The 57,003-nt window shown below is 69.9% G+C and carries 51 protein-coding genes, 1 pseudogene and 1 riboswitch (1 of these 53 only partly in view); of the genes and pseudogenes, 30 read left to right on the top strand and 22 right to left on the bottom strand.

Annotated features, from left to right (window positions below):
• On the bottom strand, positions 1-89 hold the 5' end (the start) of the coding sequence (locus OG507_RS06900; RefSeq protein ID WP_327366252.1) for a hypothetical protein. 460 nt of this gene lie to the left of the window's left edge; 89 of the gene's 549 nt are visible here — the first part of the coding sequence; the start codon lies at positions 87-89; the stop codon falls past the left edge of the window.
• Positions 90-319: 230 nt separating this feature from the next.
• Here OG507_RS06900 and fmt point away from each other — a divergent pair, with 230 nt between their 5' ends.
• The 4 genes from fmt to OG507_RS06880 all read left to right on the top strand — a co-directional run bounded on the left by fmt (position 320) and on the right by OG507_RS06880 (position 4,754).
• On the top strand, positions 320-1,252 hold the full coding sequence (gene fmt, locus OG507_RS06895) for a methionyl-tRNA formyltransferase (protein WP_327366251.1): 933 nt from the start codon (positions 320-322) through the stop codon (positions 1,250-1,252).
• 73 nt (positions 1,253-1,325) lie between these two features.
• Positions 1,326-2,759, top strand: coding sequence for an RsmB/NOP family class I SAM-dependent RNA methyltransferase (locus OG507_RS06890; protein ID WP_327366250.1), 1,434 nt, complete (start codon positions 1,326-1,328; stop codon positions 2,757-2,759).
• A gap of 142 nt (positions 2,760-2,901) precedes the next feature.
• On the top strand, positions 2,902-3,585 hold the full coding sequence (gene rpe / locus OG507_RS06885; protein ID WP_327366249.1) for a ribulose-phosphate 3-epimerase: 684 nt from the start codon (positions 2,902-2,904) through the stop codon (positions 3,583-3,585).
• A gap of 152 nt (positions 3,586-3,737) precedes the next feature.
• Complete coding sequence (locus OG507_RS06880) at positions 3,738-4,754, top strand: sugar-binding transcriptional regulator (protein WP_327371883.1); 1,017 nt, start codon at positions 3,738-3,740, stop codon at positions 4,752-4,754.
• Positions 4,755-4,833: 79 nt separating this feature from the next.
• On the opposite strand, the gene OG507_RS06875 is transcribed toward OG507_RS06880, so the two are convergent.
• Positions 4,834-5,856: a terpene synthase family protein gene (locus OG507_RS06875; protein WP_327371882.1), complete on the bottom strand. Its 1,023-nt coding sequence runs from the start codon at positions 5,854-5,856 to the stop codon at positions 4,834-4,836.
• A 305-nt stretch (positions 5,857-6,161) separates the two neighbouring features.
• Here OG507_RS06875 and OG507_RS06870 point away from each other — a divergent pair, with 305 nt between their 5' ends.
• From OG507_RS06870 to OG507_RS06850, 5 genes are all read left to right on the top strand, one after another.
• The gene (locus OG507_RS06870) at positions 6,162-7,628 is read left to right on the top strand and encodes a GuaB1 family IMP dehydrogenase-related protein (RefSeq protein WP_327366248.1); all 1,467 of its coding nucleotides are present in this window, start codon (positions 6,162-6,164) and stop codon (positions 7,626-7,628) included.
• 214 nt (positions 7,629-7,842) lie between these two features.
• Positions 7,843-9,300, top strand: a complete 1,458-nt coding sequence (locus tag OG507_RS06865; protein ID WP_327366247.1) for an aldehyde dehydrogenase family protein — start codon at positions 7,843-7,845, stop codon at positions 9,298-9,300.
• A gap of 116 nt (positions 9,301-9,416) precedes the next feature.
• Positions 9,417-9,872 carry an Lrp/AsnC family transcriptional regulator gene (locus OG507_RS06860; protein WP_327366246.1) on the top strand — a complete coding sequence of 152 codons (456 nt, stop codon included), beginning with the start codon at positions 9,417-9,419 and terminating at the stop codon, positions 9,870-9,872.
• 207 nt (positions 9,873-10,079) lie between these two features.
• Positions 10,080-10,877 carry a carbon-nitrogen hydrolase family protein gene (locus OG507_RS06855; RefSeq protein WP_327366245.1) on the top strand — a complete coding sequence of 266 codons (798 nt, stop codon included), beginning with the start codon at positions 10,080-10,082 and terminating at the stop codon, positions 10,875-10,877.
• Between the two features lie 50 nt (positions 10,878-10,927).
• The gene (locus tag OG507_RS06850) at positions 10,928-12,619 is read left to right on the top strand and encodes a flavin monoamine oxidase family protein (RefSeq protein ID WP_327366244.1); all 1,692 of its coding nucleotides are present in this window, start codon (positions 10,928-10,930) and stop codon (positions 12,617-12,619) included.
• Positions 12,620-12,632: 13 nt separating this feature from the next.
• Here OG507_RS06850 and OG507_RS06845 read toward each other — a convergent pair whose 3' ends face one another.
• From OG507_RS06845 to OG507_RS06800, 10 genes are all read right to left on the bottom strand, one after another.
• Positions 12,633-13,481: a fumarylacetoacetate hydrolase family protein gene (locus OG507_RS06845; RefSeq protein WP_327366243.1), complete on the bottom strand. Its 849-nt coding sequence runs from the start codon at positions 13,479-13,481 to the stop codon at positions 12,633-12,635.
• 62 nt (positions 13,482-13,543) lie between these two features.
• Entirely contained in the window at positions 13,544-14,566 is a 1,023-nt protein-coding gene (locus OG507_RS06840) for a hydroxyacid dehydrogenase (protein ID WP_327366242.1), read from the bottom strand.
• The gene (locus OG507_RS06835) at positions 14,550-15,605 is read right to left on the bottom strand and encodes a dihydrodipicolinate synthase family protein (RefSeq protein ID WP_327366241.1); all 1,056 of its coding nucleotides are present in this window, start codon (positions 15,603-15,605) and stop codon (positions 14,550-14,552) included. Before OG507_RS06835 ends, OG507_RS06840 begins: the two co-directional genes overlap by 17 nt.
• Before the next feature lie 8 nt (positions 15,606-15,613).
• Positions 15,614-16,642, bottom strand: a complete 1,029-nt coding sequence (locus OG507_RS06830) for an NAD-dependent epimerase/dehydratase family protein (protein ID WP_327366240.1) — start codon at positions 16,640-16,642, stop codon at positions 15,614-15,616.
• A 6-nt stretch (positions 16,643-16,648) separates the two neighbouring features.
• A complete protein-coding gene (locus OG507_RS06825) occupies positions 16,649-17,596 on the bottom strand; it encodes a carbohydrate ABC transporter permease (protein ID WP_327366239.1) in 948 nt (315 codons plus the stop codon).
• A gap of 2 nt (positions 17,597-17,598) precedes the next feature.
• A complete protein-coding gene (locus OG507_RS06820; protein ID WP_327366238.1) occupies positions 17,599-18,504 on the bottom strand; it encodes a carbohydrate ABC transporter permease in 906 nt (301 codons plus the stop codon).
• 88 nt (positions 18,505-18,592) lie between these two features.
• Complete coding sequence (locus OG507_RS06815) at positions 18,593-19,849, bottom strand: ABC transporter substrate-binding protein (protein WP_327366237.1); 1,257 nt, start codon at positions 19,847-19,849, stop codon at positions 18,593-18,595.
• A 47-nt stretch (positions 19,850-19,896) separates the two neighbouring features.
• Positions 19,897-21,153: a Gfo/Idh/MocA family protein gene (locus OG507_RS06810; protein WP_327366236.1), complete on the bottom strand. Its 1,257-nt coding sequence runs from the start codon at positions 21,151-21,153 to the stop codon at positions 19,897-19,899.
• Positions 21,154-21,192: 39 nt separating this feature from the next.
• The gene (locus OG507_RS06805) at positions 21,193-23,343 is read right to left on the bottom strand and encodes a peptidase C14 (protein WP_327366235.1); all 2,151 of its coding nucleotides are present in this window, start codon (positions 23,341-23,343) and stop codon (positions 21,193-21,195) included.
• 208 nt (positions 23,344-23,551) lie between these two features.
• On the bottom strand, positions 23,552-24,409 hold the full coding sequence (locus OG507_RS06800; protein WP_327366234.1) for an IclR family transcriptional regulator: 858 nt from the start codon (positions 24,407-24,409) through the stop codon (positions 23,552-23,554).
• Positions 24,410-24,699: 290 nt separating this feature from the next.
• On the opposite strand from OG507_RS06800, the gene OG507_RS06795 reads away from it, so the two are divergent.
• The 6 genes from OG507_RS06795 to OG507_RS06770 all read left to right on the top strand — a co-directional run bounded on the left by OG507_RS06795 (position 24,700) and on the right by OG507_RS06770 (position 32,257).
• Positions 24,700-26,070, top strand: a complete 1,371-nt coding sequence (locus OG507_RS06795) for an aspartate aminotransferase family protein (RefSeq protein ID WP_327366233.1) — start codon at positions 24,700-24,702, stop codon at positions 26,068-26,070.
• Positions 26,070-27,257, top strand: coding sequence for a mandelate racemase/muconate lactonizing enzyme family protein (locus OG507_RS06790; RefSeq protein WP_327366232.1), 1,188 nt, complete (start codon positions 26,070-26,072; stop codon positions 27,255-27,257). Before OG507_RS06795 ends, OG507_RS06790 begins: the two co-directional genes overlap by 1 nt.
• Complete coding sequence (locus OG507_RS06785; RefSeq protein WP_327366231.1) at positions 27,254-28,099, top strand: amidohydrolase family protein; 846 nt, start codon at positions 27,254-27,256, stop codon at positions 28,097-28,099. The genes OG507_RS06790 and OG507_RS06785 overlap by 4 nt, the downstream gene beginning before the upstream one ends.
• A gap of 154 nt (positions 28,100-28,253) precedes the next feature.
• Positions 28,254-29,093, top strand: coding sequence for an SDR family NAD(P)-dependent oxidoreductase (locus OG507_RS06780; protein WP_327366230.1), 840 nt, complete (start codon positions 28,254-28,256; stop codon positions 29,091-29,093).
• Between the two features lie 75 nt (positions 29,094-29,168).
• A complete protein-coding gene (locus OG507_RS06775) occupies positions 29,169-31,328 on the top strand; it encodes a peptidase C14 (RefSeq protein ID WP_327366229.1) in 2,160 nt (719 codons plus the stop codon).
• The gene (locus OG507_RS06770; RefSeq protein ID WP_327366228.1) at positions 31,325-32,257 is read left to right on the top strand and encodes a GNAT family N-acetyltransferase; all 933 of its coding nucleotides are present in this window, start codon (positions 31,325-31,327) and stop codon (positions 32,255-32,257) included. Before OG507_RS06775 ends, OG507_RS06770 begins: the two co-directional genes overlap by 4 nt.
• Positions 32,258-32,268: 11 nt before the next feature.
• Here the strand turns inward: OG507_RS06770 and OG507_RS40350 are convergent.
• The 3 genes and pseudogenes from OG507_RS40350 to OG507_RS06760 all read right to left on the bottom strand — a co-directional run.
• A pseudogene (locus tag OG507_RS40350) lies at positions 32,269-32,382 on the bottom strand (DUF5995 family protein); the annotation flags it as partial.
• A 182-nt stretch (positions 32,383-32,564) separates the two neighbouring features.
• The gene (locus tag OG507_RS06765) at positions 32,565-33,593 is read right to left on the bottom strand and encodes a phosphotransferase family protein (protein WP_327366227.1); all 1,029 of its coding nucleotides are present in this window, start codon (positions 33,591-33,593) and stop codon (positions 32,565-32,567) included.
• A 132-nt stretch (positions 33,594-33,725) separates the two neighbouring features.
• The gene (locus tag OG507_RS06760) at positions 33,726-34,109 is read right to left on the bottom strand and encodes a hypothetical protein (protein ID WP_327372244.1); all 384 of its coding nucleotides are present in this window, start codon (positions 34,107-34,109) and stop codon (positions 33,726-33,728) included.
• A gap of 25 nt (positions 34,110-34,134) precedes the next feature.
• On the opposite strand from OG507_RS06760, the gene OG507_RS06755 reads away from it, so the two are divergent.
• Both OG507_RS06755 and OG507_RS06750 read left to right on the top strand, forming a co-directional pair.
• Positions 34,135-34,437, top strand: a complete 303-nt coding sequence (locus OG507_RS06755; protein ID WP_327366226.1) for an ArsR/SmtB family transcription factor — start codon at positions 34,135-34,137, stop codon at positions 34,435-34,437.
• Positions 34,434-34,826 carry a VOC family protein gene (locus OG507_RS06750; protein WP_327366225.1) on the top strand — a complete coding sequence of 131 codons (393 nt, stop codon included), beginning with the start codon at positions 34,434-34,436 and terminating at the stop codon, positions 34,824-34,826. Before OG507_RS06755 ends, OG507_RS06750 begins: the two co-directional genes overlap by 4 nt.
• Positions 34,827-34,970: 144 nt before the next feature.
• Here the strand turns inward: OG507_RS06750 and OG507_RS06745 are convergent, their stop codons facing one another.
• A complete protein-coding gene (locus OG507_RS06745; RefSeq protein ID WP_327366224.1) occupies positions 34,971-35,684 on the bottom strand; it encodes a hypothetical protein in 714 nt (237 codons plus the stop codon).
• A gap of 220 nt (positions 35,685-35,904) precedes the next feature.
• Between OG507_RS06745 and OG507_RS06740 the strand changes: the two genes are divergently transcribed.
• A complete protein-coding gene (locus tag OG507_RS06740; RefSeq protein WP_327366223.1) occupies positions 35,905-36,996 on the top strand; it encodes a DUF2332 domain-containing protein in 1,092 nt (363 codons plus the stop codon).
• A gap of 120 nt (positions 36,997-37,116) precedes the next feature.
• On the opposite strand, the gene OG507_RS06735 is transcribed toward OG507_RS06740, so the two are convergent.
• Positions 37,117-38,379, bottom strand: coding sequence for an IS701 family transposase (locus tag OG507_RS06735; RefSeq protein WP_442810906.1), 1,263 nt, complete (start codon positions 38,377-38,379; stop codon positions 37,117-37,119).
• Positions 38,380-38,695: 316 nt separating this feature from the next.
• Entirely contained in the window at positions 38,696-39,130 is a 435-nt protein-coding gene (locus OG507_RS06730) for a VOC family protein (RefSeq protein ID WP_327366222.1), read from the bottom strand.
• Between the two features lie 241 nt (positions 39,131-39,371).
• Between OG507_RS06730 and OG507_RS06725 the strand changes: the two genes are divergently transcribed.
• Positions 39,372-40,073 (top strand): 2-phosphosulfolactate phosphatase, encoded by a 702-nt coding sequence (locus tag OG507_RS06725; protein ID WP_327366221.1) that lies wholly within the window; start codon positions 39,372-39,374, stop codon positions 40,071-40,073.
• A 92-nt stretch (positions 40,074-40,165) separates the two neighbouring features.
• On the opposite strand, the gene OG507_RS40345 is transcribed toward OG507_RS06725, so the two are convergent.
• Positions 40,166-40,921 carry a helix-turn-helix domain-containing protein gene (locus OG507_RS40345; protein ID WP_442810951.1) on the bottom strand — a complete coding sequence of 252 codons (756 nt, stop codon included), beginning with the start codon at positions 40,919-40,921 and terminating at the stop codon, positions 40,166-40,168.
• A gap of 238 nt (positions 40,922-41,159) precedes the next feature.
• Here OG507_RS40345 and OG507_RS06710 point away from each other — a divergent pair, with 238 nt between their 5' ends.
• Both OG507_RS06710 and OG507_RS06705 read left to right on the top strand, forming a co-directional pair.
• Positions 41,160-41,825 carry a DUF4097 family beta strand repeat-containing protein gene (locus OG507_RS06710; protein WP_327366220.1) on the top strand — a complete coding sequence of 222 codons (666 nt, stop codon included), beginning with the start codon at positions 41,160-41,162 and terminating at the stop codon, positions 41,823-41,825.
• A gap of 58 nt (positions 41,826-41,883) precedes the next feature.
• Positions 41,884-42,699 carry an alpha/beta fold hydrolase gene (locus OG507_RS06705; RefSeq protein ID WP_327366219.1) on the top strand — a complete coding sequence of 272 codons (816 nt, stop codon included), beginning with the start codon at positions 41,884-41,886 and terminating at the stop codon, positions 42,697-42,699.
• 202 nt (positions 42,700-42,901) lie between these two features.
• On the opposite strand, the gene OG507_RS06700 is transcribed toward OG507_RS06705, so the two are convergent.
• Positions 42,902-44,284, bottom strand: coding sequence for a uracil-xanthine permease family protein (locus OG507_RS06700; RefSeq protein ID WP_327366218.1), 1,383 nt, complete (start codon positions 44,282-44,284; stop codon positions 42,902-42,904).
• Positions 44,285-44,641: 357 nt separating this feature from the next.
• Here OG507_RS06700 and OG507_RS06695 point away from each other — a divergent pair, with 357 nt between their 5' ends.
• Positions 44,642-45,934 carry an alginate lyase family protein gene (locus tag OG507_RS06695; RefSeq protein ID WP_327366217.1) on the top strand — a complete coding sequence of 431 codons (1,293 nt, stop codon included), beginning with the start codon at positions 44,642-44,644 and terminating at the stop codon, positions 45,932-45,934.
• Positions 45,935-45,965: 31 nt separating this feature from the next.
• Here the strand turns inward: OG507_RS06695 and OG507_RS06690 are convergent, their stop codons facing one another.
• Positions 45,966-47,195, bottom strand: coding sequence for an MFS transporter (locus OG507_RS06690; RefSeq protein ID WP_327366216.1), 1,230 nt, complete (start codon positions 47,193-47,195; stop codon positions 45,966-45,968).
• A gap of 147 nt (positions 47,196-47,342) precedes the next feature.
• Here OG507_RS06690 and OG507_RS06685 point away from each other — a divergent pair, with 147 nt between their 5' ends.
• Complete coding sequence (locus OG507_RS06685; RefSeq protein ID WP_327366215.1) at positions 47,343-48,527, top strand: ROK family transcriptional regulator; 1,185 nt, start codon at positions 47,343-47,345, stop codon at positions 48,525-48,527.
• Between the two features lie 127 nt (positions 48,528-48,654).
• Here the strand turns inward: OG507_RS06685 and OG507_RS06680 are convergent, their stop codons facing one another.
• A complete protein-coding gene (locus tag OG507_RS06680) occupies positions 48,655-50,982 on the bottom strand; it encodes a chitinase C-terminal domain-containing protein (RefSeq protein WP_327366214.1) in 2,328 nt (775 codons plus the stop codon).
• Between the two features lie 278 nt (positions 50,983-51,260).
• Positions 51,261-51,391: riboswitch (FMN riboswitch) on the top strand.
• Between the two features lie 155 nt (positions 51,392-51,546).
• Between OG507_RS06680 and ribD the strand changes: the two genes are divergently transcribed.
• The 7 genes from ribD to hisG all read left to right on the top strand — a co-directional run bounded on the left by ribD (position 51,547) and on the right by hisG (position 56,983).
• Positions 51,547-52,647: a bifunctional diaminohydroxyphosphoribosylaminopyrimidine deaminase/5-amino-6-(5-phosphoribosylamino)uracil reductase RibD gene (ribD, locus tag OG507_RS06675; RefSeq protein WP_327366213.1), complete on the top strand. Its 1,101-nt coding sequence runs from the start codon at positions 51,547-51,549 to the stop codon at positions 52,645-52,647.
• Positions 52,648-53,256, top strand: a complete 609-nt coding sequence (locus tag OG507_RS06670; RefSeq protein WP_327366212.1) for a riboflavin synthase — start codon at positions 52,648-52,650, stop codon at positions 53,254-53,256.
• Positions 53,253-53,897 carry a nicotinamide mononucleotide transporter family protein gene (locus tag OG507_RS06665; protein WP_327366211.1) on the top strand — a complete coding sequence of 215 codons (645 nt, stop codon included), beginning with the start codon at positions 53,253-53,255 and terminating at the stop codon, positions 53,895-53,897. Before OG507_RS06670 ends, OG507_RS06665 begins: the two co-directional genes overlap by 4 nt.
• Positions 53,894-55,192, top strand: a complete 1,299-nt coding sequence (locus tag OG507_RS06660) for a bifunctional 3,4-dihydroxy-2-butanone-4-phosphate synthase/GTP cyclohydrolase II (RefSeq protein ID WP_327366210.1) — start codon at positions 53,894-53,896, stop codon at positions 55,190-55,192. Before OG507_RS06665 ends, OG507_RS06660 begins: the two co-directional genes overlap by 4 nt.
• 77 nt (positions 55,193-55,269) lie before the next feature.
• Complete coding sequence (ribH, locus tag OG507_RS06655; protein ID WP_114243451.1) at positions 55,270-55,755, top strand: 6,7-dimethyl-8-ribityllumazine synthase; 486 nt, start codon at positions 55,270-55,272, stop codon at positions 55,753-55,755.
• 35 nt (positions 55,756-55,790) lie between these two features.
• Positions 55,791-56,063 (top strand): phosphoribosyl-ATP diphosphatase, encoded by a 273-nt coding sequence (locus OG507_RS06650; protein ID WP_018524273.1) that lies wholly within the window; start codon positions 55,791-55,793, stop codon positions 56,061-56,063.
• 71 nt (positions 56,064-56,134) lie between these two features.
• Positions 56,135-56,983, top strand: a complete 849-nt coding sequence (gene hisG, locus OG507_RS06645; RefSeq protein WP_327366209.1) for an ATP phosphoribosyltransferase — start codon at positions 56,135-56,137, stop codon at positions 56,981-56,983.
• Positions 56,984-57,003 lie beyond the last annotated feature (20 nt).

Below are 57,003 nucleotides of genomic sequence, written 5' to 3'. Positions count from 1 at the left end.
TCCACCTGCCGCCGGACCCGCTCGATGTCCCGCACCAACAGATGCAGGCTGGCCCGCGCTTGGGCGTCGTGGGTTGCGTGGTCGGCCATGAAGAAGCCTCTCGAACCGGCATGGAAAGGGATCGGGCCGCACCGTGGCGGCTCGCTTCGGTCAATCTCTCTTGACCAACGCGTCAGCCGGGGATCTGGTCACGGTGCAGGGGCGCGTACGCATATCCAAGGGGCGCGCAGTGGTGCGTACGCCCCCTGGTCGCCCGGCCCATAGACTTGTGCGTTGCTCGTCACCGCAACGTTTCGGCCTGAGAGGCAGTCAGCCACCCATGAAGCTCGTCTTCGCAGGCACCCCCGAGGTAGCCGTACCCGCCCTGGACGCCCTGATCGCCTCCGACCGGCACGAGGTGGCCGCCGTCGTCACCCGGCCCGACGCCCCCGCGGGGCGGGGCCGCCGGCTGGTCGCCAGCCCCGTCGCCGAGCGCGCCGAGGAGGCCGGGATCGAGGTGCTCAAGCCCGTCAGGCCGCGCGAGGCGGACTTCCTGGCGCGGCTGCGGGAGATCGGCCCGGACTGCTGCCCGGTCGTCGCCTACGGGGCGCTGCTGCCCAAGACCGCGCTCGACGTACCCGCCCGCGGCTGGGTCAACCTCCACTTCTCGCTGCTGCCCGCCTGGCGCGGCGCGGCCCCCGTACAGCACGCGATCATGGCCGGGGACGAGGTGACCGGTGCGTCGACCTTCCTGATCGAGGAGGGGCTCGACTCCGGCCCGGTGTACGGCGTGCTCACCGAGGAGGTACGGCCCACCGACACCAGCGGTGACCTGCTCACCCGGCTGGCGTTCGCCGGTGCGGGACTGCTCGTCGCGACCATGGACGGCATCGAGGACGGCACGCTGCACGCCGTGCCGCAGCCCGCCGATGGCGTCACCCTCGCACCGAAGATCACCGTCGAGGACGCCCAGTTGCAGTGGTCCGCCCCCGCCCTGCGCGTCGACCGGGTGGTGCGCGGCTGCACGCCCGCGCCCGGGGCATGGACGCTGTTTCGCGGGGAACGGCTGAAGCTGATCCAGGCCGCGCCCGTGCTGGACCGTGCCGATCTGGCGCCCGGCGAGCTGTCGGCGGCCAAGAACAATGTGTACGTGGGCACCGGATCGCACGCCGTCGAGCTGCTCTGGGTCCAGCCGCAGGGCAAGAAGCCCATGCGGGCCGCGGACTGGGCCCGTGGGGTGCGGATCGTCCACGGCGAGCTGCTGGGCAGCTGACGGAATCCGGGGCCGGGGCGGCGACGTACGCTGGGAGGGTTCGCCCTCTCACCATCAGCGGAGCACCTTTCACGTGAACGACCAGCAGCGTCGCCGTCCCGCCAAGCCGCATCGCCGCCCCCAGAAGGACCCCGTCCGGTTCCTCGCCTTCGAAGCGCTCAGGGCCGTCGACGAACGCGATGCGTACGCCAACCTCGTCCTGCCCCCGCTGCTGAAGAAGGCCCGCGCCAAGGGCGACTTCGACAACCGGGACGCGGCTCTGGCGACCGAGCTGGTCTACGGGACGCTGCGCCGCCAGGGCACGTACGACGCGATCGTCGCGGCCTGCATCGACCGGCCGCTGCGCGAGGTCGACCCGCCGGTCCTGGACGTGCTCAACATGGGCGTGCACCAGCTGCTCGGCACTCGCATCCCCACCCACGCCGCGGTCTCCGCCAGTGTGGAACTGGCCCGGGTGGTGCTCGGCGAGGGCCGGGCCAAATTCGTCAACGCCGTCCTTCGCAAGGTCTCAGCGGACGACCTCGACGGCTGGGTGGCGCGCGTCGCCCCGTCGTACGACGAGGACGCCGAGGACCACCTCGCCATCGTGCACTCGCATCCGCGGTGGGTCGTGTCCGCCCTCTGGGACGCGCTGGGCGGCGGCCGCGCCGGGATCGAGGACCTCCTCGAAGCGGACAACGAGCGGCCCGAGGTCACCCTGGTCGCCCGCCCCGGCCGCTCCACCACCGACGAGCTGCTCACCGCTCTCGGCGACGAGAACGGCCTGCCCGGCCGCTGGTCGCCCTATGCCGTACGGATGGCCGAGGGCGGCGAGCCCGGCGCCCTGTCCGCCGTGCAGGACGGCCGCGCCGGAGTCCAGGACGAGGGCAGCCAGCTGGTGGCCACCGCCCTCGCCAACGCACCGCTGGAGGGCCGCGACACCAGGTGGCTCGACGGTTGCGCCGGGCCGGGCGGCAAGGCCGCGCTGCTCGCGGCCCTCGCCGCCGGACGCGGCGCCGCCCTCCTCGCCGCCGAGAGGCAGCCGCACCGGGCCCGCCTCGTCGAGCGCGCGCTGGCCGGCAACCCCGGCCCGTACCAGGTCATCACCGCCGACGGCACCCGCCCGCCGTGGCAGCCCGGCACCTTCGACCGCATCCTGATGGATGTGCCCTGTTCGGGCCTCGGCGCGCTGCGCCGCCGCCCCGAGGCGCGCTGGCGGCGCCGCCCGGAGGACCTGGAGAGCTTCGCACCGCTGCAACGCGGTCTGCTGCGCGAGGCGTTGAAGGCGGTACGGGTCGGCGGCATCGTCGGTTACGCGACCTGCTCACCGCATCTCGCGGAGACCCGGGTCGTCGTCGAGGACGTGCTCAAGGGCCGTGGCGGCCAGCCCGTCGAGGCGGAGTGGGTCGACGCCCGCCCGCTGATGCAGGGAGTCCCGGCGCTGGGCGACGGCCCCGACGTCCAGCTGTGGCCGCATCTGCACGGCACGGACGCGATGTACCTGGCCCTGCTGCGCCGCACCGCCTGAGGCAGCGGGCCCGCCCGGCGCGGGCCGATACGCCCGGATCGCGAGGTCGCTGAGGCCCGGAATCGGCGAACCGTAATGATCCCGTGAGGCTTTGGCCCGCACCGGGGCGGGGAAGTGGCGCGGAACATGGCACGCTTGGCACATGGCCCAGATCAACCCCAGCATCCTGTCCGCCGATTTCGCCCGTCTCGCCGAGGAGGCGAAGGCGGTCGAAGGCGCCGACTGGCTCCATGTCGATGTCATGGACAACCACTTTGTGCCCAATCTGACCCTCGGCGTGCCCATCGTGGAATCGCTCAGCCGGGCGACGGACACCCCGCTGGACTGCCATCTGATGATCGAGGACCCGGACCGCTGGGCGCCGCAGTACGTCGACGCGGGCGCCGGTTCCGTCACCTTCCACGTGGAGGCCGCGGCGGCCCCCGTACGGCTGGCGCGGGAGATCCGGGCCAAGGGCGCGCGTGCCTCCATGGCGCTCAAGCCCGCGACGCCCATCGAGCCGTACGAGGACCTGCTCCCCGAGCTCGACATGCTGCTGATCATGACGGTGGAGCCGGGCTTCGGCGGCCAGGCCTTCCTCGACATCATGCTGCCGAAGATCCGCCGCACCCGTGAGCTGATCTCCAAGCACGGCCTCGAACTGTGGCTCCAGATCGACGGCGGCGTCTCCGAGTCCACGATCGAGCGGTGCGCCGAGGCCGGTGCGGATGTGTTCGTCGCGGGTTCGGCGGTGTACGGGGCCGAGGACCCGGCCGAGGCGGTGCGGGCGCTGCGGGCCAAGGCGGAGGGGGCCACCGCGTCGGCGGCCTGGGCGTGCCGCCACTGAAGCCGGAACCCACACCGGCCTCCGGTTGCGGGTCGGTCCGGCCAAGGGCAGATGAACGCGGTCCGACGGGACCGATCAAGGGGCGCCGGATCTGACAGGATGAACGGCGTATCGAGAGTGTGAACAGCAGTGAGGAGATCGCGGTGTCTGCAATGTCGGCGGGACGGTCCGCCCTGCGGATGGGGCCCGCGGAGCTGGTGCAGGCGGCGGCCATGGCCCGCCGCTTCTACCTCGAAGGAAAGTCGAAGATCCAGATCGCCGAGGAGTTCGGCGTCAGCCGCTTCAAGGTGGCCCGGGTCCTGGAGACGGCTCTTGAGCGCGACCTCGTACGGATCGAGATCCGCGTCCCCGCCGAGCTGGACGCCGAGCGCTCCGACGCGCTCCGGGCCCGCTACGGGCTGCGTCACGCGGTCGTCGTCGAGTCCCCTGCCGAGGAGCAGGACGACGCGCCCGACCCGGAGAACCTGGGTGAGGTCGCGGCCGATCTCCTCGGTGAACTGGTGAACGAGGGCGATGTGCTCGGCCTGGCCTGGGGCCGCTCCACCATTCACATGGCGGCGGCTCTGGACCGGCTGCCGCCGTGCACGGTCGTGCAGCTCACCGGGGTGTACGACGCCGGTACGGCCGAGCGCGGCTCGGTCGAGGCGGTCCGGCGGGCCGCCCAGGTGGCCGGTGGCGAGGCCCACCCGATCTATGCGCCGATGCTGCTGCCCGACCCGGCCACGGCCGCCGCGCTGCGCCACCAGACCGGTATCGCCCGCGCCTTCGAGTACTTCGACAAGGTCACGGTGGCCGCGGTGTCCATCGGCTCCTGGGAGCCCGGCATCTCCACCGTCCACGACATGCTCACGGACGAAGAGCGGGCGCACTACGCCTCGCTCGGCGTCGCCGCCGAGATGTCCGCGCACCTCTTCGACACGGAGGGCCGGCGGGTCGGCCGGGACCTGGGGGAGCGGTGCATCACGGTCGAGGCCGACCGGCTGCGCCGGATCCCCGAGGTGGTGGCGATCGCCGGCGGCCAGCGGAAGGCCGCGGCGATCGGGGCGGTGCTGCGGTCCGGGCTCGTCACCAGCCTGGTGACGGACACCGCGGCGGCCGAGTATCTGCTGACCGAGTCGGCGGCGCCGCGTCGGCCGGCGCTGGAGCGGGCGGACCCGGACGGGAACTGAGCGGACGCCGGTGCGGGCGGCGCAGTGAACGGCCCGGACAGCGGGAGCGCTGCCCGGGCGGTGTCCGGCCCGCGGTGGTTCAGTCCTGGGCCATGCCCAGGACCGTTGCCTCCAGGTACTCCTCCGGTTCCTCGTACTGGCTCACGTCGGCCGGGTTGTAGCGGGGGGTCTGCCGTGACCAGTCCAGGTTGCCGCGCATCCAGCTGCGCATCCCGTCCAGATACGGCGCGAGCATCCACGACAGCTGCGGGTACGCGGCCAGCAGCTCGGCCTCGGCAGTGAGGAACCGCTCCGTCTCCGTGGCGATCTCCGCGCAGACGTGTTCAAGCGCCCGCTGCTTGCCGTAGCCGCGGTGGTGCCGGACCAGATGGACGAGATTGTGGATCTCGCCGAGCACCTGCTCCTTCTCGTACGAGTACACGTCATTGGCCCAGCACACGACATTGCACGACGCCTCCAGCGCGGTGATGAACCGGGCGTCGTTGTGGATCGACTCGGGGGCCTCGATCCCGGCCACGATCTCTATCAGGTCCATGCAGACGTGTATCGCACCGGTGTGGCGCCGCTTGGCGATGTACGTCTCCTCGGACGGCACCACCCCCGCCTCCCGGTTACCGGCCTCCCACGTGGTGGCCGTCGTGAGATACGTGGTGAGGTGCCAGCCGAACCGGGTGCGCCAGTGTGCGGCCGCGGTCGGTGTCGTCCGTTCCCATAGATCGACCAGGGCGACCACTGCGGCGGGGAGCTCCTCGTCCGCCAGATGGCCGGTACCCGCGCCCTCGATCACGGAACGCATCACCGCGACCACGTCCCGCACCCGCTCCGGGCTGCGCCCGAGCTGTCCGTCGTCGAGCTGATCGTCGACGAGAAACAGCCATACGAACCAGTCGGCGACGAGGTCGAGATTCCTGCTGTCGGCGGTCGGATACACCATGCCGACGAAGGCCCCGAAGTCTGCCTGCTCGAAGCGCTCCCTGGCCGAATCACGGTGTACCAGACCGGTGTTGCGGGTCCATGTGTCCAGGTGGACCCGGGTGTGCCCGACGTGCGGATTTGTCCGCTGGGGGAACGGGCAGTAGATGTCCGGCAGTTCGCTCTCCACGGGTGGGTCGTGATCCTCTCCGGTCGTACGTGTCACGGAAGTTGTGACCATCCGCCTATTCCTCCGGGGTGTATTCGGGACCCACGGGACCTGCGGATTTGAAGCTACCTGACCCCTTGTCACCAGGTCCAGGGAAGATGATCGCGAATGATTCGGATGGCGTGGGGGTAGGGTCCGTGGGCAAGGCGGGTTCCACTTGCCCGGGACTCCCGTCCGCTCTCTTGTAGGAACATATGAACGCGGGAGTCGTTTGCTGTGCCTTCGTGGAGGCGACCTGCTCCGTTTCCTATGAAAAAATGAGCGTTATGCGTTTTCTTGAGCCCGGTACTGGTCGCTACACAGACTCCCCCTCGGTCCCGTACGACCTCACGTACGACGATGTCTTCATGGTTCCGGGCCGTTCGGCGGTCGGTTCCCGCCAGGGTGTCGATCTCTCCTCGCCCGACGGCAGCGGCACCACCATCCCGCTCGTCGTGGCGAACATGACGGCCATCGCGGGCCGCCGGATGGCCGAAACCATCGCCCGCCGCGGCGGGCTCGTCGTCATCCCTCAGGACATCCCGATCGATGTCGTCACCGATGTCGTCTCCTGGGTGAAAACGCGCCACCTCGTGCTCGACACCCCGATCGTGCTGGCCCCCGGCCAGACGGTCGCCGACGCCCTGTCCCTGCTGCCGAAGCGTGCGCACGGCGCGGGCGTCGTCGTCGACGAGGAGCACCGGCCCCTCGGTGTCGTCACCGACCACGACCTGACCGGCGTCGACCGCTTCACCCAGCTCTCCGAGGTCATGTCCAGGGACCTGGTGCTGCTCGACGCGGACATCGACCCGCGCGACGCGTTCAACAAGCTCGACGGCGCCCACCGCAAGCTCGCCCCCGCGGTCGACGCGGACGGCCGGCTCGTCGGCATCCTCACCCGAAAGGGCGCACTGCGCGCCACTCTGTACACCCCCGCCACCGACGCCGCCGGCAAGCTGCGGATCGCCGCCGCCGTGGGGATCAACGGCGATGTCGCGGGCAAGGCCAAGCAGCTCCTCGACGCGGGCGTCGACACGCTCGTCGTGGACACCGCCCACGGTCACCAGGAATCCATGATCAGCGCGGTCCGGGCGGTCCGGGCGCTCGACCCGCAGGTGCCGATCGTCGCGGGCAACATCGTCGCCGCCGAGGGTGTGCGCGACCTCATCGAGGCCGGTGCGGACATCATCAAGGTCGGTGTCGGCCCCGGCGCCATGTGCACCACCCGGATGATGACCGGCGTCGGCCGGCCGCAGTTCTCCGCCGTCCTGGAGTGCGCCGCCGAGGCGAAGAAGTACGGCAAGCACGTCTGGGCCGACGGCGGTGTCCGGCACCCGCGCGATGTCGCCATGGCGCTCGCCGCGGGCGCGTCCAACGTGATGATCGGCTCCTGGTTCGCCGGTACGTACGAGTCGCCCGGCGACCTCCAGCAGTCCGCCGACGGCCGCTTCTACAAGGAGTCCTTCGGCATGGCGTCCGCGCGCGCCGTGAAGAACCGCACGTCGGACGAGTCGGCGTACGACCGCGCCCGCAAGGCGCTCTTCGAGGAGGGCATCTCCACCTCGCGGATGTTTCTCGACCCCACCCGGCCCGGCGTCGAGGACCTGATCGACTCGATCATCGCGGGCGTCCGCTCCTCCTGCACCTATGCCGGCGCGGCCTCCCTGGAGGAGTTCGCCGAGAAAGCGGTCGTCGGGGTGCAGAGCGCCGCCGGTTACGCCGAGGGCAAGCCGCTGCACGCCAGCTGGAGTTGATCCCGCAGTCCCGCAGTCCGGTGACCCTGCAATACCGTTGCCCCTCACGGCCTTTCGTGCCGTGAGGGGCGCCGGTGCGTCCGGGCGTAGTCGCGGGGCGTCGAGGATGTCCGGTTCCTGCCTCCGGATACCCTGGTGATCCGCTTCAACCCCATTGAAATGTAAGTAATATGAAGCGCAATCAGCTGCCCGCCTCTCTGCGGTAAGGGATCTCATGTCCTTCTTCACCGACCTGGCCCATCAGTACATCGACGGAGAGTGGAGGCCGGGCAAGGGCTCCTGGGACATCATCGACTTCAACCCGTACAGCGGGGAGAAGCTCGCCTCGATCACCGTCGCCACGGCCGAGGAGGTGGACGGGGCGTACAAGTCCGCCGAGGCCGCCCAGCGGGCGTGGGGCGACACCAACCCGTACGCCCGTCGGCAGGTACTGGAGCGGGCGCTGCGCGTCGTCGAGGAGCGCGAGCCCGAGATCAGCGACGCGATCGTCGCGGAGCTGGGCGGCACCCGGCTGAAGGCGGCCTTCGAGCTGCACCTCGCCAAGGAGTTCCTGCGGGAGGCGATCCAGCTCGCGCTGCGGCCCACCGGACAGATCCTGCCCTCGCCGACCGAGGGCAAGGAGAACCGCGTCTACCGGGTGCCCGTCGGCGTCGTCGGTGTCATCAGCCCTTTCAACTTCCCCTTCCTGCTGTCCCTGAAGTCGGTCGCGCCCGCCCTGGCGCTCGGCAACGCCGTGGTGCTCAAGCCGCACCAGAACACCCCGGTCTGCGGCGGCACGCTGGTGGCGAAGGTGTTCGAGGAGGCCGGGCTGCCGGCCGGGCTCCTGAACGTCGTGGTCACCGACATCGCCGAGATCGGTGACGCACTGCTGGAGCACCCCATTCCGCAGGTCATCTCCTTCACCGGTTCGGACAAGGTGGGACGGCACGTCGCCACGGTGTGCGCGGCGCACCTCAAGCGTGCCGTTCTCGAACTCGGCGGCAACAGCGCGCTCATCGTCCTCGACGACGCCGATCTGGACTACGCCGTGGACGCGGCCGTCTTCAGCCGGTACGTGCACCAGGGCCAGGTCTGCATGGCCGCGAACCGCATCCTGGTCGACCGGGCGGTGGAGAAGGAGTTCACCGAGAAGTTCGTCGCCAAGGTCGCCTCGTTGCGGGTCGGTGACCCCGCCGACCCGCAGACCGTGATCGGCCCGCTGATCAACTCCTCGCAGGCGGACGCGATTTCCTCGCTCGTCGACCAGGCCGTCGAGGCCGGTGCGACGGCCCTGCTGCACGGGCGGGCCGACGGCAATCTGGTGAGCCCGTCCGTGCTGACCGGGCTGGCCGCCGATTCCCCCGTACTGTCCCAGGAGATCTTCGGGCCGGTCGCGCTCCTCGTGCCGTTCGACGGTGAGGACGAGGCGGTACGGATCGCCAACGACACCCCGTACGGCCTGAGCGGTGCGGTGCACACGGGCGACATCGAGCGCGGCGTACGGGTCGGGCAGCGCATCCACACCGGCATGATCCACATCAACGACGGCACGGTCCACGACGAGCCCATCGTCCCCTTCGGCGGCGAGAAGAGCTCGGGCCTCGGCCGGCTGAACGGCGAGTCGATGGTCGAGGCCTTCACCACGCAGAAGTGGATCTCGGTGCAGCACGGCAGGTCGCAGTTCCCGTTCTGACCCGTCGCCGCACGCGGTGAGCGTGCGCGCCCGGCCGGGCGGGGCCATGGTCTACTTCGGGGGCGGCACCCTGCCGCCCCCGACGTCGGCCATCGCAGAGAAGTGAACCGCCCGAAGTGCGCCTGAACGACCTCGACGAACGCATCGTCCACGCCCTCGCCGAAGACGCCCGACGCTCCTACGCGGACATCGGCGCGATCATCGGCCTGTCCGCCCCCGCCGTGAAACGCCGCGTGGACCGGCTGCGCGCCGAGGGCGCGATCACGGGCTTCACGGTGCGGGTGGACCCGGCGGCGCTGGGGTGGGAGACCGAGGGGTACATCGAGATCTACTGCAGCCGCAATACGTCGCCGGAGGCGATCAAGCAGGGGCTTGCGCGGTATCCGGAGATCGCTTCGGCGTCCACTGTGACGGGGGAGGCCGATGCGATCGTGCAGGTCTTCGCCGCGGACATGCGTCACTTCGAGCAGGTGCTCGAACGGATTGCCGGTGAGCCGTATGTGGAGCGGACGAAGTCCGTGCTGGTGCTTTCGCCGCTGTTGCGGCGGTATTCGTCGGGGTCGCCGGAGTAGGGGAGGGCCGGGTGGTCGCCGTGGGTGGGTGAGATGGGGGTCACCTTTCTGGCCTGCTGATATGCGGTGCGCAATGAATCGCCGTCTCCGGGCGTCGGGGCGCAATGGATCGACGGTGGACGCGCAACGGTCGCGCCTTGTCCGGTTCCGGTGGCGGACCGTACCGTCGTTACGTCCCCGCCCCGCCCGCACCGCCCGAGGTCAGCCATGCCGCCGTTGCGTACCGCCCTGCTCCAGAGCTCCGGACGACCCGGGCATGTGGACGAGAACATCAAGGCGCTCGACGAGGCCGCGCGGCGGGCCGCGGATGCCGGGGTCCGGCTGCTGGTCTGCCCCGAGCTGTTCCTGACCGGCTACGCGATCGGAACGGATGTGCCCCGGCTGGCCGAGCCGGCCGACGGGCCCTCTGCCCGGGCCGTCGCCGAGATCGCCGCACGGCACGGGCTCGCGGTGCTCTACGGTTACCCGGAGCGTGCGGGCGAGCAGATCTTCAACGCCGCCCAGCTCATCGGGCCGGACGGGGCGGCGCTCGCGAACTACCGCAAGACCCATCTCTTCGGCTGCTTCGAGCAGGAGTGGTTCACCCCGGGCGAGCAGACCGTCGTCCAGGCCGAGCTGGACGGCGTACGCATCGGGATCATGATCTGCTACGACGTCGAGTTCCCGGAGAACGTCCGCTCGCACGCCCTCGCGGGCACCGATCTGCTCCTGGTGCCCACCGCGCAGATGCACCCCTTCCAGTTCGTCGCCGAGTCCGTCGTGCCGGTCCGTGCCTTCGAGAGCCAGATGTACGTCGCGTACGTCAACAGGACTGGCCCGGAGGGCGAGTTCGAATTCATCGGGCTGAGCTGCCTGGCCGGTCCCGACGGTACCGTCCGCACCCGCGCAGGACGCGGTGAGGAACTGGTCATCGGCACGGTCGACCCCGAGTTCCTGAGCGCGTCGCGCGCCGCCAACCCGTATCTGCACGACCGTCGCCCCGGTCTGTACGGCTCCCTCGTCTGAGCCCGCCACCCCCTCGTCCCACCTTTTTTCGTGCAAGGAGTCCGTACCCCATGACGTCCACGGTGCCCAATGCCGTCCAGCACACCGACGCCGCCGAGCCCATCACCATGTTCGGGCCGGACTTCCCCTACGCGTACGACGACTTCCTGGCGCACCCCGCGGGGATCGGGCAGATACCGGCGACCGAGCACGGCAGCGAGGTCGCCGTCATCGGTGGCGGGCTCTCCGGGATCGTCGCCGCGTACGAGCTGATGAAGATGGGGCTCAAGCCCGTCGTCTACGAGGCCGACGAGATCGGCGGCCGGCTGCGTACCGTCGGATTCGAGGGCTGCGACCCGCAGCTCAGCGCGGAGATGGGCGCGATGCGCTTCCCGCCGTCCTCCACCGCGCTCCAGCACTACATCGATCTGGTCGGTCTGGAGACGAAGCCGTTCCCCAACCCGCTCTCCCCGGCCACCCCGTCGACCGTCGTCGACCTCAAGGGCGAGTCGCACTACGCGGAGACCATCGCCGATCTGCCGCAGGTCTACCGCGATGTGATGGACGCCTGGAACCGGTGTCTGGAGGAGGGTGCGGACTTCTCCGACATGAACCGGGCGATGCGCGAGCGCGACGTCCCGCGCATCCGGGAGATCTGGGCGAAGCTCGTCCAGAGGCTCGACAACCAGACCTTCTACGGATTCCTCTGCGACTCCGACGCCTTCAAGTCCTTCCGGCACCGTGAGATCTTCGGCCAGGTCGGCTTCGGCACCGGCGGCTGGGACACCGACTTCCCCAACTCCATCCTGGAGATCCTGCGCGTCGTCTACACCGAGGCGGACGACCACCACCGGGGCATCGTCGGCGGCAGCCAGCAGCTCCCGCTGCGGCTCTGGGACCGCGAACCGCAGAAGATCGTCCACTGGCCGCTCGGCACCTCGCTGTCCTCGCTGCACGACGGCGAGCCGCGCCCCGCCGTGACCCGGCTGCACCGCACCGCAGGAAACCGGATCACCGTCACCGACGCCACCGGAGACATCCGCACCTACCCCGCCGCGATCTTCACCGGGCAGTCCTGGCTGCTGCTCTCGAAGATCGACTGCGACGACGCGCTCTTCCCGATCGACCACTGGACGGCGATGGAGCGCACCCACTACATGGAGTCGTCCAAGCTCTTCGTCCCCGTCGACCGGCCGTTCTGGCTCGACAAGGACGAGACCACCGGGCGGGACACCATGTCGATGACCCTCACCGACCGGATGACCCGGGGGACTTATCTCCTGGACGACGGGCCCGACAGGCCCGCCGTCATCTGCCTCTCGTACACCTGGTGCGACGACAGCCTGAAGTGGCTGCCGCTCTCCCCGAACGAGCGCATGGACGTCATGCTCAAGTCGCTCGGCGAGATATACCCGGACGTCGACATCAGAAAGCACATCATCGGTAACCCGGTGACGGTCTCGTGGGAGAACGAGCCCTGGTTCATGGGTGCGTTCAAGGCCAATCTGCCGGGTCACTACCGCTACCAGCGGCGGCTGTTCACCCACTTCATGCAGGACCGGCTGCCCGCCGACCGGCGGGGTCTGTTCCTCGCGGGCGACGACATCTCCTGGACGGCCGGATGGGCCGAGGGCGCCGTACAGACCGCGCTGAATGCTGTGTGGGGTGTGATGGCCCAGTTCGGCGGTGCGACCGATGCGACGAACCCCGGCCCCGGCGATGTCTTCGACGAGATCGCCCCGGTCGAACTGCCGGAGGACTGAGGCCCGTTCGGGGTCAGGCGGGCCGGCAGACGTTGCGCTGCCGGCCCAGGCCCGCGATCTCGGTCTCCATCACATCGTCCGGTCCCAGGTAGGGGAAGCGGCCGGACAGGGCCACCCCCTGCGGGGTGCCGGTGTTGATGATGTCGCCCGGATCCAGCACCAGATACTGCGACAGATGGTGCACCAGATGCGCCACGCTGAAGATCATGTCCGCGGTGCTGGAGTCCTGCCGCGGCTCCCCGTTCACATGACTGCGCAGCCGCAGCCGCTGCGGGTCACCGACCTCGTCGGCCGTCACCAGCACCGGGCCCAGAGGGTTGAACGTGGCGCAGCTCTTGCCCTTGGACCACTGGCCGCCCGACTCCTCCAGCTGGAACGCGCGCTCGGAGACGTCGTTGCTGACGGCATAGCCCGCGATGTGCGCGGCGGCGTCGGCGGGGGAGTCCAGGTAGGAGGCGCGGCGGCCGATGACGACGGCCAGCTCCACCTCCCAGTCCATCTTCCTGGAGCCGCGCGGGATCAGTACGTCGTCGTACGGGCCGACGATCGTGTTCGGCGACTTGTAGAAGAGGATCGGCCGCTCGGGCGGCTCGGCGCCCGACTCCGCCGCATGGGCGGCGTAGTTCTGGCCGATGCAGAGCAGGGCGGAGGGGCGGGCCACCGGGGCGCCGATCCGCTGACCGGTGATGTCGATCCCGGGGAGGGCCGGCTCGGCCGGGATCAGGCGCGGATTGCCGGCGAGCGCGGCGAGGAACGCGCCGTCGATGTCGTGGGTGATGTCGGACAGGTCGTGGTGACGGCCCTCGGGGCAGACGGCAACGGGGCGCTCATGGCCCGGCTCGCCGATGCGCATCAGTCGCATGACGGTCGAATCTCCTGACGGGTACGGGGGTCGGGGAGGGCGGGGCGGGGCCCTCCGAGGCGCTAGTGCAGCCGGGCGAGGGCGTCGGCGGTGACGGCGTGGACCGGGGGGCGTCCGGCGAGCAGTCGCAGCACCTCGTCGACGGCGCTCCTGCCGAGCCGCTGCCGGCATTCGACACTGCCCGCCGCCTGGTGCGGGGTGAGCAGCACATTCGGCAGGGAGCGGAAGGGATGACCGGCGGGCAGCGGCTCGGCGTCGAAGACATCGATCGCCGCGTCCAGGCGGCCCGACGCCAGTTCGGCCAGGAGCGCGTCCTCGTCGACCAGCCACGACCTGGCCGTGTTCACCAGACCCGCCCCGTCCGGCATCAGCGCCAGCTCCTGGGCGCCGAGCATGTGGTGGGTCTCCTCGGTGACCGGCGCGTGCACGGCCACGATCCTGCTGCGCGACAGCAGGGTCCGAAGCGGCACGGAACTCACGCCGAGCGCCTCGGCGTCCGCCGCGGACAGACACGGGTCGGTGACGCTGACCCGCGCCCCCATCGCCCGCACCAGGGCGATGTAGGCGCGTCCGGTGCGGGACGCGCCGATCACGCCGATCTCGCTGCCGTGGATCTCATGGCGCGGCGGGGCCTCGCTCGCCGCCGCCCACTCCAGCCCGCCGCGCAGCGCGTGGTCGAAGCGCTGGATGCGGTGGAGCAGCGAGAGCGTGAAGGCGAGAGCCACCTCGGCGACCGGGCGGGCCATCTCGTCACCCGCCTGGGTGACGAGGATGCCCCGACGGAACACCTCCTCGGTGACGTACGGCGCGACCGCCGATCCGGTGTGTGCCACCAGCTCCAACCGGTCCGCCGACGCCAGGAGTCCGGCATCCACCCTGGGCGCCCGCCAGGCGGTGATCAGCGCGCGGGCGCCGGGCAGCGCCGCGGCCACCGCCGCCCGGTCGGCGTGGTCGTCCAGGACCGTCAGCTCCGCCGCCCGCTCCAGCTCCCGCCACACCTCGGCGGTGAAGAACTGGGCCCGCAGGCCCGGCGGTACGGCGACGACCACCCGGGAGCGGTCGCCAGGATCAGGAGAGCCAGTCATCGAGGTGCTCCGCAACGAAGGCGTCATCGGTCAGCCAAGGGTAGGCCGCGGCCACCCGGCTGATCTCCTCGGCCTGTCCGGGAGAGAGCGTCTCGGCCGGATCCAGGCACCGGATGTTCGCCAACAGGCCCTGGCGGTGCAGCACTTCGTGCACCCCGGCGATGCAGCCGCGGAACGCCCCGCGCACATCGAAGACCGCGCTGTTGGCATCGGTCAGCTCGCAGCGGCGCGCCAGGCAGCGCACCATCGCCTCGTGATCCCCGCCGCGCGCCCTGCGTATGTCGTCGAGGAGTGTCACCGCGGAACTCGTCCACACGGCCCACTGGCCGAGGAGGCCGCCCGCGAACCAGCGCGGTGTGCCGCCCGCCGTCGCGTACGGGGTGAGCAGATCACCGATGATGTCGTCGTCGTTGCCGGTGTACAGCGCCACCTCGCCGGCCCGGTCCGCGGCGGCCACCGCCCGTACGACATCGGCGGTGCGGTACCGGTCGAACGGGGCGATCTTCACCGCGACCGTGCTCGGCAGATCGGCGAACGCGGACCAGAAGCCCGGCGACAAGTAGCGTCCGCCGACGGCCTCCTGGAGATAGAAGCCGATCACCGGCAGCACCTCGCCGACCGCCCGCGCCCGCTCCAGCAGACCCTTCTCGTCCGCACCGGGCACGGCCGGGCTGAGCAGCACGGCGTCATAGCCGAGCGCGGCGGCGGTCTCGGCCTCTCCGACGGCCTGAGCCGTGTATCCGCAGACTCCGGCGACCTTGATGAACGGACGGCCGGCCTCGGCGTCGATCGTCTCGGCGGCGATCTCCAGCACCGGCCGGAACAGACCGACCTGCGGCTCGCGGATCTCGAACTGGGTGGTGTGTACGGCGACGGCCACCCCGCCTGCGCCCGAGGCGAGGTAGTAGCGGGTCAGCGCCCGCTGCCGCCGCTCGTCGAAGGAGCCGTCGGCGTGCAGGGCGAGCGGATGCGCGGGAATCACCGCACCGCGGGCGAGCAGGTCCAGTGCGGGGGTGGACAGGAGGGAGGGAATGGACATGGAGTGGATCAGAACCTTCCGTCACGGACCTGGAACTTGGTGGGCTTGCCGGACAGTGGCAGCCCGCGGCGCAGCCAGTCGGCCTGCCACTCGACGAGGGTGCGCAGGGCGACGTCCGGGTAGCCGAAGAGGGCGTGGCAGCGGCTCGCGTCGGAGAGCAGCGCGGTGGGCGCCTCCTCGCCCGCGAGGACCGGCTCGCGGTCGAACTCCTCACCGAACCAGCGGGCGATGCGGCGCACCGAGGCGGTCTCCGGACCGGTGAGGTTGAGGGTGAACGCCTCGCCGTCGGTGGCGTGCAGCAAGGAGCGCAGGGCGACCTCATTGGCGTACCCCTGCCACACCACGTTGGCATGACCGGTCGTCACATCGACGGGTTCGCCCGCCTGTACGCGGTATGCGATGTCGGCGAGGACGCCGTAGCGCAGATCCACCGCGTAGTTGAGGCGGATGTTGGCGACCCTGGTGCCACGGGTCAGTGCCGCATGGCCGAAGATCCGCTCGCGGCCGAGGCACGACATGGCGTACTCGCCGACCGGGCCGACCGGGTCGGACTCGGTGCAGCCGCCGCAGGAGACCGGCACCAGTGGATACACATTGCCGGTGGAGAACGCGGCGATCCGCGCCTCGGGCCAGCGGCGCACCACCCGGTCCGGCAGTGCGGCGTTCACCGCCCAGGCGTGCGAAGGCGCCCCGGCGGAACCGAACTTGGCACCGACCATGAAGACGATGTTTCCCGCGTCCGGCAGTTCGGCCGGATCGGCGGCCGGGTCCATCAGGTCGAAGGCGACGGTGGAGACCCCGGCGGCCTCCAGCGCGTCGGCGGCGGACCTGTCGGACCAGCGGGAGACCGCGTACACGGTTACATCCGTACGGTCCGCCGCGTCCAGCGCCCGCCGGGCCAGCCGGCAGAGGCTGGGGCCCATCTTGCCGCCGGCGCCGAGCACCAGCAGATCGCCTTCGAGGCGGCCGAGGTCGGCGACGAGCGCGGGGGAGGGGGTGGCGAGCCGCTCTTCCAGAGCGGCCTCATCGGTGAACATTCCTGGCTATCCCTTGATTCCGGACGCGGTGACGCCCTCGGTGAAGTAGCGCTGGCCCACCATGTACGCGGCGAAGATGGGCACGAACGCGATGACGGAGCCGGAGAGCACCACATTGAGCGGCACGTTCTGCTGCTGGAGCGAGGCGATGCCGACGGTGAGGGTGCGCATGTCGGTGGACTGGCCGATGACCAGCGGCCACAGGAAGTCGTTCCAGTGCCACAGGAAGACGAAGACGCCGAGCGTGGCGAGGATCGGTTTCAGCAGCGGCAGCACGATCCGGTGGAAGATCTGCCACTCGTTGCAGCCGTCGAGCCGGGCGGCCTCGAAGAGTTCGTCCGGCAGTCCCTGGATGAACTGCCGCATCAGGAACACCGCCTGGGCGTTGGCCAGGGTCGGCACGATCAGACCCCAGTACGTGTCCACGCCGCCCAGCTTCGCGATCATCGCGAACGTCGGGATCATCGTGACGTGGTACGGGACCATCACCATCGACAGGAACGACCAGAACATCGTCTCCCGGCCCGGGAAGCGTTTCTTGGCGAAGGCGTATCCGGCGAGCGAGGCGAGCAGGAGCACGCCGACGACCGAGACGACCGAGTAGATCAGCGTGTTGACCAGCCAGCGCGGCACGTCCTGGGCGTTCATGACGGTGTCGTACGCCTCGCCGGTCAGCGGCCACGGCAGCAGACTGCCGGGGAACTCCACCGCCGCGGACGGCTTCAGGGAGAGCACGAGCATCGCGTAGAACGGGAAGACCGTCACGATCGCGGCCACCGTCAGCAGCGCGGCGCGGGCGATCCGTCCGGCCGGGGTGGGCCGCATGCCGTACGGGACGGTGTCCTTCCCGGCGAGCTTGCGCAGCCTGCGTCCGGCCCGGCGCACGGCCCGGTCGGGAGCCGCGGGAACCCTGCTCGCGGGCGGCGTCGCGGTCTCTGCGGGTGTGGCGGTCATGGTCACTGGTCCTTCCCGATCACGAGCCGCTGGATCACCGCGACCACCACGGTCAGCACGAAGAGCGCGACACCGATGGCGGAGGCGTAACCCAGGTCGAAGTACTTGAAGCCCGCGTCGTAGAGCTGGAAGACGAGCGTGTAACTCGCGTTGGCGGGGCCGCCCCCGGTCATCGTGTAGACCGCGTCGAAGACCTGGAACGAGGCCGTCGTCTCGATCACCGCGAGGAAGAACAGGGCGGGCTTGAGCTGCGGCAGCACGATGTGACGGAACCGCTGCCAGGGGCCCGCGCCATCGGTGAGCGCGGCCTCCTCCAGCTCGCGCGGGATGTCCTGCATTCGGGCCAGCAGGATGAGCATCCCGTAGCCGAAGCGGGACCAGACGCCGACGATCGCGAGCGCGGGCAGCACCAGCACGTCGTCGGAGAGCCAGGAGCCCTCGGACATCCCGAACCAGCCCATCAGGGTGGACCAGGGGCCGCCGGTCGAGAAGATCCAGACGAAGACGGTGGCGGCCAGCACCAGCGAGGTGACGACCGGCAGGAAGAACACCGACCGGAAGAACTTGGCGCCGCGGAACGCACGGCGGGTGACCAGCGCCAGGGACACCGACGCGATGAGGGTGCCCGGCACGGCGAGCACGGTGTAGAGGACGGTCACCTTCAGGGCCTGCCAGAACAGCGGGTCGTCCCACAGGCGGGTGAAGTTGTCGAGACCGATGAAGCTGCCGCCGCCGGTCAGCGAGTAGTCGGTGAAGCTCATCAGCACACCGGCGACGCCCGGACCGAACCGGAAGGCCAGGAAGAGCAGGAAACACGGAAGGACGAAGAGCAGGCCGATCCGGGCCTCGCGGCGTGCCTGCGGCCCGCTGCGACGGCCCCGGCGGGTGGGTTCCGCGACGACTGCCACGGGGATCTCCTTGCGGTACGGGGGAATTGCGGGGGAGAGGGTGCGGGGCCGGGGGCCGGGTGCGGCCGGACGCCGGCCCGCGGATGGATCAGTGGCCGAGCATCGCCTGCGCGGCCTTCTGCGCGGCGTTCAGCGCCTCCTGCGGGCTCTTCTTGCCCAGCAGCGCTGCCTGGATCTCCGGCGCGAGCACGCCCTGGACCTCACGGGCCTTTTCGTGCAGCGGGCCCACCGTCATGCTCGGCAGCGTCGCGCCGGCCGCCGTCTGCAGCGCGTCGTCCGGGTACGGGTCGCCGCCGGACCTGCGGGCCGGGAAGTAGCCCGCGGCCTTCTGCAGACCGGCCGCGTTCTTCGACTCGGCGACGAAGTTCAGCCAGTCGCCGGTGTTCTTCCTGTCGGCGCCCTTCAGCATCGACAGGGCGCCGACCGTGCCGTAGCCGACCGACTGAACGTCCTTCAGCGGCGGCTGGACGACGATGTTCTCCTTGCCCCAGAACGGCTCGACGTCCGCCGGGGTGTTCTGCCAGGTGCAGGCCACCTTGCCCTTGGCGGTCGGGGTCTGTTCCAGCTTGGGGGTGGTCGTGACCAGGTCCTTGTCGGTGTAGCCGCCGTCGACGAGCTTCCTCAGATACGTCAGGGCCTTGACGCCGGCCGCGTCGTTGAAGGTGACGTTCTTGCCGTCCTCGGAGAAGACGTCGCCGCCGGCCTGCCACAGCAACGGGTAGAAGGTCATGTTCAGCGTCTGCTGGGTGTCACCGCTGTAACTGGTGGCGTAGTAGCCCTTCTCCTTCAGCCTCGGGGCCAGCGCCTCCAGATCCGCCCAGCTCGTCGGGTAGTTCGTCTCGCCGATCGCGGCGAACACCCGCTTGTCGCAGATCAGCGGGTTGGCGCTGGTCAGGATCGGGGTGGCGAGCGCCTTGCCGTCGACCGTGACGGACTTCAGCGCGAAGTCCGTGTAGTCCGACGCGGCGTCGGCCGGCATGTACTCGTCGGCCGGGACGATGCTCCCGGCGTACTTCGGCAGCTGGTCCGGGATCAGATAGACCGCGTCCGGACCCTTGCCGGAGGCGATCGCGGTGGCCAGCGCGGTGTCGCGGTTGGCCCAGGGGAAGGTCTCCACCTTCACCGTGACGCCCGAGTGCTCCTTCTCGAACGCCTTGATCAGGCCGTCCCAGTACGCCTTGTTCTTGGCCTCGTCGAAGATGACCGGGTAGGTCCACATGGTGACGGTGTTGTCGTCGCCGCCGCTGCCGGAACAGCCGGCCAGCACACCGGCGGCGAGCGCGGTGGCCAGGACGGGGGCGGCAAGGGCACGCATTCTGGAACGGCGGGTGATCAGACGGGACATGAGGTGGTCCTCCGAGGACGTGAGGGTGGGGCGGGGAAGAGGGGGAGTCAGGTGGCCGGCACCGTCTGGACGGTGCCGGTGTGCCGGGCGCGTTCGGCGGCGAACGCCGCGAGATGACTGCCGAGCGAGGTGGCGGGACCGGAACGGACGGCTCCGGCGTCACCGGTGGCGACGGCGGTGACGAACGCCTCGACGAGTGCGGCGTCTCCGCCGCCGTGCCCGTCGGCCGCGTTCGAACCGGCCGCGCCGATTTCATGGACGGTGGACTCGCCGGTCCGGAAGTCCTGCACGGTGACCCGCTCACCGTCGCCGGTCAGCCAGCCGTGCGAGCCGAAGATCCGGGTCTGCCGATGCGTCTGCTCGGTGAACGCCACCATCTGGAAGGTCGCGGTCACCCCGTCCGTCAGCTGCATGGCGAGGACCTGGTGGTCGACCACGTCGTTGTCGCTGCGGTACACGCAGATGCCGTACGGCCCCTCGCGCAGCGCCTTGATGAGCCCTGCCTCGTCGGTCGCCCCGGTGACATGGGTGACCGGCCAGACCAAGCCCTTCTCGCGCAGCGTCGGCATGTACAGCTTCAGTGCGCTGTACGGGCAGCCGGACTCGACCGCACAGTCGAGGCAGCGCTCGGCGGAGTCGGCCGGGGCGTTCTCGGGCCGGAAGTGCTTCAGCCCGCCGAAGCTCGTGACCTGTTCGATCCGGCCGCCCATGACGTACGTGATCCAGTCCAGGTCGTGGCAGGACTTGGCGAGCAGCATCGGGGAGGAGTCCTTCTCGCTGCGCCACGGGCCGCGCACATAGCTGTGGGCGTAGTGCCACCAGCCGACCGGCTCCAGATGATCGAGGGAGACCAGCTGACCGAGCACACCGGAGTCCACGACCTCCTTCACCAGGTCGGTGTACGGGGTGTACCGCATGACGTGGCACACCGCGAACAGGACCCCGGCCCGCTCCACGCCCTCGACGATCCGCCGGGTCTCGTCCTCGGTCGGGGCGAGGGGCTTCTCGGCGAGGATCGCGTAACCGGCCTTCGCCAGGGCCAGCACCGGCTCCACATGGAAACGGTCCTGGGTGGCGACGATGACGGCGTCGGCGATGCGGCTGTCGGCGAGCGGCCGCCAGTCGTCGAACTCGACGGGTGCACCGGCGGCGGCCCGCGCCGCGGGGCGCGGATCGGCGACGGCCACCAGTTCGGCGCGCTCGGGGTGCGCCTTGATCCACTCGGCGTACGTCAGACCGCGGTTGCCGGCGCCGACGAGCGCGACCCGTACGGGCCGGCCGGTGATCGGGGTATGCGTGGACACGGGGAATCCCTGGTGCTCGTTGGGTCAGGGCCTATGTGGTCAAAAGCGCAGCGTGGCCGCGGTGTGGGCGACGCGGTCGCCCTCGTCGGGCAGCGCGGTGCGCTCGGTGCCGTCCTCGACGCAGCCGGTGTGCAGCAGATGGCTGGAGGTGCCGCCGAACGCCGTGGGCCGCAGTTCGAGCCGGCCGCCGGTGAAGGTGGAGCCGGTGGCCCGGTAGCGGTTGGGGCCCTCGGTGACCAGCACATGGGCGGTGTTCTGGGGCGCGGTCGAGTCGAGGCCGGTGAGCTGCCAGTCGACGGTACGCCCGGAGCCGGTACGGGCCAGCAGGGCGCCGTCCTTGTTGGTGCCGCTCAGCCGCGTGCCGTCGATGCGCAGCCGCTGGTCCTTCGCCGAGGTCAGCTTCAGACCGGTGTCGCGCAGTTCGCCGCCGAGCACGGTGATGTCGGTGTGCGCGAGCGCGACGGGGGCGGTGTCCTTGGAACCGGTCAAAGTGCACTGGTCCAGGACGAGCGGCCCGGTGCCGTTGAGTACCGCGCCGTCGACGCCCTTCAGCGTGCTGCGGTGCAGGGTGAGCGGGACGGTGACATTGGCCTGGGTGATCTCCGCGCCCGCCGCGAAGGCGAACGAGGAGTCGGCGATCACATTGGGGCGGGCGGACAGGTCGGATGCCCGGGAGACGATCAGCGGACCGGTGGCCGTGCAGCCGCGCATCTGTACACCGTCGGCGTTGACCCAGAGCATTCCGGAGCCGGAGAGGGACTTCTTGCCGATTACCAGCACGTCCTCCAGCGTCAGATCGGTGATCTTGACGCGGGCGACGAACCAGGAGCAGGCGTGCCGTCGTACGGTTATCCGCTTGGCTCTGCCGCCCCAGGCCGCACCGGAGTTGGCGAAGGTCATCAGGCCGGAGTTGCCAGTGTAGACGAGGTCGTGCTCGTACTGCCCGTGCGTCACGAACGGGCCCTGGTCGTCACCGTCGCCGTGGCAGTTGGTGACATAGCAGTAGGCGGAGGCCGTGAAGTCGTTGAGATGACGGGCGTTGGAGGTGTGACAGTCCTCCACGTGCCCGTACAGACAGTAGATCTGCTGGGTGAGATAGCCCGCGCCGCCGTACGTGACGGACTTCGGGTTGGTCAGCGAGCACTGCTCGGTGCGGAAGTACGTGCACCAGCGGCGCATCACCACCGGCCAGAAGGTGCCGACGGCCTCGATCCCGGAGACGTCGCAGCGCACCGCGTACTCGTACGCGACCGGGTGCGAGCCGGTCATCTCGTCTTCGCCCCAGCCCTCGAAGACGAGGTTGCGGACGTGGGCGCGGTCGACGGGCTCGACGCGGGTCCAGGTGAGCGTGCGGCCCGCGGCCAGATCCCAGCCGATCTGGTAGTTGACCCGGATGTGCGCCGGGTCGACGACCTCGGTGACCTGGACGAGGCGCTGGATCTCCTTCTCGTACGTCCCCGAAAGGGCGTTGATCTCCACGGCCCACCACTGGCCCACGGCGAACCCCGCCGAGTCGCCGACCTCGAAGAGGTCCGAGAGGTCCGGCATCGCCGCGCTCAGGGTGTGTTTGACGGTGGTGTCGGTGGGGGTGCCGCGGAAGGAGAGTACGGCGCCGAAGGGGTTGTCGTGGGTGTTCTTCTCGATGCCTTCGGTGAGTATGCGGTGGCCGCCGAAGTCGAGTTCGATGTGGGAGCGGTTGAAGAGGTGGCGTTTGGTGAACAGGAGGTCGGTGTGGGCTTCGATGCGGTGGACGTCGGTGTCGGCGATCATGGCGTCGAGGGCGGCGTCGGCGGGTTGTTCCGCGTCGAAGTGGCCGAAGGTGCGGAAGTCGAGGGTTCCGGTGTGGAGTTGGAGCCAGCGGCCGGTCTTGGCCGTGGTGGGTGCGATGACGGTTCCGCCGTTGTGTGCGGTGTGGGATGTGCGGTCCCAGCGCACGGCCATCGCGCCGCCGTCGCCCGGGGTGTGGTATCCGGCGACCAGGACCTGGGTGCCGTCGTCGAGGGGCTTGGTGTTCAGTGCGCGCAGTTCCGTGACCGTGCCGACGCGCAGGACATCGCCTGTGTGCGTGGGTGCGGCCTGCGCCGGGGCGGTGGCCACGGCCGAACCGGCCATGACCAGACCGGCCAGACCCGAAGCCCGCAGCACAGTACGACGGGACGAAGCAGGGGTGTTGGGGTGCGGAACGCTCATGCGGACTTCGCCTTCCGAGAAGTGCCGAAAATGAGGGAGCGTTCCTGCGGTGGACTGCCATGAGGCGGATGGCTGAAAAGGGCCCGGTCGTCGATTGTTCACGACGCGATGGGCAGGCGCCGGAAGCGGACCGGAAGGGGTAAATCGCCGGTGACGGGCCGATGTCACCGCGGTTGGCAGGGAACCTACGGCGGGTTGCGCCGATCGGTCAAGACCTGAATCCGTCGGAATGTGACGCGTCGGCGTCGGACGCGCCGTCCTGCGCGTCGTCGACCCAGCCCAGCGAGACGCTGATCCGCCGGGCCGCGTCCCTTACCTGGCCGCCCAGTTCCTGGTAGCGCCAGGCCGGCAGACCGAGCTTGAGACCGGTGATGGAGATCGCCCCGGCACACACCGAACGGTCGTCGAAGACCGGCGCGCCGATGCAGATGATGCCCTCGGCGTCCTCCTCGTCGTCCAGCGCGTAGCCGACCCGGGCGATGTCGCGCAGATGCGACAGGAACGTCGCCGGGTCGGTGATCGTGCGGGACGTACGCCGGGGCAGCCCGAAGCGCTCGACGATCGCGGCGGCCCCGCTCTGCGGCATGGCGGAGAGCAGCGCCTTGCCCAGGCCCGTGCAGTGCGGCAGCTCGCGCTGTCCCATCCGCAGATCGAGCCGGACGCGCTCGTCGAGCTCGACCTGGTCCACGACGACCGCGTGGCCGTCCTCGGGCACGGCGAGCCTGGAGGCCATGCCGGTGGTACAGGTCAGCTCGCGCAGGACGGGGTGGGCGACCCCGCGCAGGGAGACCTGGGAGCGGGCCCGGTCGCCGAGCCGGGCCAGGCTCATGCCGAGCCGGTAGCGGCGGTTCATACCCTCGCCGTCGTCCGAGACGAGGCCGTAGGCGCGCAGGGTCTGGAGCATGCCGAAGGCGGCGCTCTTGGAGATGGAGCAGGCCTGGCCGACCTCGGTGACGCTCAGGCCGTTGCCCTGGGCGGGGGCGGCGAGCGCTTCGAGGATGTCCGCTGCCCTGGCCACGCTCTTGACCCAGTACTTCGGTTCTTCTGGGGCAGCACTGTTCGTCATAGCAGAACAGCTTAGTGCCTCCGGGGAGGCCGAAGGACGCTTTCCCTGTGAAGAAAGCCCGGCGACGGGCCCTTCGGTGTCCGGAAAGGGGTTGACCGGCCCTGGTGGCGCACGTAATATCCAGGCACTGTTCTGTTCTACAGAACAGCGTTCAGAAAAAGCGAACGCACCACCCATGCACCACGGATCCCCCTCTTCCTGCGGCGACTGCCGGGCGGATGGCGCCAGGGACTCACAGGCCGGGCAGGGCCTGCGAAAACCGACGACTTTCGACGCAAGGAGCAAGCGATATGAGTTCAGGCCCGGTGGACAGCGAATCCGGAGCCCGACTCGCCGAGCGCGCCCGCCGGGTCGTACCCGGCGGCGTGAACAGCGGTCAGCGCAGCGTTCCCGGACTGACCGACCTGGTCGTCACCGGGACCGACGGCGCCCGGTTCCGTACCGCCGACGGACGCGAGTACACCGACTTCCACTCGGCGTTCGGCCCGCCCCTGCTCGGTCACAACGACCCCGACGTGGCCCGCGCCACCGCCGAGGCCGGCGCCACCCTCGGCCACATGGGCGTCGGCGTCACCGAGGGCGAGATCCTCCTCGCCGAACAGCTCACCGGGCTGATCCCGTCGGTCGAGAAGGTCCTGCTCACCAGCACCGGCAGCGAGGCCACGTTCCACGCCCTGCGCGTCTCCCGCGCCGCCACCGGCCGCCGCCTCGTCGTCAAGTTCCAGGGCTGCTACCACGGCTGGCACGACGCGGTCAGCCTCAACGTCATCTCCGCCCCTTCGAAGGTCGGCGGCCACGACCCGATCTCGGCCGGCATCCTGCCCGAGGTCCTCGAAGCCACCCTCGTCCTGCCGTTCAACGACAGCGAGGCCGTCCGCAGCACCTTCGCCGAGCACGGCTCCGACATCGCCGCCGTCATCGTCGAACCCGTCCCGCACAACGTCGGCGCGCTCCTGCCGTACCAGGAGTTCCTCACCACGCTGCGCGAGGAGACCACCAGGGCCGGCGCCGTCCTGATCTTCGACGAGGTCATCACCGGCTTCCGCCACGACATCGGCGGCTGGCAGAAGATCTCCGGCGTCACCCCCGACCTCACCACCCTCGGCAAGGCCATCGCCAACGGCGCGCCCGTCGGCGCGATCGGCGGCCGCGCCGACCTGATGGACCTCTTCTCCACCCGCCCCGGCGCCCCCGCCTTCTTCGCCGGTACGTACAACGGCCACCCGTCCGTCGTCGCCGCCGCCCTAGCCACCCTGCGCAAGCTGCGCGAGGAGCCGGTCCACGAGCACGTCTTCCGGCTCGGCGGCCGGGTCCGCAGCGAACTGACCGGACTGTACGAGCGCCTCGGCGTCCCCGCCGTCGTCACCGGCTACGGCTCCGTGTTCGTCAGCTACTTCATGCCGGGCGATACCCCCCGCACCTACGCGGACCTGCTGAACAACGACGCCTCGCTCTTCGTCGGCTACCGCCGAAAGCTCCTCGACCACGGCTTGTTCGAGCTGCCGCTCAACCTCAAGCGCAGCCACATCAGCTACGCCCACACCGACGCCGACGTGGACCGCCTCATCGAGGGCACCGAGGCCGCGGTCAAGGCCGTACTCGCCGAAGGCGGCGCCCGCGACCTGGAGAACACCTCCACCATGGGCGGGGCGACCCACTGATGCTCACCGTCAACCGCAGCCGCCCCGCGGGCCCCGCCGGACGGATCACCCGGGTCGAGACCCTGATGCTCGGCACCTCCTGGCGCGACTTCGGCTACGTCCGGGTCCACACCGACGAGGGCCTGTCCGGCATCGGCGAGATCACCCATCCCTACCGGGTCAGCGAGGTCTGCGCCCTCACCGAGGCGCTCGCACAGCGCCATCTCATCGGCGCCGACCCCTTCGACATCGAAGAACTCTGGCTCCGCGTCTACCAGGGCGACTTCCTGCGCGGCGGCGACATCGGCGGCATCGCCCTGTCCGGTCTCGACCAGGCGATGTACGACCTGATGGGCAAGGCGCTCGGCGTGCCCGCCTACCGGCTGACCGGCGGCGCCTGCCGGGACGAGGTGCGTGTGTACGCCAACGGCTGGTACACAGGCGAGCGCGAGCCCGACACCTTCGCCGCCAAGGCGAAGGAGACCGTGGCGAAGGGGTTCACCGCCCTCAAGTTCGACCCGTTCGGCCCCGGGCTGCACGAGCTGGAGCGCGCCGAACTGCGCCGCTCCATCGGCCTCGTGGCCGCCGTCCGCGAAGCCGTGGGACCGGACGTCGACCTGTTCATCGAGGGCCACGCCCGGTTCGCCATGCCCACCGCCGCCCGCCTCGTGCGGGAGCTGGAACCCTTCGACATCGGCTGGTTCGAGGAGCCGATGCCCTGGACCCACATCGAGCGCTACGCGGAACTGCGCCGGCGGGCGGCGTTCCCGATCTCCGGCGGCGAGCACTTCCACAACCGCTACGAGTACAAGCAGCTCTTCGCCACCCACGCGGTCGACATCATCCAGCCCGATCTCTCCATGGCCGGCGGCTTCACCGAGGTCAGGAAAATCGCCGCGATCGCCGATACCCACGGCATGCTCGTGGCCCCGCACAACTCCAACTCGCCGCTCTGCACCACCGTCTCGGTGCACGCGGCACTCGGAATCCCCAACCTGAAGATCCTCGAAACCTTCGACGGGCTCCTCGAAGACCATGTCTTCGACGCCCTCAGGGGCACCCTCCCGATCGCCGACGGCCACATCGGCCTGCCGACAGCCCCGGGGCTCGGTGTCGAGCTCGTCGACGAGGTCTTCGAGGAACACCCGCCCAGCCACCGCTTCTGGAACATGTTCGCGGACGGCTGGGAGAAGCGGAACCGTACATGATCGTCGACGTCCACTCCCATCTCTTCCGGCACAGCCACGACTTCACCGACCCGTTCAGATCCGACTCCGCCCGCGCCCACGCGGGCGAGGTCGACCTCACGGTGAAGTGGGAGGAGTACGCGGCCACCGCGCCCGAGAACACCCGCACCATCGTCGTCGGGGGCAAGGCCCGGCGCAGCGGGCTCTGGGTCGACGACGCCGCCGTCGCCTCGTACGCCGGAGCGCACCCCGACCGGCTGATCGGCTACCTCTCCCTCGACCCCACCCAGCCCGGCTGGCAGGACGAACTCCGCCACGGCCACCAGGAACTGGGCCTGCGCGGCATCAAACTGATGCCGATGTACGCGGGCTTCGACCCGGCGGCCGAGGAGTACGACGAGCTGTACGGCTACGCCGAACGGCACGGCCTCCCGCTCCTCGTGCACACCGGCACGACCTTCGTCTCGAACGCCCCGCTGGAATGGGCGATGCCCCGCCACCTGGACGCCGTCGCCATCCGCCACCCCGAACTGCGGATGGTCCTCGCCCATCTCGGCCACCCCTTCGAGGGCGAGTGCATCGCGGTCATCCGCAAGCACCCGCATGTGTACGCCGACATCAGCGCCCTGCACTACCGGCCCTTCCAGCTCTGGCACAGCCTGCGGCTGGTCCAGGACTACGGAGTCTTCGACAAGCTGATGTTCGGCAGCGACTACCCGTTCACGACGGTCGACGACTCGGCGAAGGGGCTGCGGGAGATCGCCCGCATCCCCGGCATTCCCGGGCTGCCGCCGCTGGACGCGGATGCGGTGGAGGAGATCATCCACCGGCCGTCGCTGGACCTGCTGGGCCTGAACGGCTGACCGGGCCGTTCACCGCAGACCTGCCGGCACGGCGCACGGGACACCCCCTGCGCCCGGGCACCGTACCGGCAGCCGGGCCGCCGCGCTTCCACCCCGTGTCCCTGCGCGGCGGCCCACCCCTCTCCGTACGTATCCGCCCGAAGGAACCCCCGTCATGACCGCAGCCGTCCCGCCCCGCTCCACCGACCGCTTCGACCTGACCGGCCGCACCGCGGTGGTGACCGGAGCCGCCCGGGGCCTCGGCCGGTCCTTCGCCGTCGGACTCGCCGAGGCGGGCGCCGATCTGGTCCTCGTCGACCTGCCGGGCGCCGAGGGCATCGCCCGGACCGCGGCGGCCGTCGAGGCACTCGGCCGCCGGGCCCGCATCCACGGGCAGGACCTCGCGGACATCGACGCGCTGCCCGGCTTCGTCGACGCCGTACGCGCAGAGAACGGACCGCTGCACATCCTCATCAACAACGCGGGCACGGCGGCGCTGGAACGCTTCAACGAGATCACCCCCGCAAGCTGGTCGCACATCATGCGGGTCAACGTCGACGCCGTCTTCTTCCTCAGCCAGCGCATCGCCGAACACATGACGGCGGACTCCGTCGCGGGCCGCATCATCACCATCACGTCCAAGAACGCCCTGGTGGCGGAGGCGGGCCTGGCCCACTACAACGCCTCCAAGGCCGCCGCCCAACTGCTCACCGAGACCCTGGCGGTCGAACTCGCCCCGCACGGCATCACCGCCAACACCCTTGCCCCCGGCATGGTCGAGACCCCCATCGACGGCGAATTCCCCTTCGACCGGGAGGCCTTCGAAGCCGCGTACCGCGCACGCATCCCGCTCGGCAGATACGCACAGCCCGACGAATGCGTGGGCGCGCTGCTGCTGCTCGCCTCGGACGCGGGGGCGTACCTCACCGGGGCGCGCATCGTCGTCGACGGGGGAGTCCTCGCCGACCAGATGCCGCGGATGCGCTTCATGCCGCCGTACCGCAACACGATCTGACCCCATCCAGTACGCACCGAGCACGCATTCAGTACGCACCGAGCACGCATCGACTACGCGAGGAGTACCTCCGCCATGTCCGTCAATGCACCGCCCCCAGCCGCGTCCTCCGCTTCGTCCCGTCGTACTGTGCTGCGGGCTTCGGGTCTGGCCGGTCTGGTCATGGCCGGTTCGGCCGTGGCCACCGCCCCGGCGCAGGCCGCACCCACGCACACAGGCGATGTCCTGCGCGTCGGCACGGTCACGGAACTGCGCGCACTGAACACCAAGCCCCTCGACGACGGCACCCAGGTCCTGGTCGCCGGATACCACACCCCGGGCGACGGCGGCGCGATGGCCGTGCGCTGGGACCGCACATCCCACACCGCACACAACGGCGGAACCGTCATCGCACCCACCACGGCCAAGACCGGCCGCTGGCTCCAACTCCACACCGGAACCCTCGACTTCCGCACCTTCGGCCACTTCGACGCGGAACAACCCGCCGACGCCGCCCTCGACGCCATGATCGCCGACACCGACGTCCACCGCATCGAAGCCCACACCGACCTCCTGTTCACCAAACGCCACCTCTTCAACCGCTCCCACATCGAACTCGACTTCGGCGGCCACCGCATACTCACCGAAGGCATCGAGAAGAACACCCACGACAACCCCTTCGGCGCCGTACTCTCCTTCCGCGGCACCCCCACCGACACCACCGTCAAACACGCGCTCTGCGCCAAGGTCATCGAGCTCACCGACACCTTCCCGGTACCCGACGCCAAGGCGTTCGAGGTCGGCCAGTGGTGGGCCGTGCAGGTCGACCCGGTCGAGGGCGGCGGCGGAGACGAACGCGAGCTGCAGAAGCTGGTCGAGATCACCGAGATCATCGACGCGGACCACATCCGGATCGGCTACCTCAACGGCTGGGAACTCGCCGCGGGCCGCACCCTCACCTGGACCCTCATCGATCCGGTCCAGGGCACCCACATCCGCAATCTGGTCTTCGAGGGCGCGGGCCCCGACGAGTACACGGGCTCCCACCCCGTCAGCTTCGAGTACGCCGTCGGCTGCGACGTCTCCAAAATCCACGCCACCGGCTCCTTCTGGCCGGTCATCATGCGCCGCTGGTGCACCCGGTTCCGTACCGAGGAGTGCTCGCTGAAGAACCCGCCCACCGTCGATTACGGCGGCGCGGGCTATCTCACCCAGCAGATCTACTGTCTGTACGGGAGGGTCTCGGACTGCACGACCAGCAACGTCCGCCATCTCAACGACCTCACCGCCTCCGCCTACTGCACCGTCGTGAACTGCCACGGCGACGGCGACGACGCGGGCGGCAACCCCTTCACGACACACGGCCAGTACGAACACGATTTGCTCTTCGACGGCAACTCCGGACTGATGGACATAGCCAACTCCGGTGCGCAGTGGGGGATCTCCGCGAAGCGGATCACCGTACGCAGACATGTCTGCTCCTGGTTCACCGCCAACACCAAGATCACCGACCTGACTCTCGAAGACATCACGGTGATCGCACGCCCCACCTTCGACCAGGCCGGCACCCTCACCGTCAACGCAGACGGCGCCCAGGTGCGCGGCTGCACCGCGAAGACCTTCGCCGTCGCCCAGCGCTCCGCCCGCTCCACCCGGCCGACCACCATCAGCGACTGCTCCTTCGAGCCGCCCGCGGGCGCCGTCCTCGTCCAGACCCCGGTCACCGCACCCGTCCACTTCGTGCGCTGCACCTTCAAGGGCGTCGACGGCGCGATCCTGCGCGGCGCGGGGCCCGTCCACTTCACCGACTGCACCGTCACCGGCACCGGGAACGCGGCCCCGCTCTCGGTCGGATCGGCGGATCTGCGGATCGACGGCGGCAGTTACGACAACACCGGTATCGAACTGAGCGCCGTGCGCGACCAGCGGATCACCGTCACCGGCGGCGCCCGCCTCACCGGCGCCAACAAGGCCAAGGCGCTGCTCGCCCGGGCGCCCGGACCAGGGAAGGTGACCTGGGACATCACCGCGCTCAGCAGCGCCGCCTCCGGGCCGGACACCGCCCATGTACGCATCGCCGACGGCACGAACCACTACGCGGCGACCGGCAGCCGCTTCACCGGCGGCACGCTCCACCTCGCCCCGGACGCCCTGGCCTCGGTCCTGCACACCGCATGCGTGGAGGACGGTACGAAGCGCACCGCGATGCCCGCGAACGGCGACTCGGTGCGCACGGACGGGAACCTGATCCTGTGACCACCGTCATCAGGACCGCGACCCCGGCCGACGATCCGGCCCTGGCCGCCCTGTGGCAGCGGTGCTTCGACGCCCCGCACATCACCCGCCTTCACGCCCTGGACCCGGACCGCCATCGCCACACGTTCGTGGCGCACAACGGTCCGGGGGACGGGATCGACGCGGTCGTCGTCTACGTACCGCGGCTGATCCGTGACGCGCACGGCACCCCGCAGCGGGTCGGCGGCATCGGCAGCGTCGCCACCCGCCCCGAGGCCCGGGGCCGGGGGCTGGTCCGGCGGCTGCTGGCGGAGGCGGAGCGCACCATGATGGCCGAGCAGTGCGCCTGGTCCCTGCTGTTCACCGGGACGCCCGGGGTCTACCGGGGCTCGGGATGGCGGGAGTTCGGCAGCAGCCACACCGAGGGAATGCTCACGCCGCCTGCCGCGCCCGGGGCGTTCCGGGTCCGTGCGGCCATGGCGGAGGACGCTGTGGAGGTGGCCGCCCTGCACCACACGTACAACGCGAACAGGCCGCTCACCTCGTTGCGGGCGCCCGAGGACTGGGCGGTACGGGTTCCCGCCTGGTACGGCGGCCCCGACCGGTGGCTCGTGGCGGAGGACCGGGGATCGGGGGCGGTCGTCGGCTGGATCGTGGCCCAGTACGAAGGGGAGTGCGTGGAGGTACGGGAATGCGCGGGCGCTCCCGGGTGTCTGGGCGAGCTGTTCGCCGCCGTCGGGGAACTGGGCCGGGCAGCGGGACTGAGCCGGGCCCGGGTCCGGATTCCCGACGGCCCCGGGGTCCGGGCGGCCCTTCCGGCCCTGCTGGCGGATTTCCGGACGGTGGAGGAGCACGTGGGCATGGCACGCCCGCTGCATGCCACCGCCGAATCCGTCCGGGCCACGGTCACGGCGCCAGGTGCGGTCCACTGGTACGGCGACTGCTTCTAGGAAGGGCGCTGTCAGCGGTACGGAGTGAGCAGACAGCGCCCCACCAGCCCGGCCCCCGCGTCCAGCCGCTTTCTGAATTCCTCGGCGAGCAGCGGCACATCGCGCAGCCGCCACAGGACGAGGGCCACCGTCGAGCCGGACTCACCATGGGGCGGACGGAAACCCAGTGGTGGTGGCGCAGAGCGCGAAAACGGGTTCGCGGCGCCTACCGGAGGCGATCGGCTTGGCGGCGGATGTCCCGTCTCAAGAGGAACGGCCAAGAGTTGTGGTTCGGGCTCCCTCACGGATCCGGGATATCGGCAGGTGTCTATGGGCGCTGGGACGGGACCGGTGGGAGCGTGGGCCAGCGGGCGAGCATCCGGCGGCGCATGTCCGTGCTGAGTCTGCTCAGGCCGCTCAGGTCGGCGCGGTCGGCAGTCATCCGGCCGACGACACCGAGCCGGTGGACAAGCCGTTGCCGGGCGGTCGCGGTGCCCCACTTCCAGTCCCGGTCCGGGATCCGGGCCAGGTGGTCAGTGGTTCCGCGGCGGGCCCTCTCGACCAGCGCGTCGCCTCGTAGCAGCCAGCCGGCGCACGCGTCGGCGAGGTCGCCGTGGAGTTCGGTGCCGGTCGTGGTGCGCCATGCAGTGCGGTAGGCGGCTTCTGCCCGGTCCAGCAGCGGAGCGGATGCCGCAGTGACACACCAGCACGTCGGGAAGCCGACTCGCAGGTAGGCGAGTTCCATCAGTCCGCTGCCCAATGAAGCCTGTTCGAAGTCGATGAACCTGATCCCGCTGGTGGTGTGCAGGTCATTGCCGGGACACGGATCCCCGTGGAGAAGTGCATGCCCCGATGCCTGGCCGAGCCGGTGGACGAGATCATCGAGCTCGCCGGACACGCCGGGCGCGACGGGAGCCTCCAGAGCCTCGGCCAGCCCGAGAAAGGATTCGACGTCGGTCTCGTCCGGACCCAGCCAGCGGGGAAGTGTTCCGACGTCCTCCGGACGGGCAACAGCATGCAGCCGGGCCAGTGCCGCCGCGTAGGCGACGATCCAGTCGCTGGACGGGCGTTGGTGGTCCAGATGCTCCAGGACCAGCACCCGCTCGCCGGGATCGGTGCCCAGCAGCGCGGGCACCACGGGTGCGTCGGCCCGGGCGGCGAGCCGCAGTGCGGCCACCTCGCGGGCGTACCGCTCCTCGGCGTCGGGGCCGTCGACGAACTGCTTCACCACTGCCGGTGCCCCGGCCAGCTCCACGCGCCACACACGTGAGCGCGGGCTGCTGCCCAGACGCCGCGAGCGCCTGGGGGAGCCCAGCTCTGCCCGTAACCCGTCCCCGAACGGCAGTCGCGACCACATGAACTCATCTTTCCACGCGGTCGAACAACTCCGCGGCCGCGGCGGGCAACTGGTGGCCGTTCACACCGCGGTTGCTTGCAGGCGTTCGACCAGGATCCCGCGCTCGAAGCGGTCGAGTACGGCGAGCGGCTGTTACGTGCCACCGAGCCCTGAGCGTTGTGCCGTTGAATGTTGAGCGGCCCACGGGTCAGAGGCCGAAGGCGCCGATGTGGCCCCCTCGGGCAGGAACGTGGCATCGAACGCGGTGGCCGCGGCCAAGGCCAGGATCGCGGCGAAACCGAGGTACTGGCCGAGCACGATCTTGCGGGTGGACCCATGGTGCCCACCACCTCGGGCGAAGAGCAGCGCCAGGATCAGGATGTCGCGGCGGCAGACGATCCGTGACCGAGTGCCGTAGTCGGCCGGCCCGCCGTTGCCTGTGTCGCCCAGCCCACCTACCGCGTCCTCGCTGCCCGAGGGCCCGCGCCCCGACGGCAGGCCGACTCGGGACGTGGCGTACCTCGACTTGATAGGCAAGTGAGCATTTGCCTATCCTGTGGTCGTGGCCGACGACCTTTTCAAAGCCTTGGCCGACCCCACCCGCCGTACCATCCTCGACGAGCTCACGGAGAAGTCCGGACAGACACTGTTCGAGATCTGCTCGCGACTGAGCATGAAGCATCAGCTCGGTATCTCGCGCCAGGCGGTCTCCCAGCACCTCGCCGTGCTGGAGGCCGCCGGGCTCGTCGAGACCAGGCGGGAGGGCCGCTACAAGTTCCACGACCTGAACACGGCCCCGCTGCGGCAGATCGCCGAGCGCTGGCCCGTGCCCGACGCATCCGGACCGAAGGAGAGCACCCCATGAAGATCCATCTGACCAGCGTCTTCGTCGACGACCAGGCCAAGGCCCTGCACTTCTACACCGAGATCCTCGGCTTCGTGAAGAAGTACGACGTCCCGATCGGCGAGAAGGACCGGTGGCTGACCGTCGTCTCGCCCGACGAGCCCGGTGGCACCGAACTCCTCCTGGAGCCCGCCGGCCACCCGGCCGTCACGCCCTACCGCGACGCGCTCGTCAAGGACGGCATCCCGCTCGCCCAGTTCGCCGTCGACGACGTGAAGGCGGAGTACGAGCGCCTGCGCGACCTCGGCGTCCGCTTCACCCAGGAGCCCCTGGAAATGGGCCCCGTCACCACCGCCGTCTTCGACGACACCTGCGGCAACCTGATCCAGATCGCGACACAGCCGCAGTAGGCGATCGGCCGCGCACGGGCCCGGTCGCCGGTGACCGGACCCTCGCCCTGGAATTCGCCCGCGTCGTGGGCATGACTCCGGAGTTCCTCGAAACCCTCTCGGCCGGCATCGGGACGGTGGCCGCGAACAGTGGCTCGGGCAGCCCTAGCCGTGCAGCCAGATTCGCAGCGGACCGACCGGCTCGAAGCCATGCCGGACGGCGGCCGCCAGGTCATCGCCGCCGTGCTCGTAGCCGACCACCGGCAGGGTTGGGAACAGCCGGTGCACCGCGTCCAGTACGACCGGCCAGGCCGCGTCGGGGCCGCCCTCCAGCGCGAAGACATTGGAGATTCCGACCACCTGGTCGCTGTGGCTCGCCACCGCTCCGGCAATCACCCGGCCGCCAGGGGACTGTCCGGCGAGCACGAAGGTGGCCGGGTCGTCGAGCAGTTCGGGCCGGAAGAGGTCCGCATTGCCGTTCCCGTCGTCCCAAGCGTGCGCCCAGGCGCGCAACGTGTCCGGGTCGCCCGCCACGTCCCAGGCAAGATCCGAAGTGATGGCGGGCGCACTCGCCGGGCGATGGATCCACTGTGCCTCGAACAGCACCTGGAAACCGGCCTCCGACAGGTCGAGGTCGGCGAAGCTGTCCTTGACGGAGGCGCCGGGCGTCGTGGTGTCGATCCGGGTAGCCAGAGCGGCCGAGTCGGCGTCCGGCACCAGCGTCACCGCGTCGGGGTAGTACAGCGGTGTGCGAGCCGGGGCAGTCCAGTCCTGTGCCCCGAACTCGCCCGCCAAACCGTGCGATCGGCTCATCGCCGCGCACCACTCGGCGTTGTTGCGGGCGGCCGCTCGGACCAGAAACTGCTTCGGCGTCGTCACGATTGCGGATCATGGCCCGTCCGGGCCCGGCCGTCCAACGGTTTTCCGCTGCTCACAGGACGGACGCTCCGCCCGAAGGCCCATCGGCCGACTCCTGGGGAATCACGTGACCGCAGCCGCGGGGGAACAACGGGCTCTGTCGCAGATCTTGTGAGGCGGGGCAGATACAGTCGCCGAGCACAGTGAGAGGTGCGTGGCGGTGGGATCAACGGGGTTGTGGGTGGTTGGTGTCATCCCTGATGAGGAGGCCGGGGCGCTGCCGGATCGATTCATCCATCTTGTGCAGCCGGGCGACCGGGCCAGGTCGCCCGGTTACGGCGAGACGCTCGCCCGGTGGTCCAATGGTGGTGACCGGGAGCCCTTCTTCGAGCATCCCGTGGAACCCGTCGGGCCCTTGACGCCCACGCCTGCCGCTCAGCGATTCGCGGACTTCGTCCACAACGCGAACGCGGCCACCGACGCTGCGGACGGCGACGCTGCCGCCGACGCGGCGATCGACACGCTGTTGCGAATGAACGACTCGGTCGTGGCCATCGCCGTGCGTCGCCGGACGCGGGCCGACGAGACCGGACGCTGCGCCGTGCTGTATCCGGCGATCGCCGAGGCGGCGAGCCGGGTGGGCGCGAAGGCGGTCGGGCTGATCGACGTGGGCTGTTCGGCCGGGCTCAATCTCAATGTCGATCGCGTTGGCATCACGTACAGCGACGGACATTCGCTGGGCGACCCGTCATCGCCCGTGCAACTGTCGTCTTCGATCGTGGGAGACCGGCCCGTCCCGACGCGGGCGATGCCCGAGGTCGTCGCCCGGGTCGGCGTCGACCTCGATCCGGTCGACGTGACCGACGCGGATGACGCCCGATGGTTGCGTGCCTGCCTGTGGCCGGATCAGCCGGATCAGCCGGATCAGCCGGAGCGGGCCGCGAGGCTCGAAGCGGAGATGGCGTTGGCGGCGACGGCCCCTCCGCTTCTGTTGCGAGGAGACGCCGTCGAGGTGCTGCCCGAAGCTTTCGCCCGTGTGCCCACCGACGCCCTGCCCGTCGTCACCACGACATGGGCGCTGTCACGCTTCCCGCTCGAGAGCCGCCTGCGCTTCCTGCACCGCCTCGACGAAGCGGCGGCCGGCCGGGCGGTGGCTTGGGTGTCAGCGGAGGGAGTCGGAGTCGCGCCGACGATACCGACACTTGGCGATCGCCGCGCCTCTGGTCACAGCATCATCGGCCTGGCGGTGTTCGACAGGCCGGCTCTGCGCTCCGAAGCCATTGGCCACTGCTGGTCGCAGGGCCGCATGCTGGCTTGGCTGGCAGACTCCTAGTAGGGCTTTGTTAGGTCCTGTGGTGGGGGTCGGGTGTCGGTGCGGGTTGGCCGCATATCGAGCAGGCGCCGGTCCAGGTGGCCAGGAGGGCCTGGAGTTCGCGGAGGACCGCGTAGAGCGTTAGGCCGGCGCAGGGGCTTTTGGGTCGAGCCGCAGGAGGGTGCAGAAGGCCTGGGCGAGGGAGGCGAGGGTGACGTGGCGGTGCCAGCCGAGGTAGTTGCGGCCCTCGAAGTGGTCCAGGCCGAGACCGTCCTTGAGCTCGCGGTAGTCGTGCTCAACTCGCCATCGGATCTTGGCGATTCGGACCAGCTCGCGCAGTGGGGTGTCGGCGGGCAGCGTTGAGAGCCAGTAGTCGGTTGGTTCGGCGCAGCCGGGTGGCCACTCGACGAGCAGCCAGCATTCGGGCAGGGAGCCGTCGGCGGCGCGGCGGATGTGTCGGTTGGCCGGGCGGACCCGCAGGGGCAGGAATTTCGAGCGCATGTCGGCGTTCGGGTTGTGCTTGGTGGCCTTGCTGCCCTGGCGCCAGGTGACGGTGCGGGTGGCTGCTTGTCCGGCCGCCAGGGCCAGCTCGCGCAGGGTGGTGTGCGGCTGGGGGTAGGCGGACACGGGAGGGCGGCCCTGTCCGGAGTATGGCGGGCGCTCGGGCGTGGCGTCGCCCGGGTGTGCGGTCGTGATGGCCTTGACCGCGACGGCGTAGGTCAGGCCGCGCTCGGTCAGGCCCTCGCGAAAGCCGGTGGCGTCGCCGTATCCGGCGTCGGCGACGACCGGCAGGTCGGGCAACTCCCAGTCTTCGCGGACCTCGTCGAGCATGTCCAGGGCCAGGCGCCACTTCTCCCGGTGCCGTGCCGCGTCGGGGATGCCGGCCTTGGCCCGGCGGTGCCGGATCGCGTCAGCCAGCAGCGCATCGTCGCCGTGCTTGGTGTCGTCCCAGCTCTCGGGAAGGAACAGGCGCCAGTCGACGGCCGAGGACGCGCGGTCGGACACCAGATTCACACTGACCCCGATCTGGCAGTTGCCGCGCTTGCCCAGCGCACCGCAGTACATCCGCGCTACCCCCGGCGAGTCGTAGCCGTCCTTGGGGAAGCCCACATCGTCGATCGCGTACGCCTCGGGAGAGATGTGCGCCGCAGCCCAACGGGCCAGGCGCTCCCGAACCTTGGAGTAGTCCCAGGTTGAGGAGGAGACGAACTGCTGAAGCTGCTGGTGGTCAACCCCGAGCCGCTCGGCCATCGGCTGCATCGACTTGCGCTTACCGTCCAGCATCAGCCCGCGCAGATACATCTCGCCCTTGGCACGCTGGTCCCGACGTGCCAGCGAACCGAGCATCTCGGCCGCGAACGCCTCCAGCCGTGGACGGACCTCTTCCATCTCCTCAGGTGTCACACCTGAAAGAAGATCACAATCTATCTGACGAGGATCACTTGGGGTACCTAACAAAGCCCTACTAGCGTCCTGTCAGATTGATCCATCTTCTCTGAACCTGCCGTTGCGCGGTGGCCGAGTCAGGGAGGTTCTTGCTCGCGATTGAGCTGCAGCGTAGGCGGTGCAGCTTCTCCACGATCACGGATATTCTCTGGACGTCGGTCAACTTGCCTTTATGAGGCGCTGGTTGAAGGACCGTTGGCGCGCCGCGGGACGGCGACCCTCCTGATCGCGAACCGCACCGGTCGACTTGCGAAGGTGCCACGTTCGCGGCCACTCAGTCGAGACAGAACTCGTTGCCCTCGATGTCCTGCATCACGATGCACGACTCGTTGGTGTCATCGGCAAGCAGCGTTCGCACGTGGGTGGCGCCGAGCGCGACCAGTCGTGCGCACTCGGCCTCAAGTGTGGCCAGGCGCTCGTCCCCCACGAGCCCGGTGCCGACCCGCACGTCAAGGTGCAGCCGATTCTTGACGGCCTTGCCTTCGGGAACGCGCTGGAAGAACAGTCGTGGGCCCACACCTGAGGGATCAATGCATGCGAACGCCGAACCCTGACGCTCAGGCGGCAGCGAGCGATCGAAATCGTTCCAGGTGGCAAACCCCTTCGGCGGCGGCGGTACGACGTACCCCAACACCTCGCACCAGAAACGAGCGACGTGCTCAGGTACTGCGCAGTCGAAGGTGACTTGGATCTGCTTGATCGACGCCATCGGTCCATCATAGAGGCGGGGTCTTTCGTCGTCCCTGCGGGCCCGCCCCTGGCTGGGTCGTGGCGCTTGCGGCCAACTCTTGTCGGTGAGTGGGACGTTGAGCCGTGGAATGACGATCCTGGCTGTGTCGATGCCCACTACATTCGGGAGTGTCCACCCCGTTAGTACGATGACCCGGCAGCGCGCTCGGCGCGGCGGCGGCGGGCGATGAAGGCATCGGTGATGCGCGATCATGATCGGAATGGACACTCGTTTCCTTGGCATCGCTGAGCTGGGCGAAGCCCCGTCCGTTGCGGTCGTGGTCGACGTCATGCGTGCCTTCACCGTGGCTGCCTGGGCCTTTGCCCAGGGGGCGGAAAAGATCGTTCTTGCCGGGTCGCTGGACGAAGCCCTGGCGCTCAAGGCTTCCCATCCGGATTGGGTGGCGCTCAAAGACGGTCCGCCCGCGACCGGGTTCGACATGGTCAACTCGCCGGGTCTGCTGCGGTCTGTTGACCTTGGCGGACGGACCGTTGTGCAGAAGACCACGGCAGGCACGGTCGGTGCCCTCGCGGTCAAGGAGGCGTCACTGGTGCTGTGCGCCGGCTTCGTGGTGGCGGAGGCAACGGCTCGGCTCTTGCGGACACGCAAGAGTGACAGTGTCACGTTCGTGGTCACCGGCGACGACGGGCAGGCCGATGAAGATCTGGCGTGCGCTCAATACATCGCTCGGAGAGCCACCGGGGCTGGGACGGATGCTGCTGAGTTCCTCCGCCGCGCCGCCGAGTCGCGCGCCGCCGCCGAGCTGGCGGCGGGTGTGCGTCAAGGAGTCCATCCCGATGACGTTGCACTCTGTCTTGAGGTCGACCGGTTCCCCTTTGCCATGGCGGCGGCCTTGGAAGGCTCGCTCATGGTCCTGCGTCCGTGCATCGTGCCTTCACTGACCGACGATGCCCCGATCTGATCGCTCGTGAAGTCCGACTCTCGCCATGCGAGAGCCGACATCCAGTGGTGCAGCCGGCTTCGTCTCATGGCTGTGACGCTCGAGACGGCTGTCTATCCGCGGTCCGGACTTGGTCGAGCGGTGTCGTTCGAGGTTGTTTCCGGTTTGGTGTGGAGGACTTCGCGGGCCTGTTCGGCGGCGCGGGTGATGCTTTCGCTGATGAAGTCGAGGAAGCGGGCGATGTTCTCCAGGCGAGTGGCGGCGGGGGTGTGGGGGCCGAGGATGGCAACGCCTTGGCGTGCGGTTTCGACGAGCTGGTCGTTGGCGCGGGCGCTGGCGATCGTCGCCTGGTAGAAGAGTTCGTCGTCGACTACGTAGCGGTCGCGGCGGCGTTCGTCGCGTTCTCGGCGGACGAGGCTCTGGCTCTCCAGGAAGGCGATCGCCTTGGAGATGGACGCCGGGCTGACCTGGAGGCGCTGGGCGAGTTCGGACGCGGTGAGGCTGCCCGCGTCGGTGGTGAACAGGCAAGTCAGCACCCGGGCCGTCATCTTGGTCAGGCCCGAACCCATGAGGACGGTGGTGAACATCTCCTCGTACTCGGCCACGGCCTCGGCGTCGCGTCCATGCGGCTGGGGGACCGACTCCGGCCCTCGGGAGGGGGCGGGCCTGCGCCGGTGGGCACGGCGTTCGGTCGCGCGGTGGGCCAGGTCGGCGCGGTAGGCGGTGGGACCGCCGTTGCGCATCACCTCACGCGTGATCGTGGAGGTCGGCCGGTCCAGGCGTCGGGCGATCTCGGCGTAGGGGAGGCTGTCGGACAGCCCCAGCGCGATCTGCTGGCGTTCCTGCTGGGTGAGCCTGCCTCCCGGCATCGCGATCTCCTCGGTGATCCTTCGTGGCGGTACCTGATCCCCTCACTATAGCGTTCACTTTTCCTCCATTGCAATGATCGAAGTGGCCATCGTTGCGTTATGCCCAAGGTTGTTGCAACAGTTTATTGACCTCTACCTGCATGAATGCCCATTCTGTGCAACGAGTACGTTGTCGGATTTTGGAAAGCAACGTAGCGTTTCCAGTGTCAGAAACAACGAACGAGTACGGGAGAGCACGATGCAGAAGTTCGACACCCCCGCCCCGATCTCCGCCGTCCTGGACATCCCCGCCGGGCGCATCCAGTTCATTGCCGCGGACCGCGCCGACACCACCGTCGAGGTCCTGCCCGCCAGCCCCTCCAAGAGCCGCGACACCAAGACCGCCGAGCAGACCACCGTCGCCTACGCCGACGGCGTCCTGCGGATCACGGCCCCGACCCCCGGCAACCAGCTCTTCGGCCCTTGCGGATCCCTGGAGATCACCGTCCAACTGCCCGCCGGCTCCCGCGTCGAGGCCAAGGCCACCGGCGCCGAGCTCCGCGGCGTCGGACGCCTCGGCGACATCGCCTTCGAAGGCGCGTACCGCCAGATCAAGATCGACGAGGCCGCGAGCGTCCGCCTCACTGCGATCGACGGCGACGTCGAGGTCGGCCGGCTGGGCGGCCCCGCGGAGATCAGCACCGCAAGGGGCGACATCCGGATCACCGAGGCCGTGCGCGGCACGGTCGTGCTCCGCACCCGGTCCGGCAACATTTCGGTCGTCGCCGCCGCCGGCGTCTCGGCCGCTCTGGACGCCGGCACCGACTACGGCCGGGTCAGCAACGCCCTCATGAACGACGGCACCGCCGAACTCGACATCCGCGCCACCACCGCCCGCGGCGACATCACCGCCCGCAGCCTCTGATCGAGCAGAACCAGGACTGTCCGGCCGGGCCCACCGCGATCGAGACCAGGAGGAACACATGACGAAGAACAGCACTTCCTCGACCGGCTCGAAGTGGACCGGCATGGTGCCGGTCGACGATACGGCGCTGGCCGTCACCGATACCGGCGGTCCCGGTATCCCCGTGGTCTACCTCAACGGCCAGTTCGCCACCCAGGGGTACTGGCGGCGGGTCATCGCCGAACTGGGGACGGGGTGGCGGCACATCACCTACGACGAGCGGGCCCGTGGTGGATCGAAGCGTTCGGCGGACTATCCCTTCGAGGCAGCCGTCCGGGACGTCGATGCCGTTCTCGCGGCCAGGGGTGTGGACCGGGCGCTGCTGGTGGGCTGGTCCTACGGGGCGTTCGTCGGGGCGCACTGGGCCGGCCGGAATCCGGAGCGTGCCCTGGGCGCGGTCCTGGTCGACGGAGCGTTCCCGTACGACTGGCTGGATGAGGCCATGGAACAGCGGATCCGGAAGCTGTTCAGGCGGATGAGCTGGTTCCTGCCGCTGCTGCGGCCGACGGGCCTGGCCCCGCGGATGAGCGCCGAGCAGCAGGCGAACAGCAACATCGAGCTCGGCAGGCTCTCCCGCGAGCGCGAGCTGGGACCGGTGCTGGACAACATCACCGTCCCGGTGCGGTATGTGGTCGCTTCGGGGACGTCTTTCGGAAGCCGCGGTGATGAGCAGGAACGGATACGCACCGGACTCGATGCGGTGACCGCCCGCAACCCGAACATCCAGATCGGTGCGAAGGTCGCCAGCAACCACGGTGCGATTCTCAAGAAGGACTTCCCGGCCATTGCCGAGGCCGTACGAGAGGTTGCCGCCCTCGACCACGGGGGGCGCTGAAGACACGACCGGCGGACTGGCGGGAACGACTCGTCCTCGCCGGGGTGACGAAGATCTTGTCCGCTGCCGCCAGGACGGTGGAGGGGTCTTCTTCGGCGGAGATCGCCGGTAGCGCACCTGCTCGGCACTCGATTTGTTTACCGCGAGCCCACCCCGCGCCGTCTCCTCGTACTTCACGTTCGGTCGGACGGGGCGCCTGGGATCAAGATCCGCCCAGGCCTCGGTCATACCCCGGATTATCCGATTCGAGGAGTGGTGGCTCGTGCGTCATGTGGGCAGGAGCCATGACACGCAGGGCGTGATATCCGACGACCACGATCAACGTTCCCAACGCGATACCGCTGAGCTGGAAGTTGTCCGTGAGCGTCAGGCCGACATTGCCGATACCGATGATGAGGCCCGCGGCCACGGGTACGAGGTGCAGCGGGTTGGTGAGGTCGACGCGTGAGCGGACCCAGATCTGCGCGCCCAGCAGGCCGATCATGCCGTAGAGGATGACTGTGATTCCGCCGAGGACGCCGCCCGGGATGCCGGCCACGACGGCACCGAACTTGGGGCAGAGCCCGAACAGGATCGCGAAGCCGGCGGCGCACCAGTATGCGGCGGTCGAGTAGACGCGCGTGGCGGCCATGACACCGATGTTCTCGGCATAGGTGGTCGTGGCGGGGCCGCCCACGGACGTCGACACCACAGTTGCCGCACCGTCGGCCATGATCGCCGTGCCGAGCTTGTCATCCAGCGGATCGCCGGTCATCTCGCCCACAGCCTTGACGTGTCCGGCGTTCTCGGCGATGAGGGCGATGACGACGGGCAGTGCGACCAGAACTGCCGAGAGGGAGAAGCTCGGGGCGTGAAAGTTCGGCAGGCCGATCCAGTCGGCTTTGGCCACACCCGAGAGGTCGAGGCGCCAGTGGTCGACCGGCTCGGCACCGCCGGCGGGGGAGTGGATCCTGCCGAAGACGCGGTCGAAGACCCAGGAGATGACGTAGCCGAAGGCCAGGCCGAGGAAAATCGCGATGCGGGACCAGAACCCGCGCAGCACGACGAGAGCGAAGCCGGTGAAGAGCATCGTGAGCAGGGCGGTCCACTGGTCCTGGGGCCAGTAGGTGCCTGCGGCGACGGGGGCCAGGTTGAACCCGATGAGCATGACCACGGCACCCGTGACCACCGGGGGCAGGATCGCGTGGATGATGCGGGCGCCGAGAGCGCGGACGACGGCCCCGCAGAGGAAGAGGACCGCGCCGACGGCGAGAAGCGCGCCGGTGAGGGTCGCGGCGTCGCCGCCCTGTGCCTTGATGACGGCGGCGACGCCGATGAAGGACAGGCTGCTGCCGAGGTAGCTGGGGATGCGGCCACGGGTCATGAGCAGGAACAGGATGGTGGCCACGCCGGATGCCATGACGGCGAGGTTGGCATCGAGGCCCATCAGGACGGGGGCGACGAAGCAGGCACCGATCATGGAGACCACGTGCTGGGCGCCGAGACCGACGGTGCGTCCCCAGGTGAGTCGTTCCTCGGGTCTCACGACCTCGCCCGGTGCGAGGCTCTTGCCGTCGCCGTGCAGCTTCCAGCCGAAGCTCGCCATGGTCTTGCTCCTTGAGGTGTTGCTGGGGTGTTGCCGGCGCCCGGCCGGTGGACCAGACGGCTTCGATCACTAGCGGAACGTGCCGATCGGAGACATGGCGACAGGGGCTGTCGCAGGATGTAGCCCCGTTCGGCGCACTCGTATGCCTCGCCCGGCCCGGTGCAAACCGCAGAAATGATCAGAGACATGCTAATGCCGGACCGCGTGGCGCTCGCGGCAGGGCCACGAGCCGCAGGCGCTCTCCGGATCCCATGCATGAATCGTGTGCGAAGCATTGTCACTCCGAACAGGCGGCCCTACGCTCACACGGTCTTGGTCATGAACATGATTCATGTACGTGATTGATGGGAGTGCTCGATGAGTGGAAGACCCCGTCGGCGCCTGGGCGCCCTCCTCACCGCCGCGGCCGCCCTGACCGCCGTGCTCGTCCCGGCCGGGGCCTCGGCCGCCGCCGCGCACGGTCACCGCCCGCCGCCCCGCGCCCCGCGGACCGTGGTCATCGACGGACACCGCATCCAGCAGACGAAGCTCCGGCTCGACCGCGGCGACCCGGCCCTGCGCACCGCCGTCCGGGCGCTGACCGCCAAGGCCGACGGCTGGCTCGGCCAGGGCCCCTGGACCGTCGTCGACAAGCCGAAGCCCGCGCCGAGCGGAGACCCGCACGACTACCTCAGCCAGGCGCCCTACTGGTGGCCCTCCCAGCCGAAGACCGCGGAGAACCCCTGGGGCTGCCCGTACGTACAGCGCGACGGCGAACGCAACCCCGAGGTCGACACCGGCACCGACCGCCCCGACATCGGCAAGGTCTTCAACTCCGTCACCACCCTCAGCCTCGCCTGGTACTACACGGGCCGGAAGCAGTACGCCGAGCACGCCTCCGACATCCTGCGCACCTGGTTCCTGGACCCCGCGACACGGATGAACCCCAACCTGAACCACGGGCAGTTCATCCCCTGCAAGTACGACGGCCGGGCGATCGGCATCATCGACTTCTCCCAGCAGTACACATCCGTACTGGACGCCGTCGCCCTGCTCGACACCGGCGCCCCCGGCTGGTCGAAGAGCGACCGGGGCGCCATGCGGGCCTGGAACGCCTCGTTCCTCGACTGGCTGGTGAACTCCGACTTCGGCAAGCAGGAATCGGCCGCCCAGAACAACCACGGCACCTTCCAGGACATGCAGATCGCCGGCCTCGCCCTCGCCACTGGGGACAAGGACCTCGCCCGCAAGGTCGTCCTGGACGCCCGCGCGCTCCGCATCGACCGGCAGATCGCCGGAGACGGAACCCAGCCGCAGGAGCTGGCACGCACCCGAAGCTGGCACTACTCGACCTTCGACCTGGTCGCCTACACCCGGCTCGCCGCCATCGGCAGGCAGGTCGGCGTGGACCTGTGGGCGTACGAAGGGCCGCAGGGGCAGAGCCTGTTCAAGGCGGTCGACTATCTGCTGCCCGCCGCGACCGGGGCCGCCCCCTGGCCCCACCCGGAGCTGGAGTTCTACCGGTACGCGGCCAGTGACATCGTCCACGCGGCCGCCGACGCCGGTGACGCCAAGGCCGAGGCGGCCGTCGTGCGGTTGGAGACACCGCCCGGCGGCGACCTGTGGGCGCTGCGGCCCGCGGCGGAACAGCTGGACTCGATCGCCGGCTGAACCGCCCGCCGCGCCCCGTGGAGCCGAGGGCTCAGGGGCGCGGCTCGGCCGCCGCCGTGCTCGGAGCGGTAGCCGAGGACGCCACGGCCCGGCGGTCGCCCGCCCGCAGCACCCCGGCCCCCAGCACCAGCCCGAACGCCAGCACCGTCACCAGGCCGAACGACACGACCAGCGAGGTCGCCTCGGCCAGTGAGCCGATCGCGGACGGGGCGATGAGCCCGGAGGTGTACGTGATGGTGGCGACGCCCGCGATCGCCTGACTCGGATTAGGGCCGCTGCGCCCGGCCGCCGCGAAGGCGAGCGGCACGACCACGGCGACACCGAGGCCGAGGAGTGCGAAGCCGCACATCGCGAGCACCGCGTTCGGCGACGCGACCACGAGCAGTCCGCCGACCGTCGCGAGGCCGCCGCCGACCCGTACCGTCCTGACCGCCCCGAAGCGGTCGACCACCTTGTCACCGGCGATCCGGGCGACCGCCATCGTCAGCGTGAACGCCGTCGTGGACGCCGCGGCGAGCCCGGCGGAGGTGCCCATGATGTCCCGGAGGTAGACCGCCGACCAGTCCAGGCTGGCGCCCTCGGCGAACACCGCGCAGAAGCCCACCGCGCCGATGATCAGGGCCGACCTCGGCGGCAGCGTGAAGCGCGGCGGCGGCTCCTCGTCCGGCTCGCTGCGAAGGTCCAGGACGCCCCGGCAGGCGATCAGGCCGAGCGTGGTGAGGACGAGGGCGGCGACGAAGTGGTGCAGCCGGGCGTCGGCCCCCAGGTGTGCGGCCACCGTGCCCGACGCCGAACCGACCAGGGCGCCCACGCTCCACATCCCGTGCAGCCCGGACATGATCGACTTGTCGAGGCGGTTCTCCACCTCGACGCCGAGGGCGTTCATCGCCACGTCCGACATGCCGGCCGATGCCCCGTACACGAAGAGCGCGGCGCACAGGGTCAGCAGGCTGGGCGCCAGCGCGGGCAGCGTCAGCGCCAGTGTCCACAGCGCGAGCAGTCCGCGCAGCGCGGTCCTGGCGCCGAAGCGATGGCTGATCGCACCGGCCAGCGGCATCGCGAGGGAGGCGCCGATTGCCGGAAAGGCGAGGGCGAGACCGAGCTGCCCTGCGCTGACCCCTGCGTGGTCCTGGATCCAGGGCACGCGGGTCGCGAAGCTGCCGGTCACCGCGCCGTGCACGGCGAATACCGCGGCGACGGCGTACCTGGCCCGCCTCACCTGTTCCATGCCGAAGACCGTCTCTGTGGAATCCGTTGTCATACCGCCGTGCCCTCCCCTGGGAATCCTCCGCCGCCGGCGACCCCGGCGCCCGTCTCCACGGTGCGGGCCGTAAACTATCAGGAACCCTGCCTGATAAATAGTCCACCGGCTTCGTCCCGTGCGGCAGCGATCTGGAAGGATCCCGGCATGCCCGCATCACCGAGCACCGCCCGGGCCATCAACGACCGGCTCGCCCTGCGACTGCTCCAGCAGGACGGCCCGCTGACGGCCACACAGCTGAAGACCCTGACCGGACTCTCCCGTCCCACCGTCGCCGACCTCGTCGAACGGCTGCAGGGCGCCGGTCTGATCCGGGTGGTCGGCGAGGCGGGAGCCGAGCGCCGCGGCCCCAACGCCCGGCTGTACGGGATAGCGGCCGACCGCGCCCACCTCGCCGCGCTCGACGTACGCACCGGCAGCGTCGCCCTGGTCGTCGCCGACCTCCTCGGCGTCACGCTCGCCGAGGCCACCCTGCCCATCGGCGGCGACACCGGCACCGAGGCCGCCGCCGAACAGGCCGCAGCACTGCTGGAACGCACCGCGCGCGAGGCGGGCGCCGCCCCGCTGCACAGCGTCGGCATCGGCGCACCCGGTCTGATCGACCCGGTCACCGGCGAACTGCGCGACACCACCGGGCTGCCCGCCTGGCACCGGCGGCTGGTACGGGTGCTCCAGCAACGGCTGCCCGCCACCGTGCTGGTCGAGAACGAGACCAATCTCGCCGCCGTCGCCGAGCACCGCAGCGGCGCGGCCCGCGACACCTTCGTCCTCTTCTGGCTCGGCCACGGCGTCGGCGCCGCCGTCATGCTGGACGGGAAGCTCCGCCGCGGGGCCTCGGGCGGCGCGGGCGAGATCGGCTTCCTGCCGGTGCCTGGCACGACCGGCATCCCGTCGGCCGTCAACTGCGAGGGCGGCTTCCACTCCCTGGTGGGCTCCGCGCCGGTCTGTGAACTGGCCGCCACCCACGGCATCGCCGTGCCCCCGGGCGCGGCCGAAGGGGACAAGGAACCGGGCGCGGCGTTCGCCGTACGGGCCGCGCTGGCGGGGGAGGGGGACAGCGAGGCGTTCCTGGGCGCCCTCGCCGAACGTCTGGCACTGGGCGCCGCCGCCATCGCCTCGGTCCTCGACCCCGGCTGTGTGCTGCTCGCGGGCGAGGTCGGTCACGCGGGCGGTGACGCGCTCGCGGCACGGGTCGAGGAGCGGCTGGCCACGATGTCCCCGCTGCGCACCGAGGTCAGGGCCGGGCGGCTGGGCGGCGCCGCGGTGCTCCGCGGCGCGCTGCTCGCGGCCAGGGAGGCGGCGCAGGACGAGCTGTTCGGTCCGGCCGGCTGATGCGCTCGGCCGCGTACGGCGGGAGCGGCGGCTCAGGCATCCGTACGTCCCGCCCGCCAGGGCCGGGCATGGTCGAGCCCGGCGGTGACCGGGGGCGATCCGGTCACCGCCGGGCGGTGGGGGAGGGTCAGCAGGCCCCGAGGTCCTGCCAGACACCCCATTCACCGGTGGAGCCGGGCGTCTCGCCCTTCGTCCACCACTTGGCCTTCCACTGGTGCGAGCCGTGGCTGACCGTCGCACCCGCGCCGTACTCGGAGGTCGCGCTCCAGGCGGGGGCGGTGCAGCTGCCACCGGTGGGATCCGGGCTCGGGTCGGGCGAGGGAGAGGTGCCCGTGCCGGGGTCGACCGCTGTGGTGCCGCGCGCCAGATCGGCGGCGAGGGCGTACGGCTTGCCGCCGAAGGCCACCGTCCAGTTCGACGGCGTCGAAGTGGGCAGGTAGTAGACGAAGTCGACCTGCACCGAGGCGCCGGGAGCCAGGCTCTGCCAGCCCGGCAGCTTGAGCGAGACGCGGTTGTAGTCGCCCTTCAGCCCGCCGATGTTGTTGGCGGCGGTGTGGTCACTGCGCACGATCGTCGTGCCGAAGCCCGACTGGTCCTTGGCGTTGGCGGGCGCCGACGTCGCGTAGTCGAACTGGAACTCCGTGCCGCCGGGCAGGGTCGCGTCCGTGTTGTTGGTGATCTTCAGCTTGGGGCTGATCGGGTAGTTGGAGTCACCGAGCGGGAACTGCTCGAAGGACACGTCGATGTCGAGCGCCTCGGCCGGCAGATCGATGGTGGACCGCTTCGCGCCGTACGGGGTGGCCGACTTGAACTTGTCGTACATCGTCGAGGTGAGCGTGGAGCCCGGCTCGTACTGTCCCTTGGCGGCGTTCCAGCCGTAGTCGCCCGCGAGCTCCCAGATCATCGTGCCGCCGATGCCCTTGTCGACGACGTAGTCCGCCTTCGCGGCGACCGACTGTTCGTCCTCGGTGGAGAGGAAGACCTTCTTGTCCGCGTTCCACAGCCAGGGCGCGACCAGCGTCGAGTCGTACTTACGGACGTAGGTGCCGGTCAGCCGGGTGTCGGCGGCGAATCCGTAGTCGGTGACGTAGTCGCCGACGATGCCCTTCTCCAGGTTCTTCGCGTGCCACATCGGGTTGGATCCGGCGGGTGCTTCCTTGCCGTCGGTGTCCAGGTCGTGCCAGAGGTTGTCGATGCCGACGGCGCCGTCACCGCACTTGGTCAGGCCCGCGCCGGCCGGGCAGGTGGTCGCGGCGGCCTTGCCCCACAGCCCGTCCGTGCCGCCCTGCACGTTCTTGAAGCCGCGGGTGTAGTACGGCAGGCCGATGTTGATCCGGCCGGACGGCATCGACCCGCGGAAGTAGTGGAAGGCCCAGTCGGTGTTGAGATAGCCGGTCCCGCCGTACTGCGAGGTCGAGTAGACGCCCGCCTGGGCGAGTTCGGCGTCCTTGCCGTCGTCGTACAGCGCGGCGTTCGGTCCGACGTACTCGTTCCAGGCGCCGTGCAGGTCGTACGACATGATGTTGACGTAGTCCAGGTACTTCTGGACCTGGAAGGTCTCCATGCCGCGCAGCAGATAGCCGGACGAGGGCGCGGCCACGCTCAGCAGGTAGTGCTTGCCGTCGGCGGCGGACGCGCGGTCGAGCTTCTCGCGCAGGGTCTTCATCAGCGCGCCGTAGCTCTTGACCAGGCCGGCCCGGCGGGCGTTGGAGAGCGTCCAGTCCAGCGGGTTGCCCGCGTCCTTCATCGTCGTCGGGTACTCGTAGTCGATGTCGACGCCGTTGAAGCCGTACTTCTTGATGAAGGCGACGGTCGAGTCGGCGAAGGTGTCGATGCCGGCCTGGTTGACCGAGCCGTCGGCGTTGGTCGCCATCGAGTAGAAGCCGCCGGAGTCCACCCGGTTGCCGTTGTCGTCGAAGTAGCCGCCCGTCTCGGCCCAGCCGCCCACCGACACCATGGTCTTCACGTTCGGGTACTGCTTCTTGAACTTGTTGAGCAGATTGAAATGGCCCTTGTAGGGGAGGTCCGGGTCCATCTCGGCGCCCGCGACGCCCGGCCAGGTCATGCCGGTCGAGGCGTTGTCCGGGCCATCGGCGCCGACGGAGATCTTGTTGTCGCCGTCGACGTGCGCGAACGCGTAATTGAGGTGGGTGACTTTGTCCCAGGGGATGTCGGAGGCGAGATACGCGGGCTTGCCGTCCTTCCCGGTCCGCCAGTTGGTGAAGTATCCGATGACCCGGCGCTGGTGGTCGGCGCCCATCTTCTCGCGGCCCTCGGAGTCGTAGACGGAGCAGTAGGGGACCGCGACACCGGGGGTCTCGTAGAGCCCGTCGGGGCGACAGGACTCCTGGTCGGCGGCGGCCGACGGGGTGGCGGCGAGCGAGCCCAGCAGCAGTCCGGCGACGGCTGCGCCGGCTGCGAGAAGGGTGGCTCTCGCACGGGTGGGGGACAACACGTTCGGTTCCTCCCGGGGAGGTTCGGCAGAACACAACTGACAAGGGGGTGGGTCGTGTTGATGTCCCGGGTGTGCGCACACCGCGGAACCGCTCCTCGGAGGTGACGCAGAGATTAAGAGGACTAGACCATTGCGTCAATAGGTCTGGACCTTTCCGGCCCCATTTGGGGCCGACCGTCCCGATGCGGACCTCGTTCGGGGCATCCTGTGAGCCACTCCACAGGCACTCACCCATATGGCCCATGTGCGGGCATGGCACACTGATCGTGTACCAGCAGCAGCGCACTCCGGGGTCGGTGCAATTCCGAACCGGCGGTTATAGTCCGCGACCCGTCCGCATCCAGCGGCCGGTTGACCAGGTGGGATTCCTGGACCGACGGTTAAAGTCCGGATGGGAGGCAGTGCGCGGCGGGCCGTTTCACGGGTACGCCGCCGTCGGCGGATGGTCTTCGGGCGACCGATCCATCCGTGTATTCGGCATTCGGCGTCCCCCTGTCGCGTTCCGCTTCATCTGTCGTCATCGACAGGCCCCGGAGTCCGTGCCCGAAGAGGCAGGAGGACCCGGTGGACACCGCAGCCGACATCACCGCCATGCGCCGAGCGATCACGCTCGCGGCGCGCGGTCTCGGCTCCACCAGCCCCAACCCGGTCGTCGGCTGCGTCATCCTCGACGCCGAGGGACGCCCGGCAGGTGAAGGCTTCCACAAGCGCGCCGGCGGCCCGCACGCCGAGATCCACGCCCTGCGCGCCGCGGGCGAGAAGGCCCGGGGCGGCACCGCCTACGTCACCCTCGAACCCTGTAACCACACCGGCCGCACCGGCCCCTGCGCCCAGGCGCTGATCGAGGCCGGTGCCAGCCGTGTCGTGTACGCGGTCGGCGACCCGAACCCGCAGGCCACCGGCGGTGCGGACACCCTGCGCGCGGCCGGGATCAAGGCCGAGCAGGGGCTCCTCGCCGACGAGGCCGAGGCGGGCAACGCGGCCTGGCTCACCTCGGTGCGGCTCGGCCGCCCGTACGTCCTGTGGAAGTACGCGGCGACCCTCGACGGCCGGATCGCGGCCGCCGACGCCACCAGCCGCTGGATCACCTCGCCCGAGTCCCGCGCCGACGTCCACCGGCTGCGCGCCGAGGCCGACGCCGTCGTGGTCGGATCCGGCACCGCCCGTACCGACGACCCCCAGCTCGGTGTACGGGGCATCGAAGGCGCCGTACAGCCGCTGCGGGTGGTCGTGGACACCGGCGCCGGTGCCGTGCGCCCCGGCGCACGCGTCCTGGACGACACCGCGCCCACCCTGATCGCGGTCGCCGAGGACGCCGACGCCGGTCATCTCCCCGAAGAGGCCGTCCTGCGGCTGCCGCGCGCCGCCACCGGCCCCGGCCTGGACATCCCCGCCCTGCTCACCGCCCTGTACGGGCGGGGCATCCGCTCCGTACTCCTCGAAGGCGGCCCGACCCTGGCCGGGGCCTTCGTCGCCGCGGGAAAGGTCGACAAGGTCGTCGGCTATCTCGCCCCCGTGCTCCTCGGCGCAGGCCCCGCGGCCCTCGCCGACGCCGGAATCTCCACCATCGCCCAGGCGTTGCGCCTCGATGTGACCGAGACCGTACGTATCGGCCCCGATCTGCGCATCACCGCCGTCCCCGGCCCTGCCCGGAAGGAAAACTGAGTGTTCACCGGAATTGTCGAAGAACTGGGTGAGGTCACCGCCGTCGAGGAGCTCGGCGACGCCTCCCGCTTCCGCCTGCGCGGTCCCGTCGTCACCGAAGGTGCCAAGCACGGCGATTCCATCGCCGTCAACGGCGTCTGCCTGACCGTCGTCGACTTCGGTGAGCACGAGTTCACCGCCGATGTGATGGCCGAGACCCTGAGCCGGTCCAGCCTCGGCGCCCTGAAGGTCGGCTCCCGGGTCAACCTGGAGCGTCCCATGGCGGTCGGCGACAGGCTCGGCGGCCACATCGTCCAGGGCCACGTCGACGGTAGCGGCAGCATCGTCGAGCGCAAGATCTCCGAGAACTGGGAGATCGTGAAGATCTCCCTCCCCGCGGAGCTGACCCGCTATGTGGTGGAGAAGGGTTCGATCACCGTCGACGGCGTCAGCCTGACCGTGGTGGACGCCGGACCCGACTACTTCACCATCAGCCTCATCCCCACCACCCTCGCCCTGACCACGCTCGGCATCAAGGAGCCCGGCGACCCGGTCAACCTCGAGGTGGACGTCATCGCGAAGTACGTCGAGCGGCTGCTCGGCGACCAGGACCGCAAGGACACGAAGTGAGCGCCGTCGACTGGCTCAACTCGGAGGCCTTCGCCCTGTTCGGCCAGCACATCAGATGGTCCGACATGATCGGCAACACGGTCGGTCTGGTCGCTCTCGCGCTGGGCTGGCGGCGCTCCATATGGACCTGGCCCGCCCAGCTGGTCTCCGGCGTGATCCTGCTGGCCGCCTTCGCCTCCGCCCACCTCTCGGGCAGCGCGGGCAAGCAGCTGGTGGTGATCGTCGTGGCCGCGTGGGGCTGGTGGTCGTGGAACCGCGGCAAGCAGCAGGCCCAGGACGGCTCCATCGCCGTACGGTTCGCCACCTGGCGCGAGCGCGCCTTCCTGGTCGGCGGCGCCGCCCTCGGCACCCTCGCCGTCGGCGGACTGTTCACCGCCTTCCCGACGCTGTCGTGGGACCCGTGGCCCGACGCGTACATCTTCGTCGGCACGGTCGTCGCGATGTACGCCCAGGCGCGCGGCATGGTCGAGTTCTGGTTCGCCTGGCTGCTGGTCGACCTGGTCGGTGTGCCGCTGAACTTCGCCAACGGCTTCGCCTTCTCAGGCTTCGTCTACGTCATTTACGGCGCCCTCGTCCTGTGGGGCATGCGCGACTGGTGGCTGCGTTCGCGGACACCCGCTCTGGAAGGAGCCACGGCATGACTGCCCAGCCCACCTGGTTGCACCGGGAACACGAAAGCGTCGTCGAGGACCTCTCCCTCGACCCCGTCGAGCAGGCGATCCGTGACATCGCCGCCGGGCGGCCCGTCGTGGTCGTCGACGACGAGGACCGGGAGAACGAGGGCGACCTCGTCATCGCCGCAGAGAAGGCGACCCCCGAGATCGTCGCGTTCATGATGAGCGAGTGCCGCGGCCTGATCTGCGCGCCCATGGAGAACGACGAGCTGGAACGGCTCGAACTGCCGCAGATGGTCGCTCACAACACCGAGTCGATGCGCACGGCGTTCACCGTCTCCGTGGACGCCTCGGCGGCGCACGGCGTGACGACCGGCATCTCCGCCGCCGACCGGGCCGCCACGCTCCGGATGCTGGCGAGCGGCGAGGCCGGCCCCGCCGACTTCGTACGGCCCGGCCACATCTTCCCGCTGCGCGCCCGCTCCGGCGGGGTGCTGGTCCGCAACGGCCACACCGAGGCAGCCGTCGACCTCGCCAGGCTCGCCGGACTGCGGCCCGCCGGGGCGATCGTCGAGATCGCCGGTGAGGACGGCGTGATGCTGCGGCTGCCCCAGCTGATCCCGTTCGCCCGCAAGCACGGCCTCACGATCATCTCCATCGAGGCCCTGATCGCCTACCGCCGTTCCTCCGAGCCGACCGTCCGCCGCGAGGCCGAGGTCCGGCTGCCGACGGGCTTCGGCGCGTTCACCGCGTACGGCTACCGCTCCACGACCGACGGCGTCGAGCATGTCGCACTGGTCCACGGCGACATCGGTGACGGCGACGACGTCCTGGTCCGGGTCCACTCCGAATGCCTGACCGGCGACATCTTCCAGTCCCAGCGCTGCGACTGCGGCCCCCAGCTGCACGCCTCCATGCGCCGGATCACCGAGGAGGGCCGCGGCGTCGTCGTCTATCTGCGCGGCCACGAGGGCCGGGGCATCGGCCTGCTGTCCAAGCTGCGCGCCTACGAACTCCAGGAGCGCGGCGTCGACACCCTCGACGCCAATCTGGAGCTCGGGCTGCCCGCCGACGCCCGGGACTACGCGGCCGGTGCCCAGATCCTCAAGGACCTCGGCGTGCACAGCCTGCGGCTGATGACCAACAACCCCGACAAGACGGCCGCGGTCCTGCGGCACGGCCTGGCCGTCACCGGCCGCGAGCCGATGCCCGTCCAGGCCGGCGAACACAATCTGCGCTACCTGCGCACCAAGCGCGACCGCATGGGGCACGACCTGCCCTGGCTCGACGCCGCCACGGCGTCGACCTGCGCCAATCAGTAACGAACGCAATCAGTTACGAACGCAACCCGTAACGCACACAATCAGTAACGATCACGGAAACGAGCGGTAGGAGAACCATGAGCGGCAAGGGCGCACCCGAACTGTCCGTACGCAACTGCGGTGACCTGCGCGTGGCGGTCGTCGCCGCGCAGTGGCACGAGAAGGTCATGGACGGACTCGTCGACGGCGCACTGCGCGCCCTGCACGAACTGGGCATCGACGAACCGACCCTGCTGCGGGTACCCGGCAGCTTCGAGCTCCCGGTGGTGGCCAAGGTCCTCGCCGGGCGCGGCTACGACGCGATCGTCGCCCTCGGCGTGATCATCCGCGGCGGCACCCCGCACTTCGAGTACGTCTCCCACGGCGTCACCAACGGCCTGACCCAGGTCGCCGTCGACACCGGGGTCCCGGTCGGCTTCGGCGTACTCACCTGCGACACCGAGGAGCAGGCGCTCGACCGGGCCGGACTCGAAGGTTCCAACGAGGACAAGGGGCACGAAGCCGTCACCGCGGCCGTCGCCACCGCCGCCACGCTGCGCACCGTCAGCGAGCCCTGGCGCTGAGTGGGGGGTGCGGACCCCGTATTCTAAGGACCATCATGGCGAACAAAACCTTCGAAGAGCTCTTCGCCGAGCTGCAGCTCAAGGCCGCCAACGGCGACCCCTCCACCTCCCGCACCGCCGAGCTGGTGGACAAGGGGGTCCATGCCATCGGCAAGAAGGTCGTCGAGGAGGCCGCCGAAGTCTGGATGGCCGCCGAGCACGAGAGCAAGGACGCCGCCGCCGAGGAGATCTCCCAGCTGCTGTACCACGTCCAGGTGATGATGGTCGCCCGCGGGATCTCCCTCGACGACGTCTACGCCCACCTCTGAGCACGACCTCCGCACCCCTGATTTCCGTAAGTCCGCACAAGACTCCCTCCTCGCAAAGGAAACCTGACCTCATGCTGCGCATCGCCGTCCCCAACAAGGGTTCACTCTCCGGGCCTGCGATGGCGATGCTCCATGAGGCCGGCTATCAGCAGCGCAAGGAGTCCAAGGAACTCGTCCTCGTCGACCCCGAGAACGAGGTCGAGTTCTTCTACCTGCGGCCGCGCGACATCGCGATCTACGTCAGCTCCGGCCGCCTCGACATCGGCATCACCGGCCGCGACCTGCTGCTGGACTCCGGCGCCGACTCCGAGGAGATCCTCCAGCTCGGCTTCGCCCGCTCCACCTTCCGATACGCCACCAAGCCCGGCACGGCCCAGGGCCCGCAGGACTTCGACGGCAAGACGATCGCCACCTCCTACGAGGGCATCGTCGCCAAGCACCTCGCCGACATCGGCGTCAACGCCTCCGTCGTCCACCTCGACGGCGCGGTGGAGACCGCCATCGAACTGGGTGTCGCCCAGGTCATCGCCGACGTGGTGGAGACCGGCACCAGCATGCGCAACGCGGGTCTCGAAGTCATCGGCGAGCCGATCATGAAGTCCGAGGCCGTCGTCATCCGCCGCACCGGCGCACCGGACGACGACCCCAAGGTGCAGCAGTTCCTCCGCCGCCTCCAGGGCGTCCTGGTCGCCCGCAGTTACGTGATGATGGACTACGACTGCCGCGTCGAGCACCTGGAGCGCGCGGTCGCCCTCACCCCGGGCCTGGAGTCGCCGACCATCTCCCCGCTGCACCACGAGGGCTGGGTCGCCGTCCGTTCCATGGTCGCCGCCCGCGAGGCACAGCGGATCATGGACGATCTGTACGACCTCGGCGCCCGCGCCATCCTCACCACCGCCATCCACGCCTGCCGCCTCTGACGGCCGGGCGACCACCCGGA

The organism is Streptomyces sp. NBC_01217 (genome assembly GCF_035994185.1).
GTDB lineage: Bacteria > Actinomycetota > Actinomycetes > Streptomycetales > Streptomycetaceae > Streptomyces.
Note: the sequence above shows the minus strand (reverse complement) of the source record. Positions and strands in the feature narration are given on the sequence as shown.

What these genes read in the sequence shown, in the direction of transcription:
- OG507_RS06830 (WP_327366240.1), bottom strand. Translation starts at nt 16,642, where the DNA reads ATGTTCACCGATGAGGCCGCTCTGGAAGAGCGGCTCGCCACCCCCTCC.
- OG507_RS06730 (WP_327366222.1), bottom strand. Translation starts at nt 39,130, where the DNA reads ATGGCGTCGATCAAGCAGATCCAAGTCACCTTCGACTGCGCAGTACCT.
- OG507_RS06805 (WP_327366235.1), bottom strand. Translation starts at nt 23,343, where the DNA reads ATGAGCGTTCCGCACCCCAACACCCCTGCTTCGTCCCGTCGTACTGTG.
- OG507_RS06850 (WP_327366244.1), top strand. Translation starts at nt 10,928, where the DNA reads ATGACGTCCACGGTGCCCAATGCCGTCCAGCACACCGACGCCGCCGAG.
- fmt (WP_327366251.1), top strand. Translation starts at nt 320, where the DNA reads ATGAAGCTCGTCTTCGCAGGCACCCCCGAGGTAGCCGTACCCGCCCTG.
- OG507_RS06710 (WP_327366220.1), top strand. Translation starts at nt 41,160, where the DNA reads ATGCAGAAGTTCGACACCCCCGCCCCGATCTCCGCCGTCCTGGACATC.
- OG507_RS06775 (WP_327366229.1), top strand. Translation starts at nt 29,169, where the DNA reads ATGTCCGTCAATGCACCGCCCCCAGCCGCGTCCTCCGCTTCGTCCCGT.
- OG507_RS06800 (WP_327366234.1), bottom strand. Translation starts at nt 24,409, where the DNA reads ATGACGAACAGTGCTGCCCCAGAAGAACCGAAGTACTGGGTCAAGAGC.
- OG507_RS06650 (WP_018524273.1), top strand. Translation starts at nt 55,791, where the DNA reads ATGGCGAACAAAACCTTCGAAGAGCTCTTCGCCGAGCTGCAGCTCAAG.
- OG507_RS40345 (WP_442810951.1), bottom strand. Translation starts at nt 40,921, where the DNA reads ATGCCGGGAGGCAGGCTCACCCAGCAGGAACGCCAGCAGATCGCGCTG.
- OG507_RS06685 (WP_327366215.1), top strand. Translation starts at nt 47,343, where the DNA reads ATGCCCGCATCACCGAGCACCGCCCGGGCCATCAACGACCGGCTCGCC.
- OG507_RS06780 (WP_327366230.1), top strand. Translation starts at nt 28,254, where the DNA reads ATGACCGCAGCCGTCCCGCCCCGCTCCACCGACCGCTTCGACCTGACC.
- OG507_RS06700 (WP_327366218.1), bottom strand. Translation starts at nt 44,284, where the DNA reads ATGGCGAGCTTCGGCTGGAAGCTGCACGGCGACGGCAAGAGCCTCGCA.
- OG507_RS06880 (WP_327371883.1), top strand. Translation starts at nt 3,738, where the DNA reads ATGTCGGCGGGACGGTCCGCCCTGCGGATGGGGCCCGCGGAGCTGGTG.
- ribH (WP_114243451.1), top strand. Translation starts at nt 55,270, where the DNA reads ATGAGCGGCAAGGGCGCACCCGAACTGTCCGTACGCAACTGCGGTGAC.
- OG507_RS06840 (WP_327366242.1), bottom strand. Translation starts at nt 14,566, where the DNA reads ATGACTGGCTCTCCTGATCCTGGCGACCGCTCCCGGGTGGTCGTCGCC.
- OG507_RS06790 (WP_327366232.1), top strand. Translation starts at nt 26,070, where the DNA reads ATGCTCACCGTCAACCGCAGCCGCCCCGCGGGCCCCGCCGGACGGATC.
- OG507_RS06705 (WP_327366219.1), top strand. Translation starts at nt 41,884, where the DNA reads ATGACGAAGAACAGCACTTCCTCGACCGGCTCGAAGTGGACCGGCATG.
- OG507_RS06725 (WP_327366221.1), top strand. Translation starts at nt 39,372, where the DNA reads ATGGACACTCGTTTCCTTGGCATCGCTGAGCTGGGCGAAGCCCCGTCC.
- OG507_RS06845 (WP_327366243.1), bottom strand. Translation starts at nt 13,481, where the DNA reads ATGCGACTGATGCGCATCGGCGAGCCGGGCCATGAGCGCCCCGTTGCC.
- OG507_RS06835 (WP_327366241.1), bottom strand. Translation starts at nt 15,605, where the DNA reads ATGTCCATTCCCTCCCTCCTGTCCACCCCCGCACTGGACCTGCTCGCC.
- OG507_RS06865 (WP_327366247.1), top strand. Translation starts at nt 7,843, where the DNA reads ATGTCCTTCTTCACCGACCTGGCCCATCAGTACATCGACGGAGAGTGG.
- OG507_RS06795 (WP_327366233.1), top strand. Translation starts at nt 24,700, where the DNA reads ATGAGTTCAGGCCCGGTGGACAGCGAATCCGGAGCCCGACTCGCCGAG.
- OG507_RS06785 (WP_327366231.1), top strand. Translation starts at nt 27,254, where the DNA reads ATGATCGTCGACGTCCACTCCCATCTCTTCCGGCACAGCCACGACTTC.
- rpe (WP_327366249.1), top strand. Translation starts at nt 2,902, where the DNA reads ATGGCCCAGATCAACCCCAGCATCCTGTCCGCCGATTTCGCCCGTCTC.
- OG507_RS06765 (WP_327366227.1), bottom strand. Translation starts at nt 33,593, where the DNA reads ATGTGGTCGCGACTGCCGTTCGGGGACGGGTTACGGGCAGAGCTGGGC.
- OG507_RS06855 (WP_327366245.1), top strand. Translation starts at nt 10,080, where the DNA reads ATGCCGCCGTTGCGTACCGCCCTGCTCCAGAGCTCCGGACGACCCGGG.
- OG507_RS06690 (WP_327366216.1), bottom strand. Translation starts at nt 47,195, where the DNA reads ATGACAACGGATTCCACAGAGACGGTCTTCGGCATGGAACAGGTGAGG.
- OG507_RS06750 (WP_327366225.1), top strand. Translation starts at nt 34,434, where the DNA reads ATGAAGATCCATCTGACCAGCGTCTTCGTCGACGACCAGGCCAAGGCC.
- hisG (WP_327366209.1), top strand. Translation starts at nt 56,135, where the DNA reads ATGCTGCGCATCGCCGTCCCCAACAAGGGTTCACTCTCCGGGCCTGCG.
- OG507_RS06870 (WP_327366248.1), top strand. Translation starts at nt 6,162, where the DNA reads ATGCGTTTTCTTGAGCCCGGTACTGGTCGCTACACAGACTCCCCCTCG.
- OG507_RS06815 (WP_327366237.1), bottom strand. Translation starts at nt 19,849, where the DNA reads ATGTCCCGTCTGATCACCCGCCGTTCCAGAATGCGTGCCCTTGCCGCC.
- OG507_RS06695 (WP_327366217.1), top strand. Translation starts at nt 44,642, where the DNA reads ATGAGTGGAAGACCCCGTCGGCGCCTGGGCGCCCTCCTCACCGCCGCG.
- OG507_RS06825 (WP_327366239.1), bottom strand. Translation starts at nt 17,596, where the DNA reads ATGACCGCCACACCCGCAGAGACCGCGACGCCGCCCGCGAGCAGGGTT.
- OG507_RS06660 (WP_327366210.1), top strand. Translation starts at nt 53,894, where the DNA reads ATGACTGCCCAGCCCACCTGGTTGCACCGGGAACACGAAAGCGTCGTC.